Source organism: Streptomyces sp. NPDC005492, from assembly GCF_040605995.1.
GTDB lineage: Bacteria > Actinomycetota > Actinomycetes > Streptomycetales > Streptomycetaceae > Streptomyces.
Genome location: NZ_JBEXDX010000026.1, coordinates 56,833 through 114,503, shown reverse-complemented (window position 1 = coordinate 114,503; position 57,671 = coordinate 56,833). Strand labels below are relative to the sequence as shown.

Below are 57,671 nucleotides of genomic sequence, written 5' to 3'. Positions count from 1 at the left end.
GGCTGCTGGTGCTGAACTCCGCGCTCAGCGAAGGGCAGTTCCAACTGGACGACCTCCAGAAGCAGACGAAGAGCCTCACCGACGAGGAACAGGCCCTCCAGCGGGACATCGACGCCTACTCCGCCCCCGACGCCCTCCAGCGCCGCGCCCACGAACTGGGCATGGTGCCCGGCGGAGACCCCGCCTTCCTCGATCCGAACGGCACCGTGAAGGGTGTCCCCGAGCAGGCCACCGCCGCGAAGACCGCGGTGGAGGCACCGGTGGTCCTCGCCCCCGAGGCGCTCGTCAGCAGCTCGAGCCCGAGCCCCACGGCCTCCGCCCCGGTGGTCAGCACCCCTGCGACCGTGACCGGCACCGTAGAGACCGCCCAGCCCTTCACCCCCCAGCCCTCCACCCCGACAACCCCCGGCAGGTGACGGAAGTGTCCGACAGGGAACCGCCGCGCCGCCGAGTGCCCGGACCGGCCAGGGCCGAACGCCCCGATGCCCGGCGCCGCCCCGGACCCGGCGCCCGCCCGGCCCGCCGCCCGGCATCGCCCCCGCCCGCGGCCCGCCCGGGCGGCCCCCGCTCCCTCCGGCTCGGAAGCCCCCGCCCCCGGCTGCGCATGATCAGCCTCGGGCTGACCCTCGTCCTGATCGCCTTCGTCGTACGGCTGCTCCAGGTGCAGGCCGTCGACGCGAGCGCGTACGCCGCCAAGGCCGCGCAGAACCGGTACGTCGACTACGTCCTGGCCGCCGAGCGCGGTGAGATCACCGACCGCTCCGGGGTGGCCCTCGCGACCAGCGTGGACGCGTACACGATCACCGCCGACCCGACGCTGTTCACGCGCAAGCAGTTGAAGATCGACGACGGGCCCGAGCAGGCGGCCGCCCTCCTCTCCCCGATCCTCGGGGTCGACCAGGCCTCCCTCGTCAAGAAGCTCAGGCCGGCGAACAAGAACCTGCGCTACGTGGTGCTCGCCAACCGGCAGACCCCGCAGGTCTGGAAGCAGATCAAGGACCTGAAGAGCGCGCTCACCACCAAGTCCGCGACCGACCCGACGACGGTCAACGTCCTGGCCGGTGTCCTCGCCGTCCCCACCACCAAGCGCGTGTACCCGAACGGCGATCTCGCCGCGGGGATACTGGGCTGGGTCAACGCCGACGGCAAGGGCGGCGGCGGGGTCGAGCAGCAGTTGAACAAGGACCTCTCGGGCAAGGACGGCAAGGTCCGCTACGCCCAGTCCGGCGGTGTCCAGGTGCCCACGGCGGGCTCCACCGAGACACCGGCGGTGCCCGGTTCCGATGTCGAGCTGACCATCGACCGCGACATCCAGTGGGCGGCGCAGAACGCCATCTCCGAGCAGGTCAAGAAGTCCAAGGCGGATCGCGGGTACGTGATAGTGCAGGACACCCGCACCGGAGAGATCCTCGCCATGGCCAACGCGCCCGGCTTCGACCCGAACAACCTCGCCGAGGCCGACGCGGCCGCGCTGGGCAACGCGGCCGTCCAGGACGCCTACGAGCCCGGTTCCACCGCCAAGGTCATGACGATGGCCGCCGTACTCCAGGAGAACGTGGCCACCCCGCTGACCCATGTCGTCGTGCCGAACCGGCTGCACCGCGGCGACCGGCTCTTCCAGGACGACGTGGACCACGCGACCTGGAACCTGACGCTCAACGGTGTCCTCGCCAAGTCCAGCAACATCGGCACCATCGAGGCGGCCGGCCAACTCGGCAAGACGCAGGCGCAGGCCAACGAGGTCCTGTACTCGTATCTGCAAAAGTTCGGCATCGGCAGCTACAGCGGGCTCGGCTTCCCCGGCGAGACCAAGGGCATCCTCGCGCCCGCCGCCAAGTGGTCGACCTCGCAGCAGTACACGATCCCCTTCGGTCAGGGCATGTCCCTCAACGCGCTCCAGGCGGCCTCCGTCTACTCGACGGTCGCCAACGGCGGAGTCCGTGTCGAACCCACCCTGGTGCGCGGCACGAAGGGGCCCGACGGCCGCTTCACGCCCGCGGCGACGCCCAAGAAGACCAGGGTCATCAGTGCGAAGACGGCGAAGACCCTCGCCCAGATGCTGGAGTCCGTGGTGGACGACGAGCAGGGCACGGGTGGTAAGGCCGCCATTCCGGGGTACCGGGTCGCGGGCAAGACCGGCACCGCCAACCGCGTGGATCCGGCCACCGGCAAGTACAAGGGCTACACCTCGTCGTTCGCCGGGTTCGCGCCCGCCGACAACCCCCGCATCACCGTCTACTGCGCGATCCAGAACGCCACCAGCGGAAGCTACTTCGGCGGTCAGATCTGCGGACCGATCTACAAGCAGGTGATGGAGTTCGCCCTCAAGACCCTCCAGGTCCCGCCCACCGGGGCGAAGGCCGCGAACCTGCCCGTGACCTTCACTCCCTGATCAGCGCAACAGCCAGGAACCGATCCGTGACCATGATCACCTCCCAGTCCGGGAACCAGGACGCACCCCGCCCCTCGCTTCGCCCCGGGGCGGGTGCGCCCGGTACGCTCACCGCCGTGCCAACCGCCGACCAGTCCCAAACCCTCCAGAAGGGCGCATCCGTGACATATCCGGGGCCGCCCAGGCCGGCGCAGCTCTCCGCCACATCCCTCGCGGAACTCGCCGGTCAACTGGGCGCCGCCGAGCCGACGACAAGCGCCGACGTCACGGGCATCACCCATGACTCGCGCGCCGTCCGCCCCGGCGACCTCTACGCCGCGCTTCCCGGCGCCCGCCTGCACGGCGCCGACTTCGTGACCCAGGCGGCCGGCCTCGGCGCCGTCGCCGTCCTGACCGACCCGACCGGCGCCGACCGCGCCGCGGCAACGGGCCTGCCGGTACTGGTCGTAGCCGATCCGCGCGGGCAGATGGGCGAGCTGGCGGCCACCATCTACGGCCACCCCGGCCGCGATCTGCTCCAGATCGGCATCACCGGCACCTCCGGCAAGACCACCACCGCGTATCTCGTCGAGGGCGGCCTGAAGACGGTCCGGTCCACCGGGCTGATCGGCACGGTCGAGACGCGCATCGGCGACGAGCGCATCAAGTCGGAGCGCACCACCCCCGAAGCCACCGATCTCCAGGCCCTGTTCGCGGTCATGCGCGAGCGCGGGGTCGACGCGGTCGCCATGGAGGTCTCCAGCCACGCGCTGGTCCTCGGGCGGGTCGACGCCTGCGTCTTCGACATCGCGGTCTTCACCAACCTCAGCCCGGAGCACATGGAGTTCCACTCCGGCATGGAGGACTACTTCCAGGCCAAGGCCCGGCTGTTCACCCCCGAACGCAGCCGCCAGGGGGTGGTCAACCTCGACGACGAGTACGGCCGCAGGCTCGCCCGCGAGGCCACGGTCCCCGTGGTCACCTACTCCGCCGAGGGCCACCCGGACGCCGACTGGCGCGCCGAGGACGTCCAAGTCGGCCCGATGGACTCGACGTTCACCGCGGTCGGCCCCAAGGGCGAGCTGATCACCGCCAGGTCGCCGCTCGCGGGCTCCTTCAACGTGGCCAACACCCTTGCCGCGATCGCCGCCCTGGCCACCGCCGGCCTCGACCCGCAGCTCGCCGCCGACGGCATCGCCGCCGTGCCGGGCGTGCCGGGCCGGCTGGAGCGCGTGGACGCCGGACAGCCGTATCTCGCGGTCGTCGACTACGCCCACAAGACCGACGCCGTCGAATCGGTCCTGCGCGCCCTGCGCAAGGTCACCGAGGGCAAGGTCCACGTCGTGCTCGGCTGCGGTGGCGACCGGGACAGGACGAAGCGGGAGCCGATGGGCGCCGCCGTGGCCCGGCTCGCCGACACCGCCGTACTGACCTCCGACAACCCCCGCTCCGAGGACCCCCTCGCGATCCTCGCCACCATGCTCCAGGGCGCGGCCTCCGTGCCCGCGCACGAGCGCGGCGAGGTCCAGGTCTTCGAGGACCGGGCCGCCGCCATCGCCGCCGCCGTCGCCCGCGCACAACCCGGGGACACCGTGCTGGTCGCGGGCAAGGGCCACGAGCAGGGCCAGGACATCGCCGGAGTGGTCCGTCCCTTCGACGACCGCCAGGTGCTTCGCGAAGCCATCCAGAACACCCAGGGATGAAAATCCAGAAGACCCAGGGGATGAACTTGTGATCGCCCTCTCCCTCGCCGAGATCGCAGCAGTCGTCGGCGGGCAGACGCACGACATACCGGATCCGTCCGTCCAGGTCACCGGCCCGGTGGTCCGCGACTCCCGGGAGGTGCAACCCGGCAGCCTCTTCGTCGCCTTCGTCGGCGAGCGCGTCGACGGCCACGACTTCGCGAACGCGGTCGTCGAGGCGGGCGCGGTGGCCCTCCTGGCGTCCCGTCCGGTCGGTGTCCCCGCGATCGTCGTGGACGACGTCCAGAGCGCCCTGGGCGCCCTCGCCCGTCATGTCGTACGTCGGCTCGGCGCGACCCTCGTGGCCCTCACCGGCTCGGCGGGCAAGACCAGCACCAAGGACCTCATCGCGCAGGTCCTCGCCCGCAAGGCGCCCACGGTGTTCACACCGGGATCGTTCAACAATGAGATCGGGCTGCCGCTGACCGCGCTGAGCGCCACCGACGAGACGAGGTTCCTCGTCCTGGAGATGGGCGCCCGCGGCATCGGCCACATCCGCTACCTCACGGATCTGACGCCCCCGAAGATCGGCCTCGTCCTCAACGTCGGCACCGCCCACATCGGCGAGTTCGGCGGCCGGGAGCAGATCGCGCAGGCAAAGGGCGAACTCGTGGAAGCCCTGCCGGCGGACGGCGCGGCGATCCTCAACGCCGACGATCCTCTCGTACGGGCCATGGCATCCCGTACGAAGGCGAAGGTGATCCTTTTCGGAGAGTCCGGCGAAGCGGACGTACGCGCCGAGAACGTGCGACTCACGGACAGCGGACAGCCCGCCTTCAGCCTCCACACACCCTCCGGGTGCAGCGAAGTGACCATGCGCCTGTACGGTGAGCACCACGTGTCGAACGCGCTCGCCGCGGCCGCCGTCGCCCATGAGCTGGGCATGTCCGCAGACGAGATCGCCACCGCGCTCTCCGAGGCGGGCTCCCTCTCCCGCTGGCGGATGGAGGTCACCGAGCGACCGGACGGCGTGACCATCGTCAACGACGCCTACAACGCGAACCCCGAGTCCATGCGAGCCGCCTTGCGCGCGCTCGCGGCCATGGGCAAGGGGCGGCGGACCTGGGCGGTGCTCGGCAAGATGGCCGAGCTCGGGGACGAGGCGCTCGCCGAGCACGACGCGGTCGGACGGCTGGCCGTCCGGCTCAATGTCGGCAAGCTCGTCGCGGTCGGGGGCAGGGAAGCGTCCTGGCTGCAACTGGGCGCATATAACGAGGGTTCGTGGGGTGAGGAGTCGGTGCACGTGTCCGACGCACAGGCGGCGGTCGACCTGTTGCGCAGCGAGTTGCGCCCGGGAGACGTCGTTCTCGTGAAGGCGTCCCGGTCGGTCGGTCTGGAGAGCGTGGCGCAGGCGCTCGTCGAGGCCGGTACCGAGGGTGAGGTTGCCGCCCGATGATGAAGCAGATCCTGTTCTCAGGAGTCATCGGCCTGTTCCTGACCCTGGTGGGCACCCCGCTGCTGATCAAGCTGCTGGCCCGCAAGGGCTACGGCCAGTACATCCGCGACGACGGCCCGCGCGAGCACGCCAGCAAGCGCGGTACGCCGACGATGGGCGGTATCGCCTTCATCTTCGCGACGGTCGCCGCGTACTTCCTGTCGAAGGTCATCACCGGCTACACGCCGACCTATTCGGGTCTGCTGGTGCTCGGTCTGATGGTCGGGATGGGGCTCGTCGGCTTCCTCGACGACTACATCAAGATCGTCAAGCGGCGTTCGCTGGGCCTGCGGGCCAAGGCGAAGATGGCCGGCCAGCTGATCGTCGGCATCAGCTTCGCGGTGCTCGCCCTGCAGTTCCAGGACGCCCGCGGCAACACCCCGGCCTCCACGAAGCTGTCGTTCATCACGGACTTCGGCTGGAAGATCGGCCCGATCCTGTTCGTGATCTGGGCGCTGTTCATGATCCTCGCGATGTCGAACGGCGTGAACCTGACGGACGGTCTGGACGGCCTGGCCACCGGCGCCTCGGTGCTGGTCTTCGGCGCCTACACCTTCATCGGTGTCTGGCAGTTCCAGGAGTCCTGCGCCAACGCGCAGACCCTGACCAACCCGAACGCCTGCTACGAGGTACGTGATCCGCTCGACCTCGCGGTCATCGCCTCCGCGCTGATGGGCGCCTGCCTGGGCTTCCTGTGGTGGAACACCTCGCCGGCCAAGATCTTCATGGGGGACACCGGTTCGCTGGCCCTCGGCGGTGTCCTCACCGGTCTGGCGATCCTCTCCCGCACGGAGCTGCTGGTCGCCATCATGGGTGGCCTCTTCGTCCTCATCACCATGTCGGTGGTCATCCAGGTCGGCTCCTTCAAGCTCACCGGCAAGCGGGTCTTCCGAATGGCCCCGCTCCAGCACCACTTCGAACTCAAGGGCTGGTCCGAAGTGCTCGTGGTGGTCCGTTTCTGGATCATCCAGGGCATCTGCGTGATCGTCGGCCTGGGCCTCTTCTACGCGGGATGGGCAGCGGAAAAGTGACCGATGGGCAGGGTCTCTCCTGGGACGGCAAGCACGTCACCGTCGCCGGACTCGGAGTCTCCGGGATCCCGGCGGCCAAGGTCCTGCACGGCCTCGGCGCGCTCGTCACGGTCGTCAACGACGGCGACGACGAGCGCTCCCGGGCCCAGGCGGCCGACCTGGACGCGCTCGGCATCACCGTGCGTCTCGGCGACGGAGCGACCCTGCCCGACGGCACCGAACTGATCGTCACCACCCCCGGCTGGAAGCCCGACAAGCCGCTGTTCGCGGCGGCTCGCGCGGCGGGCGTTCCGGTGTGGGGCGACGTGGAGTTGGCCTGGCGGCTGCGCGGCCCCGATGCGGCCCCCTGGCTGGCCGTCACCGGCACCAACGGCAAGACCACCACCGTCCAGATGCTCGCCTCGATCCTGAAGGCGGCGGGCCTGCGCACGGCGGCGATCGGCAACATCGGGGTCTCGGTCCTGGACGCCGTCCTCGGCGACGAGGAATACGACGTCCTCGCCGTCGAACTGTCGAGCTATCAGCTCCACTGGGCGCCCTCGGTGCGCGCACACTCCGCCGTCGTCCTGAACCTGGCACCCGATCACCTCGACTGGCACGGCTCCATGGAGGCGTACGCCGCCGACAAGGGCCGTATCTACGAAGGCAATCGGGTCGCCTGCGTCTACAACGTCGCCGACAAGGCCACCGAGGACCTGGTCCGCGAGGCCGACGTCGAAGAGGGCTGCCGGGCGATCGGGTTCACGCTGGGCAGCCCCGCGCCGTCCCAACTCGGCGTCGTGGACGGCATCCTGGTCGACCGCGCCTTCGTCGAGGACCGGCAGAAGAACGCCCAGGAGCTGGCCGAGGTCTCCGACGTCAACCCGCCCGCCCCGCACAACATCGCCAACGCCCTTGCCGCGGCGGGCCTCGCGCGCGCCTTCGGGGTGCCCGCCAAGGCCGTACGGGACGGGTTGCGGGCCTTCACGCCCGACGCGCACCGCATCGCGCACGTGGCCGATGTGGACGGCGTCGCGTACATCGACGACTCCAAGGCCACCAACACCCATGCGGCGGAAGCCTCGTTGGCGGCCTACCCGTCGATCGTGTGGATCGCGGGCGGGCTCGCCAAGGGCGCCACCTTCGACGAGCTGGTCGCCAAGTCGGCGAAGCGGCTGCGGGGCGTAGTACTGATCGGTGCCGATCGGGCGCTGATCGCCGAAGCCCTGGCGCGACACGCGCCGGAAGTACCCGTCGTCGACCTCGACCGGACCGACACTGGGGCGATGCTCGCGGCTGTCCAGGAGGCACAGCGGCTCGCCGCCGCCGGCGACACGGTGCTGCTCGCCCCGGCCTGCGCCTCCATGGACATGTTCGCCAACTACAACAAGCGCGGTGACGCGTTCGCCCTGGCGGTTCGCGAACTCGGCGCCTGACCGATGTGAGCGGAGGCGCTGATGCCCAGTAGCCGTACCGGCCGGCCGCCCGTGCAGCAGCGGCCCCCCAGACGTCCCGCCGCTGCCAAGGCCGTACGCGACAACCCCGTACGCCGGCTGTTCACCAACGCACGCCGGGCCTGGGACCGGCCGCTGACCGCGTACTACCTGATCGCCGGCGGCAGCGTGCTGATCACCGTGCTGGGTCTGGTGATGGTCTACTCGGCCTCCCAGATCACCGCGCTCCAACTCTCGCTGCCCGGCTCGTACTTCTTCCGCAAACAGTTCCTCGCCGCCTGCATCGGCGGGATCCTGGCGCTGGCCGCCTCGCGGATGCCGGTCAAACTGCACCGGGCGCTGGCCTATCCGATCCTCGCGGGCGCCGTCTTCATGATGGCGCTGGTGCAGTTGCCGGGGATAGGGATGTCGGTCAACGGCAACCGCAACTGGATCTCGCTCGGCGGCTCCTTCCAGATCCAGCCCAGCGAGTTCGGCAAGCTGGCCCTCGTGCTGTGGGGCGCCGACCTGCTCGCCCGCAAGCAGGACAAGGCGATGCTCGCCCAGTGGAAGCACATGCTGGTGCCGCTGGTGCCGGTCGCGTTCATGCTGCTCGGGCTGATCATGCTCGGCGGCGACATGGGTACGGCGATCATCCTCACCGCGATCCTGTTCGGCCTGCTCTGGCTGGCCGGTGCGCCGACCCGGCTCTTCGTCGGTGTGCTGTCCATCGCGGCCGCGATCGGTGTGATCCTCATCAAGACCAGCCCCAACCGGATGGCCCGGCTCGCCTGCATCGGCGCCACCGAGCCCAAGACCGGGGTCGCCGACTGCTGGCAGGCCGTGCACGGGATCTACGCGCTGGCCTCGGGCGGGATCTTCGGCTCCGGGCTCGGCGCGAGTGTGGAGAAATGGGGTCAACTCCCCGAAGCCCACACCGACTTCATCTTCGCCGTCACCGGTGAGGAACTGGGCCTGGCGGGGACGCTGTCGGTGCTCGCCCTCTTCGCGGCTCTAGGCTATGCGGGTATCCGCGTGGCCGGACGCACGGAGGACCCCTTCGTGAGGTATGCCGCGGGAGGCGTGACCACCTGGATCACCGCTCAGGCGGTGATCAACATCGGTGCGGTGCTCGGCCTGCTGCCGATCGCCGGCGTCCCGCTCCCGCTGTTCTCCTACGGGGGTTCCGCCCTGCTGCCGACCATGTTCGCCATCGGGTTGCTGATCGCCTTCGCGCGCGACGACCCCGCTGCGCGGGCGGCGCTTGCGATGCGGCAACCCCGCTTTGGTAGAAAGCGGGGGGGCGGGGGACCCGGTTCCGGCCGGACGCCCCGGAGATGGAACACGATGCGACGGCGTGCCCCGGTGGCGCGTCCGTCCGGAGAGCGGTGAATTTCGGTGCATGTCGTACTCGCCGGTGGGGGGACCGCCGGCCACATCGAGCCGGCGCTCGCCCTCGCGGACGCCCTGCGCAGGCAGGACCCCACCGTGGGGATCACGGCCCTGGGCACGGAGCGCGGCCTTGAGACCCGTCTCGTACCCGAGCGGGGCTACGAACTCGCGCTGATCCCCGCCGTACCGCTGCCGCGCAAGCCCACCCCCGAGCTGATCACCGTGCCGGGCCGGCTGCGCGGCACGATCAAGGCCGCCGAGCAGATCCTGGAGCGCACCAAGGCGGACTGCGTCGTGGGCTTCGGCGGCTATGTGGCACTGCCCGGCTATCTCGCGGCCAAGCGCCTCGGGGTGCCGATCGTGATCCACGAGGCCAACGCCCGGCCCGGGTTGGCCAACAAGATCGGCTCGCGCTACGCGGCCCGGGTCGCCGTCTCGACCCCGGACAGCAAGCTGCGGGACGCCCGCTACATCGGCATCCCGCTGCGCCGCACGATCGCCACCCTGGACCGCGCGGCCGTACGGCCCGAGGCCCGGGCCGCGTTCGGCCTCGACCCGAACCTGCCGACGCTGCTGGTCTCCGGCGGCTCGCAGGGCGCCCGTCACCTCAACGAGGTGGTCGAGCGGGTCGCGCCCTGGCTCCAACAGGCCGGAATCCAGATCCTGCACGCGGTCGGCCCGAAGAACGAACTGCCGCAGGTGCACCAGATGCCGGGGATGCCCCCCTACATCCCGGTACCGTACGTGGACCGGATGGACCTCGCGTACGCCGCGGCCGACATGATGCTCTGCCGCGCGGGCGCGATGACCGTCGCCGAACTCTCCGCCGTCGGACTCCCGGCCGCCTACGTCCCGCTGCCCATCGGCAACGGCGAACAGCGGCTGAACGCCCAGCCGGTGGTCAAGGCCGGCGGCGGACTCCTGGTCGACGACGCGGAACTGACGCCCGAGTGGGTCCAGGGCAACGTCCTGCCCGTGCTCGCCGATCCGCACCGGCTGTACGAGATGTCGCGCGCGGCAAGCGAGTTCGGCCGCCGGGACGCCGACGACCTGCTCGTCGGCATGGTGTACGAGGCGATCGCCTCGCGGCATCGCTAGTCATATGTGAGAGAGGCAGGGGAGCGTGGCCGGACCGAGCACCGCCGAGCGCGGTGAACGCCAACAGGAGTCGTCCGGCCCGCCCCTTGTCCGGCGTCTGGGACCACGGCGCCTTCGTCTGATTGTCGTACTCGCCCTGGCCGCAGTCCTGTTGGGCGCCGCCGCGGTCTGGCTGCTCTACGGCTCGCCGTGGCTGCGGGCGGAGAAGGTCTCGGTCTCCGGCACGAAGATCCTGACGCCCGGGCAGGTGCGCGAAGCCGCCGACGTACCGGTCGGCGGACCGCTGATTTCCGTCGACACCGATGCGATCGAAGCCCGACTCCGCAGGAAATTGCCCCGAATTGACGCGGTTGACGTCGTCCGTTCCTGGCCTCATGGAATCGGGCTGAAAGTGACCGAACGCAGCCCGGTCCTGGTGGTGGAAAAGGGCGGAAACTTCATCGAAGTGGACGACGACGGCGTGCGGTTCGCGACCGTTTCCACGCCGCCGAGGTCCGTCCCCACCCTCGAATTGGCGCTCTCCCGATCGGCTTCGTCCGCGGCCGGCCTGCGCCGCTTCGACGAGGACCGACTCGTCCGCGAGGCGGTACGGGTCGCGGGTGACATTCCGGCCGCCGTCGCGCGCGACACCCAGGTCGTCAAGGTCCGTTCCTACGACGACATCTCACTGGAGTTGAGCGGTGGCCGGACCGTCGCATGGGGAAGCGGCGAGAAGGGCGCCGCGAAGGCGCGCACGCTCATCGCTCTCATGAAAGCAGCTTCCGGCGCCCGGTACTTCGACGTAAGTGTTCCCACCGCCCCTGCGTCAGCCGGGAGTTGACGCACATTCGCGCAGGCCAGCACCCTGGTTGGGCAGCGCTACGGCTGATCACATAGGGTGAAAAGAAAAACGGGAGGTTCGGCGTGTTCGTTGAACGTGCGCCACTTGTCGACTTAGTGTCCTGTTCAGAAGACTTCAAGGAACGGACACACTGGTAACCCTAAACTTCAACGTTAGGGTTCGGGTCGGCGCTACGGACCGTCCCATTCGGCATCTGTCGTCGGGGTGCGGGCAACCGCACGGCGACGGCAACGTAATTCGAGGCGAGAGGCCTTCGACGTGGCAGCACCGCAGAACTACCTCGCAGTCATCAAGGTCATCGGTGTCGGCGGCGGTGGTGTCAATGCCATCAACCGGATGATCGAGGTCGGCCTCAAGGGCGTCGAGTTCATCGCCATCAACACCGACGCGCAGGCGCTGTTGATGAGCGACGCCGACGTCAAACTCGACGTCGGCCGCGAACTCACCCGCGGACTCGGCGCCGGCGCCAACCCCGCCGTCGGCCGCAAGGCCGCCGAGGATCACCGCGAGGAGATCGAGGAGGTCCTCAAGGGGGCCGACATGGTCTTCGTGACGGCCGGCGAAGGCGGCGGCACCGGCACCGGCGGCGCCCCCGTCGTGGCCAACATCGCCCGCTCCCTGGGCGCCCTCACCATCGGCGTGGTCACCCGCCCCTTCACCTTCGAGGGACGGCGCCGGGCCAACCAGGCGGAGGACGGCATCGCCGAACTCCGCGAAGAGGTCGACACCCTCATCGTCATCCCGAACGACCGGCTGCTGTCCATCTCGGACCGCCAGGTCTCGGTCCTCGACGCCTTCAAGTCGGCGGACCAGGTCCTGCTCTCCGGCGTCCAGGGCATCACCGACCTCATCACCACGCCCGGCCTGATCAACCTCGACTTCGCCGACGTCAAGTCCGTGATGTCCGAGGCCGGTTCGGCGCTCATGGGCATCGGCTCGGCCCGCGGCGACGACCGCGCGGTGGCGGCGGCCGAGATGGCGATCTCCTCGCCGCTCCTCGAAGCCTCCATCGACGGCGCCCGCGGTGTCCTGCTCTCCATCTCCGGCGGCTCCGACCTCGGCCTGTTCGAGATCAACGAAGCTGCCCAACTGGTCAGCGAGGCCGCCCACCCCGAGGCCAACATCATCTTCGGCGCGGTCATCGACGACGCCCTCGGCGACGAGGTCCGGGTCACGGTCATCGCGGCCGGCTTCGACGGGGGCCAGCCCCCGACCCGCCGCGAGTCGACCATGAGCGCGTCCTCGCCCCGCCGCGAAGAGCCCACTCCGGTACGGCAGTCCGAGAGCCGTCCGTCCTTCGGCTCGCTCGGCAGTGTCAAGCCGAAGGAGGACCCGGAGCCCGCTCCGGAGCCGACCGCCGACCTCCCGGTCGCCCCGCCGGTCCCGCCGTCGCGGACCTACTCGGACAGCGCCGCAGAGGAACTGGACGTACCGGACTTCCTGAAGTGATAGGACAGCTCGACACCGTGAGCGGCGCGCACTTCGCCTTCACCGACAGGTGGGGCGGGGTGAGCGCCGTTCCGTACGAGGAGCTCAACCTCGGCGGAGCGGTCGGCGACGATGCCGACGCGGTCCGTACCAATCGTGAACTGGCCGCCAAGTCACTGGGCTTGGACCCGGCCCTGGTGGTCTGGATGAACCAGGTGCACGGCGCGGACGTGGCGGTCGTCGACGGGCCCTGGGGCTCATCGGACATCCCCTCCGTCGACGCGCTCGTCACCGCCCGCCGCGGACTCGCCCTCGCCGTGCTGACCGCCGACTGCACGCCGGTCCTGCTCGCCGACCCGGTCGCCGGGATCGCGGGCGCGGCCCACGCCGGACGTCCGGGCATGGTGGCCGGGGTGGTCCCCGCCGTCGTACGGGCCATGGTGGAACTCGGCGCCGATCCCGCCCGGATCGTCGCCCGCACCGGACCCGCCGTCTGCGGCCGGTGCTACGAAGTACCCGCGGACATGCGCGCCGATGTCGCCGCCGTGGAACCCGCGGCGTACGCCGAGACGAGTTGGGGCACTCCCGCGGTCGACGTGACCGCCGGAGCGCACGCGCAGCTCGAACGGCTCGGGGTGCGCGACCGCGAGCAGTCGCCGGTGTGCACCCGTGAATCGGACGACCACTTCTCGTACCGCCGCGACCGTACGACCGGCCGGCTCGCGAGCTATGTGTGGCTGGACTGAAGGCACATGACGGACCGTAGGGACGAACTCGCCGCAAATCTGGCGAAGGTGGAGGAGCGCATCGCCGCCGCCTGCGCGGCGGCCGGGCGGAAGCGCGAAGAGGTGACCCTGATCGTGGTCACCAAGACCTATCCGGCGAGCGATGTGCGGATGTTGGCGGAGCTGGGCGTGCGTCATGTCGCCGAGAACCGGGACCAGGACGCCGCCCCGAAGGCCGCCGAGTGCGCGGATCTGCCGCTGAGTTGGCACTTCGTCGGTCAGTTGCAGACCAACAAGGTGCGATCCGTGGTCGGTTATGCCGATGTCGTGCAGTCGGTCGACCGTTCCCGGCTCGTCTCCGCGCTGTCGAAGGAGGCCGAGCGGTCCGGGCGCGAACTGGGCTGTCTCATCCAGGTCGCGCTCGACGCGGGAGTGAGCGGGCGGGGCGAGCGGGGTGGCGTCGGGCCGGGCGGGGTCGGGGAGTTGGCCGACCTGGTCGCGGAGTCTCCGGCGCTGCGGCTCGATGGTCTGATGACCGTCGCTCCGCTCACCGGCGAGTACGCGGGACGCCAACAGGAGGCGTTCGAGCGGTTGATGGATTTGTCGACTGACCTGCGCCGAGCCCATCCTGCTGCGAACATGGTGTCGGCAGGCATGAGTGCGGACCTCGAACAGGCCGTGGCAGCCGGAGCGACACATGTACGCGTCGGCACTGCGGTACTCGGCGTGCGCCCCAGGCTCGGGTAACGTCGCCAGGAAGTCGGACCACAGCAGAAAATATGGTCAATGCCGCCGCAGGCGGGCGTAACGACCTCGTGGATCGCGGGCACTTGGCAGTCGTCAGCCGATCCACCACAGAGCGGAGGACTCAGAGCATGGCCGGCGCGATGCGCAAGATGGCGGTCTACCTCGGCCTCGTGGAGGACGATGGGTACGACGGCCGGGGATTCGACCCCGACGACGACTTCGAACCCGAACTGGACCCGGAGCCCGAGCGGGACCGTCGACGGCATGAGCCGTCGCACCAGTCGCACAGTCCTCATCAGTCCCAAAGGGACGAACCGGTACGAGTGGTGCAGCCTTCGACCCCTCGCGAATCGGTGTCCCATTCCGCTTCACTGGGTACGGAATCAGGGCGTCCGGCGCGAATCGCGCCCGTGGCATCCATCACACAAGAACGCCAGTCCCTGGAGAAGAACGCACCGGTGATCATGCCCAAGGTCGTGTCGGAACGAGAGCCTTACCGGATCACCACACTTCACCCCCGGACCTACAACGAGGCCCGTACCATCGGGGAACACTTCCGTGAAGGCACCCCGGTGATCATGAATCTGACTGAGATGGATGACACAGATGCGAAGCGACTTGTCGACTTTGCGGCCGGTTTGGTGTTTGGTCTTCACGGCAGCATCGAGCGGGTGACGCAGAAGGTGTTCCTGTTGTCGCCTGCTAACGTCGATGTCACGGCGGAGGACAAGGCCCGCATCGCAGAGGGCGGGTTCTTCAATCAGAGCTGAGACAGACAGCCGCTAGAAAGCACGGAACAGGGGAGAGGGAAAGACAGGCCATGAGCGTGTTCGCGCAGGTGATCTACATCGCGCTGATGGTGTTCCTCATCGTGCTCATCTTCCGGTTGGTCATGGACTACGTCTTCCAGTTCGCCCGCTCGTGGCAACCAGGCAAGGCGATGGTGGTCGTTCTTGAGGCCGCCTACACTGTCACCGATCCACCGTTGAAGCTTCTGCGGCGGTTCATTCCGCCGTTGCGTCTCGGGGGCGTGGCGCTCGACCTGTCCTTCTTCGTCCTGATGATCATCGTCTACATCTTGATCTCTGTCGTGGACAATTTCGCGAGGTGACAGTGGACGATACGGTCTTGCCGACTGCCGATGACTACGTTGAGGTGAAGAGATGCCGTTGACCCCCGAGGACGTGCGGAACAAGCAGTTCACGACCGTCCGCCTCCGAGAAGGCTATGACGAGGACGAGGTCGATGCCTTCCTCGACGAGGTCGAAGCCGAACTGACCCGCCTGCTGCGGGAGAACGAGGACCTGCGCGCCAAACTGGCCGCGGCGACGCGTGCCGCCGCCCAGAACCAGCAGAACATGCGCAAGCCCCCGGAACAGGACCAGCAGCAGGGCGGCATGCAGCAACAGGGAATGCCCCAGCAGGGCATGCCCCCGCAAGGCATGCCCCAGCAGGGCATGCGCGGTCCGGGCGCCCCGGTGCCCGCCGGCATATCGGGCCCGCCGCAGCAGATGGGCGGCCCCATGGGCGGCCCGCCCCAACTGCCGAGCGGTGCCCCGCAGTTGCCCGCAGGCCCCGGTGGCCAGGGCGGTCCGCAGGGCCAGGGTCCGATGGGCCAGGGCCCCATGGGCCAAGGTCCGATGGGCCAGGGTCCGATGCAGGGCCAGATGCAGCAGATGGGTCAGGGCCCGATGCAGGGTCAGATGGGCGGCCAGCCCCCCATGCAGCAGCAGATGGGCGGCCCGATGGGCGGTCCCATGGGTGGCGGCATGCCGCAGCAGGGTCCCGGTGGCGACAGCGCCGCCCGTGTCCTCTCGCTCGCCCAGCAGACCGCCGACCAGGCGATCGCCGAGGCCCGTTCCGAGGCCAACAAGATCGTCGGCGAGGCGCGTTCGCGTGCCGAGGGTCTTGAGCGTGACGCCCGGGCCAAGGCCGACGCCCTGGAGCGGGACGCGCAGGAGAAGCACCGCGTCGCGATGGGCTCCCTGGAGTCCGCCCGCGCCACGCTGGAGCGCAAGGTCGAGGACCTGCGCGGCTTCGAGCGCGAGTACCGCACGCGGCTGAAGTCCTACCTGGAGTCCCAGCTCCGTCAGTTGGAGACCCAGGCCGACGACTCGCTGGCCCCGCCGCGCACTCCGGCGACCGCGTCGCTTCCGCCGTCCCCGGCGCCCTCGATGGCCCCGGCCGGCGCCAGCGCCCCGTCGTACGGCGGCAACCAGGGCATGGGCGGCCCGCCGCCCGCCGGTCCGTCCTACGGCGGCCAGCAGCAGATGTCCCCGGCCATGACCCAGCCGATGGCTCCGGTGCGGCCGCAGGGCCCGTCGCCCATGGGCCAGGCTCCCTCGCCGATGCGCGGGTTCCTGATCGACGAGGACGACAACTGACCGGCCTTTAGTACGCCTCAGGCGTCGGCAGCGTTCAGGGCGGGGCCCCGGATTTCGTTCCGGAGCCCCGCCCTGTTGACGTGCCAGGTACCCGGCAGGAACGCACAAAGGGCCCGGCCTCCTTTGACGGAGGCCGGGCCCTTTGTGCGCCGATGGCGCCTTGCTTGCTTACGCCTTGCGCAGGCGGAACACCAGGGACAGGCCCTCGTCCGTGAACGGGGCGCCGTAACTGTCGTCCGCCTCGCCCTGGGCGAAGTCCGTGGCGAGGACCTCGTCGGCGATCAGGGCCGCGTGCTCGGACAGGGCCGCGATGACCGCCGGGTCGGTCGACGTCCAGCGCAGGGCGATCCGGTCGGCGACGTCCAGGCCGCTGTTCTTGCGGCTCTCCTGGATCAGCCGGATCGCGTCACGGGCCAGGCCCGCCTGCCGCAGTTCCTCGGTGATCTCCAGGTCGAGGGCGACCGTCGCGCCCGAGTCGGACGCCACGGACCAGCCCTCGCGAGGGGTCTCTGTGATGATCACCTCATCGGGAGCCAGCGTGATGGTCTCGCCGTCCACTTCGACAGTCGCCGTGCCCTCGCGCAGGGCCAGGGACAGGGCGGCCGCGTCGGCGTTCGCCACGGCCTTCGCCACATCCTGGACGCGCTTGCCGAACCGCTTGCCCAGCGCGCGGAAGTTGGCCTTCGCCGTGGTGTCGACCAGCGAACCGCCGACCTCGCTCAACGAGGCGAGCCCCTCGACGTTCAGCTCCTCCGTGATCTGCGCGTGCAGCTCCCGGTCCAGGGCGGCGAAGCCCGTCGCCGCGATCAGCGCGCGGGACAGCGGCTGGCGCGTCTTGACGCCCGACTCCGCGCGCGTGGCCCGGCCCAGTTCCACCAGGCGCCGTACGAGGACCATCTGCTGGGACAGCTCCGGGTCGATGACGGACAGGTCCGCCTCCGGCCAGGTGGACAGGTGGACGGACTCGGGGGCGCCCGGGGTCACCGGGACGATCAGGTCCTGCCAGACCCGCTCGGTGATGAACGGCGTGAGCGGGGCCATGAGTTGGGTGACCGTCTCGACGACCTCGTGCAGGGTGCGCAGCGCGGCCTTGTCGCCCTGCCAGAAGCGGCGACGGGAACGGCGGACGTACCAGTTCGACAGGTCGTCGACGAACGCCGACAGGAGCTTGCCGGCGCGCTGGGTGTCGTAGGACTCCAGGGCCTGGGTCACCTGGTCGGTGAGGGCGTGGAGTTCGGACAGGAGCCAGCGGTCCAGGACCGGGCGGTCGGCCGGGGCCGGGTCCGCCGCGCTCGGCGCCCAGTCGGACGTGCGCGCGTACAGGGCCTGGAAGGCGACCGTGTTCCAGTACGTCAGGAGGGTCTTGCGGACGACCTCCTGGATCGTGCCGTGACCCACCCGGCGGGCCGCCCACGGGGAACCGCCGGCCGCCATGAACCACCGCACCGCGTCCGCGCCATGGCGGTCCATCAGCGGGATCGGGTCCAGGGTGTTGCCCAGGTGCTTGGACATCTTGCGGCCGTCCTCGGCGAGGATGTGACCGAGACAGACCACGTTCTCGTACGACGACTTGTCGAAGACCAGGGTGCCGACCGCCATCATCGTGTAGAACCAGCCGCGGGTCTGGTCGATGGCCTCGGAGATGAACTGCGCCGGGTAGCGGGACTCGAACAGTTCCTTGTTCTTGTGCGGGTAGCCCCACTGCGCGAACGGCATCGAACCCGAGTCGTACCAGGCGTCGATGACCTCCGGCACGCGCGTGGCCGTCCCGCCGCACTCGGGGCAGGCGAAGGTGACCGCGTCGATGAACGGGCGGTGCGGGTCGAGGCCCGACTGGTCGGTGCCCGTCAGCTCGGTCAGCTCCGCGCGGGAGCCGACGACGGTGAGGTGGTCGTCCGCGCAGCGCCAGATCGGCAGCGGGGTGCCCCAGTAGCGGCTGCGGGACAGCGCCCAGTCGATGTTGTTGTTCAGCCAGTCGCCGTACCGGCCGTGCTTGACGGTCTCCGGGAACCAGTTGGTGTTCTCGTTCTCCTGGAGGAGACGGTCCTTGACGGCCGTGGTGCGGATGTACCAGGAGGGCTGCGCGTAGTACAGGAGCGCGGTGTGGCAGCGCCAGCAGTGCGGGTAACTGTGCTCGTACGGCACGTGCTTGAAGAGCAGCCCGCGGTCCTTGAGGTCCTCGGTGAGCTTTTCGTCCGCCTTCTTGAAGAAGACACCGCCCACGAGGGGGACGTCCTCGGCGAAGGTGCCGTTGGGACGGATCGGGTTCACGACCGGCAGACCGTAGGCGCGGCAGACCTTGAGGTCGTCCTCACCGAAGGCGGGGGACTGGTGGACCAGACCCGTACCGTCCTCGGTGGTGACGTATTCGGCGTTCACGATGTAATGCGCCGGTTCGGGGAACTCCACGAGCTCGAACGGACGTTGATACGTCCAGCGCTCCATCTCGGCGCCGGTGAAGGTCTCACCGGTGGTCTCCCAGCCCTCGCCGAGGGCCTTGGCGAGCAGCGGCTCGGCGACGACGAGCTGCTCCTCACCGTTCGTCGCGACGACGTAGGTGACCTCGGGGTGGGCGGCGACGGCGGTGTTGGACACCAGCGTCCAGGGCGTCGTCGTCCACACCAGGAGCGCGGCACGACCGGCCAGCGGACCGGAGGTGAGCGGGAAACGGACGTACACGGAGGGGTCGACGATCGTCTCGTAGCCCTGCGCCAGCTCGTGGTCCGACAGGCCCGTCTCGTCGCGCGGGCACCAGGGGGCGACGCGATAGTCCTGGACCAGCAGGCCCTTGTCGAAGATTTTCTTGAGCGACCACCAGACCGACTCGATGTACTCGGGGTCCATCGTGCGGTACGGGTCTTCGAGGTCGGTCCAGTACCCCATGCGGGTCGTGAGCGCCTCGAAGGCGTCGGTGTGCCGGGTCACGGACTCGCGGCACTTGGCGTTGAACTCGGCGATGCCGTACGTCTCGATGTCCTGCTTGCCGGTGAAGCCCAGCTCCTTCTCCACCGCCAGCTCCACCGGGAGGCCGTGGCAGTCCCAGCCGGCCTTGCGGCCCACGTGGTAGCCGCGCATGGTGCGGAAGCGGGGGAAGACGTCCTTGAAGACGCGCGCCTCGATGTGGTGGGCGCCCGGCATGCCGTTGGCCGTGGGCGGGCCCTCGAAGAAGACCCACTCGGGGCGTCCCTCGGACTGGTCCAGGGTCTTGGCGAAGATCTTCTGCTCGTGCCAGAAGTCGAGCACGGCGTGCTCCAGCGCGGGCAGGTCGACCTGGGCGGGCACCTGGCGGTACGTCGGCGTTGTCATCAGCGAGCTTCCTCCGGCGGACTTTCTTCCTTCCGTCCGGAGGGACGAGAGCTACGACTTTCCGTACGCCGTGTGCGGCGCGCTCCCGCGGTACCACCCTCCTTGGCTCCCCGGTGCGTCACGCACACCAGTGAGCCCCCTCATTGGGGTCGCGATACCGGGTCTACTCGCCACGGCCGGTCGGCTGCGGCTTTCTTCCGGCGGCTCCGGGGTGATCTTCACGTCGCGCTCGCCCCCGGGCTTCCACCGTCCCCGGGTCGCTCTGGGCTGCTTGCGCCGCTACTCGTCCCCATCCACGCTTCTCGCTCCGCTCAGTGTACGGGGCCGCGCGGACAGCGGCCGACCGGTTTTCCGGGGGCCCGGGTCGGGGCTTCGGCCGCGGGCTTCCCGAGCCGCCGTACGACTCGAATGGCGCTGAACGCGCGTTCGCATTCTGGGACGCCGAGCTCGGCGGATTACCTGGCGGGGAGCTGGGCACAACGCATGCAGGCTCGCCGCGCGGGGCCAGGGGGGTGGACCAATCGGGCGGCGTGCCCCGTTGCCGCGGGACTCAAGTCGATTTATCGTCCCAGCACGATTCGCGTGCGTGATCACAAAATGTGAAGGGGCCGCGGCCATGGTGGCGAAGAAGACCGCCGTACAGCAGTCGGCGTCCAAGTCCACGAGTGCCAGTGCCTCCGGCGGTGGGACGAAGGACGTGGGCGGGAAGAAAAGCGTGGTCAAGAAGACCGCGGCCCGGAAGACGGCCGTCAAGGCCGTGAAGAAGACAGTCGGGGAGGGGCCCGAGAGACCGGTGGCCGCCAAGAAAGCGGTGGCGGCCGGGAAGAGTGCCGTGAAGCCGGCGGGGGCAGGGACGACAGGGAAAACGACGGCCAAGAAGGCCACGGCTACGAAGGCGGCGGCCAAGAAGGCAACGGCGACCAAGAAGCCCGCCAAGAAAGCGGCCGTGAAGAAAGCGGCGACCAAGAAAACCGCGGCCCCCAAGAGCACGACGGCGAAGACCAGTTCCACGAAGAGCGCCACCAAGAAGAGCACCACCACGAAAAGCAGCTCTACGAAGAGCACGAAGAAGAGCGCGGCCAAGAAGACGACGGCGGGCGCGGCGCAGGCCGCGGAGCAGACGGGAGCCACGACGGTGGTTGCGAAGAAGACTCCTGGCACGGCCACGGCGGCGAAGACACCCGTTCCCAAGGCGCGGCTCGCCGCGGCGGCCGGGCCGGGTGAGCTGGCGGTCCGCCCGGGCGAGGACCCCTGGACGCCGGCGGAGGTCGAGGAGGCCCGCACCGAGCTGCTCTCCGAGGCGGAGCGGCTGAGCGAGGAGATCACCTCCACCGAGCAGGCCCTCGCCGGTCTGATGCGGGACTCCGGGGACGGTGCCGGCGACGACCAGGCCGACACCGGCACCAAGAACATCACGCGGGAGAGCGAGATGGCGCTGGCCGCCAACGCGCGCGAGATGCTGATCCAGACCCAGCGTGCCCTGGGGAAGCTGGACGCGGGCACCTACGGCCTGTGCGAGAACTGCGGCAATCCCATCGGCAAGGCGCGGATGCAGGCCTTCCCGCGGGCCACCCTGTGCGTCGAGTGCAAGCAGAAGCAGGAACGCCGTTACTGACGATCGCTACTGAACGCCGGTACTGAGGGTGCCGAGAGGTGTGCCGTACCCTCTTCCTCAGTCAGGTACCTAGGTTCGAGGGACTCACGTGGCAGAGGCGGAGCGCATCATCGGTACGCCGGATACCCCAGAGGCGGCGGGGGCCGAGCCGGAGCAGAGCGAGACCGCGCCCCCCAGGGGAAAGCGCCGGATCGCCGTGCTGTTCGTGGTGGCCGCCTTCGCGTACACCCTCGACCTGGTCAGCAAGCTTCTCGTGGTGGCCAAGCTGGAGCACCACGCGCCGATCGAGGTCTTCGGGGACTGGCTGGAGTTCCACGCGATCCGCAACCCCGGCGCGGCCTTCGGGTTCGGCGCGGCCTTCACGGTCATCTTCACGATGATCGCGGCCGCCGTGATCGTGGTGATCGCGCGGCTGGCCCGCAAGCTCTACAGCCTCCCGTGGGCCATCGCGCTCGGGCTGCTGCTGGGCGGCGCGCTGGGCAACCTCACCGACCGGATCTTCCGTGCGCCCGGCATCTTCCAGGGCGAGGTCGTCGACTTCATCGCGCCCAAGGGCTTCGCCGTCTTCAACCTCGCCGACTCGGCGATCGTGTGCGGCGGCATCCTGATCGTGCTGCTCTCCTTCCGTGGTCTCGACCCTGATGGCACGGTCCACAAGGACTGAGCGCGCAGGCCCGGGCTCGCGTACGGCGGTGTCGGACCCGTCCGGCATACTCGACCGGGTGAGCACAGTTCCCGAGATCCGAAACCTGCCCGTGCCCGACGGCCTGGAGGGCGAGCGTGTCGACGCCGCCATCTCCCGGATGTTCGGCTTCTCCCGCACCAAGGCCGCCGAACTGGCCGCGGCGGGGAAGGTCACGGTCGACGGCTCGGTGGTCGGGAAGTCCGAGCGGGTGCACGGCGGGGCCTGGCTCGAGGTCGAGATGCCGCAGGCGCCCGCACCCGTGCAGATCGTCGCCGAGCCGGTCGAGGGCATGGAGATCGTCTACGACGACGACGACGTGGTCGTGATCGTCAAGCCCGTCGGCGTCGCCGCCCACCCCAGCCCCGGCTGGACCGGGACGACGGTCATCGGCGGCCTGGCCGCGGCCGGGTACCGGATCTCGACGTCGGGTGCCGCCGAGCGCCAGGGCATCGTGCACCGCCTCGACGTCGGCACGTCCGGCCTGATGGCGGTCGCCAAGTCGGAGCGGGCGTACACCTCGCTCAAGCGCCAGTTCAAGGAGCGCACGGTCGACAAGCGCTACCACACGCTGGTCCAGGGCCACCCCGACCCGACCAGCGGCACCATCGACGCCCCCATCGGCCGGCACCCGAACCACGACTACAAGTGGGCGGTCACCGCCGAGGGCAAGCCGTCCGTCACGCACTACGACCTCATCGAGGCGTTCCGCGCGGCCTCCCTGCTCGATGTGAAGCTGGAGACCGGCCGCACCCACCAGATCCGGGTGCACATGGCAGCCCACCGCCACCCGTGCGTGGGCGACCTGACGTACGGCGCCGACCCGACGCTCGCCAAGCGGCTGCGCCTGACCCGGCAGTGGCTGCACGCCGTCCGGCTCGGGTTCGAGCACCCCGCGGACGGCCAGTGGGTCGAGTTCGAGAGCGGCTACCCGGACGACCTCCAGCAGGCCCTGGACCTGGTGCGCGAGGAGACGTACGCGTGAGTGCCCCGTCGTACGCGGTGCGCGTGGCCGACGATCCGGCCGACCGCGAGGCCTGCTTCGCGGTGCGCAAGGACGTCTTCGTCGTCGAGCAGGGCGTGCCCCAGGAGATCGAGTACGACGCTTACGACGAAGCGGCGACGCATGTGCTCGCCGTGCGCGAGGACGGGACACCGCTGGGTACCGGGCGGCTGCTGTACGGCGAGGCGGCCGCGGCGAAGACCGACGGCGACCTCACCGTGGGCTCCCTGGGGCGGCTGGCCGTCACCAAGGAGGCGCGCGGGCTCGGGGTCGGGGTCGCGCTGGTGCGGGCGATCGAGGACGCGGCACGCGCGCGTGGGCTCGCCGCCGTCGACCTGCACGCCCAGACGCACGCGCTGGGGTTCTACGAACGGCTCGGGTACGAGGCGTACGGCCCGGAGTTCCCGGACGCCGGGATCCCGCACCGGGCGATGCGGCGCGCCCTGTAGGCAAGCGATGGGCGTCGAAAGAGCTGGTCCGGCAGACGTCGTGGCAGGCTGGGGCGTCCGCTGTGTGAACGTCGAGATCCCGCCGGAGCCCTGACCGTGGATCAATTGGCCCTGTTGTTCGTCCTGTTGCTCGGGGCCGTGGTGAGCGTCCCGCTGGGGGACCGGTTCGGTCTGCCGGCGCCGGTGCTCATGACGCTTCTCGGGATAGTCCTCGCGGTGGCCGACTTCGTGCCGAACGTGAACGTCCCGCCCGAGCTGATCCTGCCCCTGCTGCTGCCACCGCTGCTGTACGCGGCCGTACGGCGCACCTCCTGGCGGCAGTTCACGGCCAACATCCGGCCCATCTTCCTGCTGGCCGTCGCCCTGGTCTTCGTCACCACCCTCGCCGTCGCCGCCGTCGCGAGCGCCATCGTGCCGGGGCTGCCGATCGCCGCCGCCGTGGCGCTCGGCGCGCTCGTGGCACCGCCCGACCCGGTCGCGGCGACCGCCGTCGCGGGCCAACTCGGGCTGCCCCGGCGCCTGGTGTCGATCCTGGAGGGCGAGGGCCTCTTCAACGACGTGACGGCCATCGTTTTGTACCACGTGGCGATCGCCGCCGCCGTCAGCGGAACGTTCCATCCCTGGCGGGCCGGGCTCGACTTCGTGCTGTCCGCCGTCGTCGCCGTGGCGGTCGGGCTGGCCCTGGGGTGGGCGACGAACAAGCTGATGTCGCTGCTCGACGACGCCACCCTCCAGATCGGGCTGACGCTTCTGGTGCCGTTCGCCTCGTACGTCCTGGCCGACGAACTGCACGGCTCCGGGGTGCTCGCCGTGCTCACCACCGCCCTGTTCCTGTCCGAGTACGCCTTCGGTGCCGACGACGTCCTGACCCGGCTCGCCGGCGCGACCGTGTGGGACGTCGTGGACACACTGGTGACCGGGGTCGCCTTCGGGCTCATCGGGCTCGAACTGCACAACGCGATCCGTACGGCGTCCGGGCGGTGGGGCGAGATGCTCGGCTGGGCCGCCGCGATCGTCGGTGTCGTCGTGGTCGTACGACTGGCGTGGCTGCTGCCGGCGACCTGGCTGACCAAACGGCTGCACGCCAAGCGGGACTACGACGAGGAGATCCCGACGTCCTGGCGGGAGACCGTGATCATGTGGTGGGCGGGCATGCGCGGGGTGGCGTCCGTCGCGCTGGCGCTGGCGATCCCGCTGACGATGGACGACGGGTCGGCGTTCCCCGACCGGGACGAGATCGTCTTCATCGCCTTCGGGGTGATCATGGCGACGCTGATCCTCCAGGGGCTCACGCTGCCGTGGCTGGTGAAGCGGCTCGGGGTGCGGGCCGACACCGACAGCGAGCAGGCCTTCGAGAAGGAGCTCGCGGTGCGGGCGGCGAAGGCCGCGAAGCGGCGGCTGCGGGAGATCGAGGACGTGGAGGACCTGCCGGAGGAGGTGTCCGAGCAGTTGCTGCGGCGGGCCTTCGACATCGGGGTGCGGATCTCTCCCGCGGTGGCGGACGGGGAGCGGCGGGAGGTGTACGAGAAGCGGGTGAAGCGGGTGAAGCGGATGCGGCGGATCCAGGGCGAGATGATGAGCGCCGCGCGGCACGAGGTGCTGGCGGCGCGGAGTGAGCCGGGGGCGGATCCGGAGATCGTGGACCGGGTGCTGAGGCATCTCGATGTACGGAGCCTGCGGTAAGTCGCCCTTTCCTACCGGCACTTGGATTCCTTTGTAGGCTCGTGCCATGACTCGTAACGTCGTGATCAGTGGTGGTGGTACGGGAATCGGGCTCGCCGCGGCGCATGCCTTCGCGGCCGGCGGGGACCGGGTCCTGCTCCTCGGGCGGCGGCGTGAGGTGCTGGAGAAGGCCGGGGTGCCAGGAGCGCTGACGTACGCCGGGGATCTGAGTGAGCCCGAAGTGGTGCGCGGTGTCGCGCGGTTCGTTGCCGAGGAGTTCGGCACCGTGGATGTGCTGGTGCACAGCGCGGGTGGCAACGGAACCCTGGAACCCGCGAGCGGCGGCGATGCGCTGGACGCCGTCGCGCACGACTGGACCGTCAACTTCCGCATCAACACGCTCAGTGCGGCCCTCCTCACCGAGGCCCTGAGGACACGCCTCGCGGAACCGGGCGGGCGGGTGCTGTTCGTCAGCTCCATCGCCGCGTACCGGGGATCGGGCAGCGGGGCGTACGGCGGAGCCAAGGCCGCCCTGCACCCGTACGCCCATGATCTGGCCCGGGACCTCGGCCCGCGCGGCATCACCGTGAACGTGGTCGCGCCCGGATACATCGAGGACACCGAGTTCTTCGGCCCCGAGATCGCGGAAGCCCGGCGCGACCGGATGATCCGCGACACCTCGACCGGCCGGGCCGGAACCCCCGGCGACATCGCCGCCACCCTCCACTGGCTGGCCTCCCCGGGCGCCGGCCACGTGACGTCGCAGGTGATCCAGGTCAACGGCGGGGCAGAGCGGGGGCATTGAGGCACCGGGCACTGCCCGGCACCCTCACCCCCGGTTCGGCCCCTGCGGCTCGTGGGTCGGGCGGGGGCCTCCTCCGTTGGGGGACGTGGTCTCGTGCGGTACCGGGGCCGCGTCCGCCGTGTTGACTCGGGGGAGGGCGTACGGGTGGTTCACGTACAGCCAGCGGATCATCTCCTCGCGGACCGTGACGCGTACCGTCCAGATGTCGTCCGCGTCCTTCGCCGTCACCAGGGCCCGGACCTCCATGGTGTTGGGGGTGGTGTCGGTGACGACCAGGCCGTAGCTGCGGCCGTCCCAGGCGGGGCAGGCGCGGAGGATCTCGCGGAGTTGTTCGCGCATCGCGTCCACCGGAGCCGAGTGGTCGACCTGGAAGTAGACGATGCCGGTCATCTGCGGTGTGCCGCGCGACCAGTTCTCGAACGGCTTGGACGTGAAGTACGACACCGGCATGGTGATCCGGCGTTCGTCCCAGGTCCGTACCGTCAGATAGGTCAGCGTGATCTCCTCGACCGTGCCCCACTCGCCCTCCACCACCACGGTGTCACCGATGCGCACCATGTCGCCGAAGGCGATCTGCAGCCCGGCGAAGAGGTTCGACAGCGTCGACTGGGCGGCGACACCGGCGACGATGCCGAGGACTCCCGCCGAGGCCAGCAGCGAGGCACCGGCCGCGCGCATCGCCGGGAACGTCAGCAGCATCGAGGCGATCGCCACCACCGCGACGCATGCGGCCACCACCCGTGTGATCAGTGTCACCTGGGTCCGCACCCGGCGGACCCGGGCCGCGTCGTGGTGGGCACGGGCGTAGCGCGAGTACGAGGTCTCCACGATCGCCGCCGCGATACGGATCATCAGCCAGGCCGTGGCGCCGATCAGCACCAGGGTCAGGAGCTGGCCGATGCCGACCCGGTGTTCCTCCAGCAGCCGCGCCTGGTCGTAGGAGCCTCTGAGCAGGGCCGCGCAGATCACCAGTTGGTAGGGCACACGGCCACGGCGCAGCAGCCCCCACAGGGGCGTCTCGCCGTGTCTGGCGTCGGCCTTGCGCAGCAGCAGGTCGGTGACCCAGCCGATGAGCAGCGTGAGGACGACGGAGCCGCCTATGACGATCAGCGGGCGCAGTACGTTCTCCATGTGTCCGACCGTACTGGCACGATGGCTTCATGAACATCATGCTCTTCCACTCGACGTACGGTCTGCGGCCGGCGGTGCGCGACGCCGCCGAGCGGCTGCGCGCGGCGGGCCACGAGGTGTGGACCCCGGACCTCTTCGAGGGGCGTACGTTCGAGACGGTCGAGGAGGGCATGGCCTTCAACGACGGGATCGGCAAGGACGAGCTGCTGAAGCGGGCCGTGCTGGCCGCCGCCCCCTACTCCGAGCGCGGCCTCGTCTACGCCGGGTTCTCGCTCGGCGCGTCCGTCGCCCAGACCCTCGCCCTCGGCGACGAGAAGGCCCGCGGCCTGCTGCTTCTGCACGGCACCTCGGACATCGCGGCCAACGCCGCCGTGGACGACCTGCCGGTCCAACTGCATGTCGCCGAGCCGGACCAGTTCGAGACGGACGACTGGCTCAGCTCCTGGTATCTCCAGATGGGCAGAGCGGGCGCCGACGTGGAGATCTACCGGTACGCCGGCGCCGGTCACCTCTACACCGACCCCGGCCTCCCGGACTACGACGAGGAGGCGGCCGAGGCCACCTGGCGGGTGGCGCTCGGCTTCCTCGACAGCCTGTAGTCGGCCGTCATACAGAGTCGTCCGTCAGCACGCCTTGGGCGGGTGGACGAGCGATTCGAAGTGCCCGGACCACACCCAGGACGTGGGCTGGGAGTCGTAGATCCGGAACCACAGAGCCCCCGAGGGGGTATTGGTGGTCGAGCACTGGATGCGCAGGACCGTCTTGAACGGCTCCGTGCGGTACCTGGTCGATGAGGACGTGGGCTTCGCGTATATGGGAGCGCCGTGGGTGTCCAGCACGGTCAGGTTGACGTACGCCGGCGCGGCCGAGGCTTCCTGTGCCTCGACGGTGGCGGTGACACCGGCGAGGGCCAGGGCCGCGCCGAGCACTGCGGTCTTCTTCAGGACACTTTGGGGGGTGGCCATGTGACTCCAATCGTGAAGAAAGCTGACGGACCGCCAACTGCGGAGGACCGCCAGCTTGTTCGATGGAGCCTAGATCCACTCGGTTCCTTCGCGCCGCTATTTTTTTACACCGGGTCGTAGGCGCGCTCGACCTTCTGCGTGCCGGAGCGCGTGCGGTACGAACGCGCCCAACTGGACGTCGCGTTCTTGTCCGTGCGGTCGGACAGGACGTAGTAGTCCATCTGGGCCCGGTCGGCCGTGATGTCCAGGACGCCGTAGCCGTGGCGGTCCGTGTCGACCCAGTGGACGTGCCGGTTGGCGACCTGGATGAGCGGGGCGGCGATCGCGGAGACGGTGCCCTCGGGCACCTTCACTATGTCGTCGAGGTTGTCGGAGGTCACCGAGGTGATCACGAACTCCGTTGCCGCGGACGCCGAGAGGGGATACGTCCCGGCGTCCACCGGCACGTCGTTGGCCCAGGACATGTGGATGTCGCCGGTGAGGAAGACCGTGTTGCCGATCGCGTTCGAGCGCAGATGGGCGAGGAGTTCGCGGCGGTCGTCGGTGTAGCCGTCCCACTGGTCGGTGTTGACGCCGATGCCGTCCTGCGGCAGGTCCAGCAGCTTGGCGAGCGGTTTGAGCAGGTCGGCGGTGAGTGAGCCGATGACGAACGGCGCGATCATCACCGAGTTGCCGACCAGCCGCCACTTGGTTTCCGACGCCTTCAACCCGGCTTTCAGCCAGTCGAGTTGGGCACGTCCGGTGATCGTACGGTCCGGGTCGTCGACCGAGCCGCTGCCCGAACTCGCCTGCTGGGAGCGGAAGGAGCGCAGGTCGAGGAGCGAGAGGTCGGCGAGCTTGCCGAAGCGCAGCCGGCGGTAGGTGGTGCCCGCGATCGCGGGGCGCACCGGCATCCACTCGAAGTACGCCTGTTTCGCGGCCGCTTGGCGGGCCGTCCAGGTGCCCTCGGCGCCCTCGGTGTGGTTGACCGCGCCGCCCGACCAGGCGTTGTCCGCGAACTCGTGGTCGTCCCAGATCGCGATGACCGGCGCCTTGGAGTGCAGCGCCTGGAGGTCCGGGTCGGTCTTGTACCTGCCGTGCCGGGTGCGGTAGTCGGCGAGCGTGATGATCTCGTTGGTCGGCGCGTGCTGTCGTACGACCGTGCCGCGCGCCGCGTACTCGCCGGACTTGTACTCGTAGATGTAGTCCCCGAGATGCAGCCAGGCGTCCAGGTCGCCGCGGGCCGCGAGATGGCGGTACGAGGCGAAATAGCCGGCCTCCCAGTTGGCGCAGGTGACGACGCCGAAGCGGAGACCGGAGACGGCGGCGTCGGCGGCGGGCGTCGTGCGGGTGCGCGCGACGGGGGAGTCGGTGCCGCCGGACGAGAAGCGGAACCAGTAGTCGGTGGCCGGTTGCAAGCCCCGTATGTCCGCCTTCACGGTGTGGTCGGAAGCGGCGGTCGCGGTGGTCGAGCCCTTGCTGACGATGTCCGTCAGCGCCTTGTCCTTGGCGACCACCCAGCTGACCTCGGTGTCGGGCCCGAGCCCCGAGCCGGGCGTGGCCTCAGATGACGGCGTCACCCGGGTCCACAGCAGGATGCCGTCGGGCAGCGGGTCGCCGGAGGCGACGCCGTGCAGGAACTGGGGGGTCTCGGCGGCCGCCCGCGCGGGCAGGGCGGCGGCCAGCGGTCCGGCCAGGACAGCCGTCGCCGCCGCGGCCTTGACGACCGTACGGCGGCGGGGCGAGGGCGAGTTGAGGGCCTGGGACGCTTCGGGGGTTCTGTGTCGACTGGTCACGGCCGCCCAGGTTACTGATCGGTACACGGCAGAGCGGGCGAACTCCGAAAGTTCGCCCGCTCTTCACGCGGAGGCGTGGATCCCGCGCCGGTGTCAGGCCTTGAGGGCCGCGTCCACCGCCGTGTTGAACTGCGCGACCGTCCATTCCTGGTTGGCGGGGGTGGTCTCGAGCTGCTTGCCGTTCATGACGAAGCCCGGAGTGCCGGTCACGCCGTCCTTGTTGTTGTCGAAGGTCTTCGACATCGCCAACGCCCAGGCGTCGTAGGTGCCCTTCTTGACGGCGGTCTGGAACTTCGTGTTGTTCTTCAGCGCGGGGACCGTGTTGGCGACCTTGATGAGGTAGCTGTCGTCCTTGAACTTGTCGGTCGTCTCGTCCGGGTGGTACTTCGTCGAGTACAGCGCCGACTTGTAGTCGAGGAACGCCTGGTCGCTGACGTTCAGTGCGGCGCCCAGCGCGCTCAGCGCGTTCTTGGAGCCCTCGCCGTTGTCCTTGGTGTCGATGAACGTGGCGCCGATGTACTGGATCTTGTACTTGCCGTCGTCGATGTCCTTCTTCACCGTCGAACCGACGGTCTGCTCGAACGCGGCGCAGATCGGGCAGCGCGGGTCCTCGTACTCCTTGAGCGTCTTCTTGGCGGTGGACGTGCCGATGACGACCGTCGTGCCGTTCTTGCCCGTGGTGTTGGCAGGAGCGACGACCTTGTCGTCCTTCACGGCCTCCCAGTAGCCGGGCTTGTTGTTCTGCACGACGGCGTAACCTATGCCGCCGGCTATCGCGAGGACACCGACGACCGAACAGGCCACGATGATCTGCCGCTTGACCTTGGCCCGCTTGGCCTGGCGCTCGCGCTCGGCGCGCAGCCGCTCACGGGCCGCCGTCTTCGCCGCCGCGCTGTTCCGCTTGCTCATGGTGGTGATCTCCATCAGGGACGCGCACATCGTGTGCGCGGAATATGTATGGGGGGACTACTCGGAGGTGCTCGGGTGCCGGTGCGCGGTCGTGTTCAGACCGCGAGGAGGAACGAGCACGGCGGTCCACGCCGTCCCAGCGAGTGCACCAGCAGCCGCTCACGGGCGGTGGCCGTACGGTGCGTGGCGCGCGGCAGGCGGCGTACGACCGGGGTACGGCGGCCTGTCATGGCGGTGACGGCGAGCAACAGCGGGCGGAAGCCCAACGCGGTTGCCGCGCGCAGCAGTTCGGTCAGCGCGCGCTCGCCGCGGCGGAGATAGGCGGCGGCCAGGAGCCCGACGCCGATGTGCGCGCCGAGCAGCAGCCAGGCGGCGGAGGCGTCGGTGTGCGCGAGCAGCGCCGCCGCCTGATGAGGATCGTCGGTCATCCGGGTCAGCGGGGTGCCCACGCTGCCGCCGCTGCACAGCACGTCGAGGCCGACCGCGCGCAGCGGTCCGGCGACCGGGCCGCCCGCCCTGCCGTAGCAGGCGTGCTGGCCGGTGGTGAAGACCGTGTCGGCGGCCAGCTCCAGCGGGATCAGCAGGGCGGCGATCCGGCCGAAGCCGCGCTCGCGGCCCGCCAGCGCGTACGCGAGCACGAACACGGTGGCGGCGATCGCCGCCACCGTGCCGAACGGCAGGGGGACCCGGGACAGCAGCACGTGCGACGCGGTGCTGAGTGTCACGACCAGTGCCGTGAACAGCGCCGCGCGTACGGCCCTGAGCTGGATCCCGGATATGTCCATAGCGGGGGAGAGTCTGTCACGTGCTCCTGTAGGGGACCCCTAAAGGGTTCCTGTGGGCGGGCGGATGGTTACAGACCCGGAATCCGGCCGTTGCGGAACAGGTCGACGAAGGTCTGGTGATCGGCACGCGCGCGTGCGCCGTAGTCGTGCGCGAAGTCGACCAGGACGCCCGCGAAGCCGTCCTCGTCGGCCGCGATCGCCGCGTCGATGGCGCGCTCGGTGGAGAAGGGCACCAGTGACTCGCCGGACTGGTCGTCGGCCGCCGCGTGCATGGTGGCCGTGGCCCGCCCCAGGTCGGCGACGACCGCGGCGATCTCCTCCGGGTCGTCGATGTCGCTCCAGTCCAGGTCCACCGCGTACGGCGACACCTCGGCGACCAACTGCCCCGATCCGTCCAGCTCGGTCCAGCCCAGCCACGGGTCGGCGTGCGCCTGGAGGGCACGCTGGGAGATCACCGTGCGGTGGCCCTCGTGCTGGAAGTAGTCCCGGATCGCCGGGTCCGTGATGTGCCGGGAGACGGCCGGGGTCTGGGCCTGCTTGATATAGATCACGACGTCGTTCTCCAGGGCGTCGCTGTTGCCCTCGAGAAGGATGTTGTACGACGGCAGCCCGGCCGAGCCGATGCCGATGCCCCGGCGGCCGACAACGTCCTTCACGCGGTAGGAGTCGGGGCGGTCCAGGGAGGACTCCGGGAGCGTCTCCAGATAGCCGTCGAAGGCCGCGAGGACCTTGTAGCGGGTGGCCGCGTCCAGCTCGATGGAACCGCCGCCGGAGGCGAAGCGGCGCTCGAAGTCGCGGATCTCGGTCATCGAGTCCAGCAGCTCGAAGCGGGTCAGCGAACGGGCGGTGCGCAGCGCCCCCAGGAGCGGCCCGTCGGCGGTGTCCAGCGTGAACGGCGGCACCTCGTCGCTCTTCGCACCGGTCGCCAGCGCGTGCACCCGCTCGCGGTACGCGCCCGCGTAGACCGTCACCAGCTCGGTGATCTGCTCGTCGCTGAGCGCCTTCGCGTACCCGATGAGCGCCACGGAGGCGGCGAAGCGCTTGAGGTCCCAGGTGAACGGGCCGACGTAGGCCTCGTCGAAGTCGTTGACGTTGAAGACCAGGCGGCCGTTCGAGTCCATGTACGTGCCGAAGTTCTCGGCGTGCAGGTCGCCGTGGATCCACACGCGCGAGGTGCGGTCGTCCAGGTACGGGCCGCCCCGCTTCTCAGCGTCGAGGTCGTGGTAGAAGAGGGCCGCCGTGCCCCGGTAGAAGGCGAAGGCGGAGGCCGCCATCTTCCGGAACTTCACACGGAACGCGGCCGGGTCGGCGGCCAGGAGCTCGCCGAAGGCGGTGTCGAAGACGGCGAGGATCTCCTCGCCGCGGTGCTCGTCGTTGAGCTGCGGAACCGACATCGCTCTGTGCCTCCTGGTACGGGTGGTGCGTGACATGTGACGGGTCTGTCGTCACCTTCCAACGCTCGAAGGTACGTGGGAGTGCCCGCCGAGTGTCAGTCCCGAGGCATAGGATTCGGTCTCGTCCCCCCAGACCGCCCGCTGTCTGTTGTCGACTGTTTCCCCTGGAGGCCAAGCCGTGTCAAAGCCGCCGTTCACGCACCTGCACGTCCACACCCAGTACTCGCTCCTGGACGGTGCCGCGCGGCTCAAGGACATGTTCAACGCGTGCAACGAGATGGGCATGACCCATATCGCGATGTCCGACCACGGCAACCTCCACGGCGCCTACGACTTCTTCCATACGGCGACGAAGGCCGGGGTGACGCCGATCATCGGCATCGAGGCGTACGTCGCCCCCGAGTCGCGCCGCAACAAGCGCAAGATCCAGTGGGGCCAGCCGCACCAGAAGCGCGACGACGTGTCCGGTTCGGGTGGTTACACCCACAAGACCATCTGGGCGGCGAACAAGACGGGCCTGCACAACCTCTTCAAGCTGTCCTCGGACGCGTACGCCGAGGGCTGGCTCCAGAAGTGGCCGCGCATGGACAAGGAGACCATCTCCCAGTGGTCCGAGGGGCTCATCGCCTCCACCGGCTGCCCCTCGGGCGAACTCCAGACCCGGCTGCGCCTCGGCCAGGAGGAGGAGGCCCTGAAGGCGGCGGCCGAGTACCAGGACATCTTCGGCAAGGACCGCTACTTCCTGGAGCTGATGGACCACGGCATCGAGATCGAGCGCCGGGTCCGCGACGGCCTCCTCGACATCGGCCGCAAGCTCGGCATCCCGCCCCTGGTGACGAACGACTCGCACTACACGTACGCGCACGAGGCGACGGCCCACGACGCCCTGCTCTGCATCCAGACCGGCAAGAACCTCTCGGACCCGGACCGCTTCCGCTTCGACGGCACCGGCTACTACCTGAAGTCCACCGACGAGATGTACGCCGTGGACTCCTCGGACGCGTGGCAGGAGGGCTGCCGCAACACCCTCCTGGTGGCCGAACAGATCGACACCACCGGCATGTTCGAGGCGAAGAACCTCATGCCGAAGTTCGACATCCCCGAGGGGTACACCGAGGTCACCTGGTTCAAGGAGGAGGTGCGCCTCGGCATGGAGCGCCGCTTCCCGGGCGGTGTCCCCGAGGACCGGCAGAAGCAGGTCGAGTACGAGCTGGACGTCATCATCCAGATGGGGTTCCCGGGCTACTTCCTCGTGGTCGCCGACTTCATCATGTGGGCGAAGAACAACGGCATCGCGGTCGGCCCCGGCCGTGGTTCCGCGGCCGGCTCGATCGTCGCGTACGCCCTGGGCATCACCGACCTCGACCCGATCCCGCACGGCCTGATCTTCGAGCGGTTCCTCAACCCCGAGCGCGTCTCCATGCCCGACGTCGACATCGACTTCGACGAGCGCCGGCGCGTCGAGGTCATCCGGTACGTGACCGAGAAGTACGGCGCCGACAAGGTCGCCATGATCGGCACCTACGGCAAGATCAAGGCCAAGAACGCGATCAAGGACTCCGCGCGCGTGCTGGGCTACCCGTACGCGATGGGCGACCGCCTCACCAAGGCGATGCCCGCCGACGTCCTCGGCAAGGGCATCGACCTCGACGGCATCACCAACCCCACGCACCCCCGCTACGGCGAGGCGGGCGAGATCCGCGGGATGTACGAGAACGAACCGGACGTCAAGAAGGTCATCGACACCGCCAAGGGCGTCGAGGGCCTGGTCCGGCAGATGGGCGTGCACGCCGCCGGCGTCATCATGTCCAGCGAGCCCATCGTCGACCACGCCCCGATCTGGGTGCGGCACACCGACGGCGTGACCATCACACAGTGGGACTACCCGCAGTGCGAGTCGCTCGGCCTGATCAAGATGGACTTCCTGGGCCTGCGCAACCTCACCATCATGGACGACGCCGTGAAGATGGTGAAGTCCAACAAGGGCATCGACCTGGAGATGCTCGCCCTCCCGCTGGACGACCCCAAGACGTACGAACTGCTCTGCCGCGGCGACACGTTGGGCGTGTTCCAGTTCGACGGCGGTCCGATGCGTTCGCTGCTGCGCCAGATGCAGCCCGACAACTTCGAGGACATCTCCGCCGTGTCGGCCCTGTACCGGCCGGGCCCGATGGGCATGAACTCGCACATCAACTACGCGGAGCGCAAGAACAAGCGCCAGGAGATCACGCCGATCCACAAGGAGCTGGAGGAGCCCCTCGAGGAGGTCCTCGCGGTCACCTACGGCCTGATCGTCTACCAGGAGCAGGTGCAGAAGGCCGCCCAGATCGTCGCCGGGTACTCGCTCGGCGAGGCCGACATCCTGCGCCGCGTGATGGGCAAGAAGAAGCCCGACGAGCTGGCGAAGAACTTCACCATCTTCCAGGAGGGCGCCCGGAAGAACGGCTACAGCGACGAGGCGATCCAGGCCCTGTGGGACGTCCTGGTCCCCTTCGCCGGCTACGCGTTCAACAAGGCGCACTCCGCCGCGTACGGCCTGGTCTCGTACTGGACCGCCTATCTGAAGGCCAACTACCCGGCCGAGTACATGGCGGCGCTGCTCACCTCGGTCAAGGACGACAAGGACAAGTCCGCGATCTACCTCAACGAGTGCCGCCGCATGAAGATCAAGGTGCTCCCGCCGAACGTCAACGAGTCGGTGCACAACTTCGCCGCCCAGGGCGACGACGTGATCCTCTTCGGCCTGGAGGCCGTGCGCAACGTCGGCACGAACGTGGTCGACTCGATCATCCGGTCCCGCAAGGCGAAGGGTAAGTACGGCTCCTTCCCCGACTACCTGGACAAGGTCGAGGCCGCCGCCTGCAACAAGCGGACCACCGAATCCCTCATCAAGGCCGGTGCGTTCGACACCCTGGGGCACACCCGCAAGGGCCTCACCGCGCACTTCGAGCCGATGATCGACAACGTGGTGGCGGTCAAGCGCAAGGAGGCCGAGGGGCAGTTCGACCTCTTCGGGGGCATGGGCGACGAGGACACCAGCGAGCCCGGCTTCGGACTCGACGTGGAGTTCACCACGGAGGAGTGGGAGAAGACCTATCTCCTCGCCCAGGAGCGGGAGATGCTCGGCCTCTACGTCTCCGACCACCCGCTCTTCGGCCTGGAGCACGTGCTGTCCGACAAGGCCGACGCGGGCATCGCCCAGCTCACCGGAGGTGAGCACGGGGACGGCGCGGTCGTCACCATCGGCGGCATCATCTCGGGCCTCCAGCGCAAGATGACCAAGCAGGGCAACGCCTGGGCGATCGCCACCGTCGAGGACCTCGCGGGCTCCATCGAGTGCATGTTCTTCCCGGCGACCTACCAGCTCATCTCGACCCAACTCGTCGAGGACGCCATCGTGTTCGTCAAGGGCCGCCTCGACAAGCGCGAGGACGTGCCGCGGCTGGTCGCGATGGAGCTGATGGTCCCGGACCTGTCGAACGCGGGCACCAACGCACCCGTGATCCTCACCATCCCGGCGACCAGGGTCACCCCGCCGATGGTGAGCAGGCTCGGTGAGATCCTCAGCCACCACCGGGGCGACAGCGAGGTCCGCATCAAGCTCCAGGGCCCGACCAAGACGACCGTCCTGCGCCTGGACCGGCACCGGGTGAAGCCGGACCCGGCCCTGTTCGGCGATCTGAAGGTGCTGCTCGGCCCGTCCTGCCTGGCCGGCTGAGCGACAGACATGACCGAGGGGCGCATCCGTCGACGGATGCGCCCCTCGGCGTGTACCTGGGTCTCAACAACCCTCAAGCAGGCTTCAGTTGTGACCGAAGCGTTTCTGCTTGCCCTTGCGGGCCATGTCGCTGGGAGTCGCCTGGGATATGCGCTGTTCGGCCTGTGCCTCCATCGAGGACGAGGTGGCCTGCTCCTGGGCGCGCTCGGACTGCGACTGCTTACGGTCACGGTTCTTGTTCTTGGCCATGGTGATCTGCCTCCTGAGGGGGATCTAGGGGCCAGGGCCGCGACCAGATTCACATAGGCTGACGAAGAACGCATTTCGGATAATTACCGTGTGTGACATGGTTGATGCGAGAGAGAAGCCCCGAAACGCCACGCCGAAGATCGAGTTCGGGCCGTTAACCCCTGTGCGGTCGGGCAGACTCGAAGCAAGCCCGAAGTGAACCGACCGGGAAGAGGGTGAGTCGCGTGGACCGCTGCATCGTCCTGGTGGACGCCGGGTATCTGCTGGGGGCGGCGGCCAGTCTCCTCGCCGGGGAGCCCTCGCGCTCCCGGATCACCGTCGATCACGCCGCACTCATCCAGGGCCTGCGCGAACGCGCCGAGTCCGACACGGAACGGCCGCTGCTGCGCATCTACTGGTTCGACGGCGCCCCCGACCGCGTCCCGCAGCCCGAGCACCGCAGGCTGCGCGTGATGCCCCGGGTCACCGTCCGCCTCGGCGCCCTGACCCGCAGCGACGGCCGCTGGGCGCAGAAGGGCGTCGACGCCGCCATGCACGCCGAGCTGACCGAACTCGCCCGCAACCGCGCCTGCTCCGACGTCGTCCTCGTCACCGGCGACGGTGACCTGCTGCCGGGCATGATGGCCGCCAAGGAGCACGGCGTCGCCGTACACCTGTGGGCCGTACAGGCCGCCGACGGGGACTACAACCAGTCCGAGGACCTGGTCGCGGAGGCCGACGAGCGGCGGGTGCTCGACCGGATCTGGATCACCAAGGCCGTACGCGCGAAGGACCTCGGCGGGGTGTGCGCGCCGCCGCCCGTGCCGCGGCCGGAGATCGCCGCGATCCTCTCGGCGCCGCTGCCGGAGTCCGCGCCGGCGGCCCGCGAGCGGCCCGTCGAGGACGACGGGCACGCGGCCGCCGAGGCCGGCTCGGAGAACGGCACACAGGAGCGGGTGCCCGCGCCCAAGGGCGTCCCCACCCCGAAGGACCTGGCGAGCCTGAAGGCCCCCGGCGCCGCCGCGCCCGCGCAGCACCCCGCGAGCGCGACCCTGCGCTGGTCCTCCGACAAAGGCTGGGTCGACCGCCCGAGCGGCGCCGCCGAACCGCCCGAGGTCGCCTCGATGCCGACGCTGGCGCAGTTGACCACCGCCGAGCAGCGCTGGGCCGACCGGGAGGAGGACATCACCACGGTCGGCGGCGACCCCTTCGAGGTGGGACAGGTCTTCGCCCGGCGGTGGATGGGCCGGCTCGGCGACCAGGGCGGCCACCTGCAGAAACTCTCCGGGATGTATCCGCGCGTCCCGCACCGCATCGACGGGGAACTGCTGCGCTACGCGGCCCGTTTCGGGCTCCTCGCCCACAAGGACGACCAGATCGACGAGCACGACCGGTACGCGATCAGGGCCGGGTTCTGGCGCGAGATCGACGTACGGACGGCGGCTGAGCACGCGCCGGCCGGGGAGTGACACTCTTTACCGGCGTATTTGTCGCTATGGACCAACCCGAGAGCGGGGAGGGCTCCGCGACCCCGTACTCTCGTCCCTTGTGAGTACGCGCGCGGGGCAGGCACTTCGACACGGTGGTGACGTCGTGTGCGCGGTGCGCGGGCTCAGCAAGACCTATCCGGCGGTGCGCGGTCGACGCGGTGCGCCGGGCACCCCCGAGGTGCGGGCCACCGACGAGGTAACCCTCGACATCCGCCGGGGCGAGATCTTCGGGCTGCTCGGGCCCAACGGCGCAGGCAAGTCCACCCTCGTACGCCAGCTCACCGGGCTGATGCGGCCCGACGCCGGCAGCGTCGAGATCCTCGGGCACGACATCGTGCGGCACCCGGAGCGGGCCGCGCGGATCCTCGCCTACCTGGGCCAGGAGTCCTCCGCGCTCGACGAGCTGACCGTGTCGTTGGCCGCCGAGACGACCGGCCGGCTGCGCGGCCTGGGCCTGCGCGAGGCACGGGCCGAACGGGACGCCGTACTGGACGAGTTGGGGCTCACCGCGCTGGCCGGCCGGCCGCTCAGGAAGCTGTCCGGCGGGCAGCGGCGGCTGGCTTGTGTGGCCGCCGCGCTGGTCGGGGAGCGGCCGCTGCTGGTGCTCGACGAGCCGACCACCGGGATGGATCCGGTGGCGCGCCGGGCCGTGTGGTCCGCCGTCGACCGGCGCCGGGCCGAGCGCGGCAGCACCGTGCTGCTGGTCACCCACAACGTCATCGAGGCCGAGACCGTCCTCGACCGGGTCGCCGTCCTCGACCAGGGCAAGGTCATCGCCTGCGACAGCCCCGCCGGGCTCAAGGAACAGGTCGCCGGAGAGGTGCGGGTCGAGCTGGTGTGGCGGGAGAAGCCGCCGCTGGAGGTCCCGGAGGTCGCCGCGCTGCGGGACCGGGCTGTGGAGTCCGGCCGCCGCTGGACGCTGCGGCTGGCCCCCGAGGAGGCCCGGGTGGCCGTCGCCACGGTGACCGGCGGGGCCGCCTTCGCCGCGCTGGACGACTTCACCCTGGCCACGCCCAGCCTGGAGGACGTGTATCTGGCATTGGGCGGAAACGCGCGGGGGCTGGTGAAGGCATGAGTGCATGGGCTGTCGTATCCGTATGGGACAGGGCGACTGCCGGCGTCGAGAGGAGCAGCGCGACGTGAGTGTCGTATCCGCCGATGTTCTGCCGAGCGGTCCCCTGGCCGTGCCGGAGGCCGCCGGCACGGGCGCGGCCGAGCTCGGGCCGCGGGCCAGGCTGTGGCCCTCCATGGCCGCCGTCTACCGGGCGCAGTTGTCCCGGGCGCGGGTCGCGCGGATTCCGCTGCTGTTCGTGGCGACCTTCCAGTCGGTCGGCATCCTGATCATGATGCGCGGGGTCGTCGACGGCGGCAGCCATGACGCCCAGTTCGTGGTCGCCGGCTCGTCCGTGCTCGTCGTCGCCTACGTCGGGCTGAACCTGCTCGCGCAGTACTTCGGCCAACTGCGCGGCAGCGGCGGGCTCGACCACTACGCCACCCTGCCGGTGCCGCCCGCGTCCGTGGTGCTGGGCGCGGCGGGGGCGTACGCCTCCTTCACCGTGCCGGGGACCGCGCTCACCGCCGTCTTCGGGTGTGTGCTGTTCGGGCTGCCGATGGGGAACATCTGGATCCTGGCGGCGGTGATCCCGCTCGCCGGGGCCGCGCTCGCCGGACTCGGCGCCGCCCTCGGACTGCTCGCGCCGCGCCCAGAACTCGCCACGCTGCTCGGCCAGTTGGGCATGTCGGCGGCCCTGTTGCTGGGCGTGCTGCCGGCCGACCGGATGCCGGACGCGGTCCGTTTCCTGCGGGACCTGGTGCCGTCGACGTACGGCGTGGAGGCCTTCGCGCAGACGTTCGGGCCGCACCCGGACTGGGCGCTCGTCCTCGGTGACCTCGCCGTATGCGCCGGCGTCGGCGTCGTCTCGCTGGCCGTCGCCACCTGGGCCTATCGCCGGGCTGCCGTCCGGTGACGCGCCGCACAGCCGGGCCTGGCACGATGTCACAGTGACCGCACCGCTGACTCCCCCTCCGCCGCCGCGTGACCAGTCCCCGCACGAGCCGTGGCAGCCCCCGGGTGCCGGGTATCCGGCCCCCGCCCCGCAGGACGCGTCGTACGAACAGGACGGGCCCGGAATGAAGACCGAGCTGCGCGAGGCCGCTGTCGTCACGGTCGCCGTGGCGCTCGGTGGGGTGCTGCTCGGACTGCTGTGGTGGTGGCTGGCGCCGCATGTGCCGCTGGTCGGGGACGTGGTCGACAAGAGCTGGGTCGTGTACCTCAAGGATTCCGAGGGTGAGCAGGCGGTGGGGGTGGACGGAACGTTCACTCTGCTCGCGGTGGGTCTCGGGGTGCTGAGCGCTCTCGCCGTCTTCCTGTGGCGGCGGCGTGGGGGAGTGCCGCTGGTCGTCGCGCTGACCGTGGGCGGGCTGCTCGCCTCGCTGCTCGCGTGGCGGCTCGGGATGTGGCTGGGCCCGGCGAAGGACGTGCTCGCGCACGCCAAGTCGGCGGGCAAGGGGGTCACGTTCTCGGCGCCGCTGAAGCTGGGTGCCAAGGGGGCGTTGCTCGCGTGGTCCGTGGCCACGCTGGTCGTCCACCTCGGGCTGACCGCGCTGTTCGGGCCGCGGGATCCGGAGCCGCCCTATCTTCAGCAGGGGCCGGTTCCTACGGACGGGTACGGGACGCCGTCGTCGTAGGGAGGGTTGCTGGGGGCTTGCCGCCCCCAGAACCCCAAGCCGGACGGCCTGAAAAGCCTAGGCCGGCCGGTGTCCGTGATTCGAGCGGTGCTTCCTGACGCGCCACTTTCGTTTCCTGGTTTTCTTCGACATGCCCCTTGTGCTTAACACGCACGCCCGATGGGCGCCAGTACCGCCTGTGTGAGGGCCGTCAGGTCCTCGGGGGAGAGCTCGACCTCCAGGCCGCGGCGGCCCGCCGAGACGCAGATGGTGGAGTGGGCGGCGGCCGAGTCGTCCAGGACCGTGCGGAGCCTCTTGCGCTGGCCGAGCGGGGAGATGCCGCCGCGGACGTAGCCCGTGGTGCGCTCGGCCAGGGTCGGGTCGGCCATGGCCGCGCGCTTGCCGCCCACCGCCGCCGCGAGCGCCTTCAGGTCGAGCTGGCCCGCCACCGGGACCACGGCCACCGTCAGGGCGCCGTCGACGTCCGCGACCAGGGTCTTGAAGACGCGGTCCGGGGAGACGCCCATCGCTTCGGCGGCCTCCTCGCCGTAGGAGGGGTGGGCGGGATCGTGGTCGTAGGAATGGACCTCGTACGGCACTCCCGCGGCCGTCAGGGCCACGGTCGCGGGGGTGCCGCCCGACGGGGACTGCTGCTTCTTGGGTTTCTTCGCCATCGGGGGCGGCCTCAGTTCAGGCTCGTCGGGCCGCGGGTCAGTTCCGCCGCGGGCAGGGACGGGAGATTGCGGATGATGGCCGTCTCCGAGCGCAGGAGTTTCAGCTCGTCGCGCAGGCGGGAGGCGGTGTCGGGGGACTGGAGCAGGCGCTGCTTCGCCGCCGTGTCGAGCATCATCGCGGCGGCGACCAGGTACGAGACCACGGACGGCTCGTCCGGCAGCTCGGCGTCGCCGGTCGACAGGGTCCGCTCACGGGCCCCCGCGAGCCGCTTCTGGTACTGACGGAACGCGCGTAGCACTCCCTCGGCGAGCGCGCCCGCCTCGTCGCCCTTCTCCTCGGGCAGCTCCTCCAGCTCGGCCGTCAGGAACGGGCCCGAGGCGTCCACGGAGAGCAGCCGCATCCGGGTCGTGCCCGTCGCCAGCACCTCGAAGGTGCCGTCGGCGCGCTCCCGGATGGTCGCCGCGTCGGCGACGCAGCCCACCGAGTGGAAGGACTTGAGCGGGTCGGGGCCGAAACCGGCCGCGGGCCCGCGCTCGGGCACGGCCGTCTGGTCCGGCATGCCTGGGGCGGTGGACGCCACCTCGTGGCCGTCACGGATGGCGACGACGGCGAATCGGCGCGGTTCCTCCTCGGGGGTCTTGAGCAGATCGCGCATCAACGCGCGATAGCGCTCCTCGAAAATGTTCAGAGGAAGCACGAGCCCCGGGAACAGAACCGAGTTCAGGGGGAAGAGCGGCAGCCGGACGGTGGTCACGGCGCAAAAGCCTAATGGTCGCCGGAGCGGGCACGACCGACGTGCTCACTCCGTGGATGCTCCGGGGCCTTCTCGAAGGCCCACGGCTGCCGCGGAATCCCCTGGAGACCGGCGGGAACCGGGCCGCCCAGCGGCAGCTCCGAGGCCACCGCGATCCGCACCCCGTCGCGCATCTCCAGGAACTGGCCCAGCGGGTCGTCCGAGAACCGGTCCCAGGGGAAGGAGGTGGCGTACGGGCCGATCAGGCGCAGTTGGTCCAAGGCGTCCGTCCAGCGTTCGAGGCGGATGAGGACGTACGTCAGCAGGTTGCGGACCTCGGCGGGCCAGGGGTCGGCGGCCGCGTACGTGGCGGAGAGGGCGATGGCGAGGTCGGCCGCCGCGTCGAGGCGCGCGCGGGGCACCGTCGGCGCGCAGCCGTCGGTCAGACAGGCGAAGGCCGCCCGCACCGGCAGCGCCTGGACGAGCGAGCCGGGCAGGGCGTCCTGCGCGGCCGGCTCGGCGAAGTCGAAGCACTCGCGGTGCGAGCAGCGGGCGGTGTGGGGCCTGGCTCCCCACTGGGCGCAGCAGGACGCCGACAGGTACTGGAGCGCGGCCACATGGCAGCCGTAGTGGTGCGGAGAGCGGCGTACCGCCTCGCCCCACAGCCGCTCGAATTCGGCGTGCCCGGCGTTGGCGCCCCGCGCCTGGTCGAGGGCGATGCGCCACGGCACCGGGTCGCGCGGCCCCGCCTCGGCGGCCGCGGCGATCAGCGGGCTCAGCTCACGCAGCAGTTCGGCGCGGGCCGGCGACTCCCAGCAGCGGTCCACCGCGAGCTGGGCCCCGACCAGCAGCGCGTCGGGGTCGTGCGGGGCCGCGGCGCGCCAGTCCGCCAGCCACTCGGGGCGGGAGCGGGCGAACGCGGCGAGCCGGCGCGTGTAGCGGTCGCGGTCCTCCCACTCGGCGGCGGCACGGGTGGTGGCCAGCAGCCCGGCAGCGGGCCCGTACTCACCGCGCCCGGCCGCGACCAGCGCGGGGCCGAGCCGGTCGTCGGGCGCGTCGAGGAGGACCTCGTCGTCGGCCGGCAGCCCGGCGGCGAGCCGCGAGGTGTTCCTTGCCATCCGGGCGGTGCGGATGAACGCGCGCAGCAGAACCATGGTGTCGACCATTGAAAGACCGGAGATCCGGCGTGCGCCAGAGCGTCCGGGTACCCGGCTGAAAGTTGTACGCGACCAGGTCAAGCCCCGGTAAAAGGTGACTATTGCTCACCTGTTCGAATACTGTGCATGTGGGTCGCTTTCAGCCGCGTCTCAGCAGCCGGGTCGCCCCCGCCGCCACCGTCGTCGCCAGGATCCAGCCCAGCAGGATCAGCGCCACGGACACCCACTGCCAGCCGCCGTGCAGCCGCCACTGGCCCGCCTGCCCCAGGTCGATCACCGGCAGCAGCAGGTCCAGGGCGAACAGGGCGGGGCTCCACGGCGGATGCCCGTTGTCGTTCATCGGCGCGTGGTCGGCGTGCGCGAAGGCCAGCGAACTCGCCGCCCACAGCACCGCCATCCACACGGCGGCCCGGCCCGGCCGGTACCCGTAGGCGACCGTCCAGTCCTGCACGAACCCCCACACCTTGGCCGCGGCCGGCAGGCTCTCCCGGCGCCGGCGCTGCTTGGCGAGCAGCACCTCCCGCGCGTCCTCGTCCTCACCCGCGTTGCGCAGCACGGTCGCGAGCCGCTCGTACGGCTCCGGGGCGTACTCGGCGGTCGCCGCGGCCACCCAGTCCAGCCGCGTGGTCAGCGGGAACGGACCCACCGGCACCAGGTTCTCGTAGAAGAAGCCGCCCATGTGGAGGTTGCCCGGCTCCGGCCAACTGGTCGCCCGGTCGATCAGGTTGACGATCCGCGCCCCCGACAGCACCACCTTGCCGCGCTCCGGCTTCTCCCCGAGGAAGCGCAGCTCGGGCGTCTGCACCCGGCGCAGCGACAGCTCCTGGTCGTCGGTGAAGGCGAACCGGGCCCGCTCCAGGTCCACGGCGTCCCCGAACCGCCCGTCGTCCAGCCGCACCCCGCCCTGGCACTCGAAGCGCTGGATGCGGGTCCCGTGCGCGGGTGTGGTGCCGCTCAGCCAGGGGCCGCCGACACCGGCCGGGGTGAGGTACAGGGTGCGGCCGACGGTCAACTGCGGGGCGTTCAGGGCGAGTCGGGTGTACGGGTTGGCCAGCCGTGCGCCGCGCAGGCTCAGCGAGACGCCGACCTTGGCGCTGCGCAGGCTCAACTCGCCGTGCGATTCGAGGAGTTCGGCCTGGAGGTCCTGGCCCACGGTCATGCCGTCGGCGGCGATCGAACGCCCGGTGCGGTCCCGGTAGACGATCGCCTGGTTGAGCAGCAGATCGGTGCCGATGTGCGCGTCGGTCAGCCGCAGCCCGTTGTGGAAGCGGCACCGCGGCAGATGCAGATCGCCCTCCGTGTGCACCCGCGCCGCCTCCAGGCGCGGCACCGAGCAGTCCACCAGTCGTACGGTCTGGAGATGAGCCTCCGGCAGCAGGATCTCCTGCTCGAACCGGCAGCCCTTCAGTTCGACGTACGGCCTGACGGTGCCGCCCGCGAGGTCCAGGGTGCCGGTGATGCGCAGCCCGGTGAGCTTCAGGGAGGCCACCCGGCCCGACAGCGGGGGCGGGCCGTCGAGGAGCAGCCAGCACACGATGCGGGCCCGCACGGTCCGCTCCTCGCCCCACGGATGCCCGCCGTGCGGATCGTCGACGGCGGTGTCGCCGCTGCTCAGGTCGTACACGCTGCCGTTGCGGAAGGCCTGCCACATTCCCAGTTCGGCGGCGGTCGCGTCGTCCGGCACGTCCCCCGGGAGGCCGGCACCCTCGGTCACTGCTCTGTCATCCCTCTCGACTGCTCATGCGTCTCGCACACCTGTTCATGCCCGTTGTGTGACGCCCGGAACACTAACCGTGAAGGGGATCTTCCGGATTCCGGCCAGGTTCTGTATCAGCCATTGATATGCGCGAGCAGCCCCCGATCGCGGTCTGAGAGAATTGCTTACGTGATCTCCCGAATCGATCTGCGCGGCGACGCCCTCCCCGACGGGCCCGCCCTGCGCGACCTGCTGCCCCGAGCCGACTTCGACGTCTCGGCCGCCCTGGAGAAGGTGCGTCCGATCTGCGAGGCCGTGCATCATCGGGGCGACGCGGCGCTGATCGACTTCGCCGAGAAGTTCGACGGCGTACGGCTGGAGTCGGTACGGGTCCCGGCCGAGACCCTGCGTACGGCTCTGGAACAGCTCGACCCGGCCGTCCGCGCGGCCCTGGAGGAGTCCATCCGGCGCGCCCGTCTCGTCCACCGCGAGCAGCGCCGTACGACCCACACGACCCAGGTCGTGCCGGGTGGGTCCGTCACCGAGAAGTGGGTGCCGGTGGACCGGGTGGGCCTGTACGCGCCCGGCGGTCGCTCGGTCTACCCCTCGTCCGTGATCATGAACGTCGTCCCGGCCCAGGAGGCCGGCGTCCCCTCGATCGCGCTCGCTTCGCCCGCGCAGGCCGAGTTCGACGGCCTGCCGCACCCGACGATCCTCGCCGCGTGCGCCCTGCTCGGCGTCGACGAGGTCTACGCGGCCGGTGGCGCCACCGCCGTCGCGATGTTCGCCCACGGCACCGAGTCCTGCGCCCCGGCCGACATGGTCACCGGCCCCGGCAACATCTGGGTCGCCGCCGCCAAGCGCTACTTCACCGGAAAGATCGGCATCGACACCGAGGCCGGCCCCACCGAGATCGCGGTCCTCGCCGACGAGACCGCCGACCCGGTGCACGTCGCCTCCGACCTGATCAGCCAGGCCGAGCACGACCCGCTCGCCGCCGCCGTCCTGGTCACGGACTCCGTGACGCTCGCCGACGCGGTCGAGAAGGAGCTGGAACCGCAGGTCGCGGCCACCAAGCACATCGAGGACCGGATCGTCCCGGCCCTGAACGGCAGGCAGTCCGCGATCGTCCTCGTCGACGGCATCGACGAGGGGCTCAGGGTCGTGGACGCGTACGGCGCCGAGCACCTGGAGATCCAGACGGCCGACGCCGCCGCCGTCGCCGACCGGGTCCGCAACGCGGGCGCGATCTTCGTCGGTCCGTGGGCGCCCGTCTCCCTCGGCGACTACGCGGCCGGCTCCAACCACGTGCTGCCGACCGGCGGTTGCGCCTGCCACTCCTCCGGGCTCTCCGTGCAGTCGTTCCTGCGCGGCATCCACATCGTCGACTACACCCGCGACGCCCTCGCCGACGTGGCGCATCACGTGGTGACGCTGGCGGAGGCGGAGGACCTGCCGGCGCACGGCGCGGCGGTCAAGGCAAGGTTCGGTTGGAAGGTGCCCGGCAAGTGAGTTTCGGAATCGACGATCTTCCCGTACGGGACGAGCTGCGCGGCAAGTCCCCCTACGGCGCGCCCCAGTTGGACGTCCCCGTACGGCTCAACACCAACGAGAATCCCTACCCGCTGCCCGAGGCCCTGGTCGAGCGCATCGCCGAGCGGGTCCGTGAGGCCGCCCGCCACCTCAACCGCTACCCGGACCGGGACGCGGTGGAGTTGCGCACACAGCTCGCCAAGTACCTGACGGACACGGCCGGTTACCAGGTCGGCCCGGCCAACGTCTGGGCGGCCAACGGCTCCAACGAGGTCATCCAGCAACTGCTCCAGACCTTCGGCGGACCCGGTCGTACGGCGATCGGCTTCGAGCCGTCGTACTCGATGCACGCGCTCATCGCGCGCGGCACGGGGACCGGTTGGATCTCCGGTCCGCGCAACGAGGACTTCACGATCGATCTCGCCGCCGCCGAGCGGTGGATCGCCGAGAACAAGCCCGACGTCGTGTTCATCACGACCCCCAACAACCCCACGGGCAACGCGGTTCCGCCCGAGACCGTCCTCGCGCTCTACGAGGCCGCGCAGGCCGCCAAGCCGTCCATGGTGATCGTCGACGAGGCGTACATCGAGTTCAGCCACGGCGACTCGCTGCTGCCGCTGCTCGAAGATCGGCCGAATCTCGTCGTCTCGCGCACCATGTCGAAGGCGTTCGGAGCGGCGGGCCTGCGCCTCGGCTATCTCGCCGCGCACCCGGCGGTCGTCGACGCCGTCCAACTCGTACGGCTGCCCTACCACTTGTCGGCCGTCACCCAGGCGACCGCGCTGGCCGCCCTGGAGCACACCGACACCCTGCTCGGGTACGTGGAGCAGCTCAAGTCCGAACGGGACCGGCTGGTGGGCGAGTTGCGGGCGATCGGCTACGACGTGGTCGAGTCCGACGCGAACTTCGTGCAGTTCGGGCGGTTCGAGGACTCCCACACCGCCTGGCAGGCGATCCTCGACCGGGGCGTCCTGGTCCGGGACAACGGCATCCCGGGGTGGCTGCGGGTCTCCGCCGGAACCCCCGAAGAGAACGACGCGTTCCTCGACGCGGCCCGTGAACTCAAGAAGGAGCAGAGCGCATGAACCGCGTAGGACGCGTGGAGCGGGTGACCAAGGAGACCTCGGTCGTCGTCGAGATCGATCTCGACGGCGCCGGCAAGGTCGATGTGTCGACAGGGGTCGGCTTCTACGACCACATGCTCGACCAGCTCGGCCGGCACGGTCTGTTCGACCTCACCGTGAAGACCGAGGGCGACCTGCACATCGACTCGCACCACACCATCGAGGACACCGCCCTCGCCCTCGGCGCCGCCTTCAAGCAGGCGCTCGGCGACAAGGTGGGCATCTACCGCTTCGGGAACTGCACGGTCCCGCTGGACGAGTCCCTCGCCCAGGTCACCGTGGACCTGTCCGGCCGTCCGTACCTCGTGCACACCGAGCCCGAGAACATGGCGCCGATGATCGGCGAGTACGACACCACGATGACCCGGCACATCCTGGAGTCCTTCGTCGCCCAGGCCCAGATCGCGCTGCACGTGCACGTGCCGTACGGGCGCAACGCGCACCACATCGTGGAGTGCCAGTTCAAGGCCCTCGCCCGCGCCCTGCGCTACGCCTCCGAGCGCGACCCGCGCGCGGCCGGCATCCTCCCCTCCACGAAGGGCGCGCTGTGACCGGCCTCTCCAGCCTCCTGATCGTCGTCGGACTCTTCCTCCTCGGCGGGGTGTACTCCTTCGTCAAGCAGAAGATGCCGGCGAGCCTCATCGTGCTGGTCTCCATCGGCGCCGCGATGTGTCTGGTCGCCGGGGTCATGCGGCTGGAGGTGTGGAATTGAGTCCAGCGAAGAAGGTAGTCGTCTTCGACTACGGCTTCGGGAACGTCCGTTCCGCCGAGCGTGCCCTCGCGCGCACCGGCGCCGAGGTCGAGATAACGCGTGACTTCGACAAGGCCATGAACGCGGACGGGCTGCTGGTGCCGGGCGTCGGTGCCTTCGCCGCCTGCATGGAGGGCCTGCGGGCCGCGCGCGGCGACTGGATCGTCGGCCGCCGACTGGCCGGCGGGCGCCCGGTGATGGGCATCTGCGTGGGCATGCAGATCCTGTTCGCGCGGGGCATCGAGCACGGCGTGGAGACCGAGGGCCTCGACGAGTGGCCCGGCTCCGTCGAGCCCTTGCAGGCCGACATCGTGCCGCACATGGGCTGGAACACCGTGGACGCCCCGGCGGGCTCCCAGCTCTTCGCGGGCCTGGACGCCGACGCGCGCTTCTACTTCGTGCACTCCTACGCCGTCCACGACTGGTCGTTGGAAGTCTCCAACCCGGCGATGCGCGCCCCCCTGGTGACCTGGTCGACGCACGGCAAGCCCTTCGTGGCCGCCGTGGAGAACGGCGCCCTGTGGGCCACCCAGTTCCACCCCGAGAAGTCCGGCGACGCCGGAGCGCTGCTGTTGAACAACTGGATCGGAACCCTCTGATGTCTCCCCAGTCCTCAGGAAAGCTCGAACTCCTCCCCGCGGTGGACGTCCGCGACGGGCAGGCGGTCCGGCTCGTGCACGGCGAGTCCGGCACGGAGACCTCCTACGGCTCGCCCCTGGAGGCCGCCCTCGCCTGGCAGCGCTCCGGCGCCGAGTGGCTGCACCTCGTCGACCTGGACGCCGCGTTCGGCACCGGCGACAACCGCAAGCTGATCGCCGAGGTCGCCGGCGCCATGGACATCAAGGTCGAGCTGTCCGGCGGCATCCGCGACGACGACACGCTCGCCGCCGCCCTCGCCACCGGGTGCACCCGGGTGAACCTCGGCACCGCCGCCCTGGAGACCCCCGAATGGGTCGCCAAGGTCATCGCCGAGCACGGCGACAAGATCGCGGTCGGTCTCGACGTCCGCGGCACGACCCTGCGCGGCCGCGGCTGGACCCGCGACGGCGGCGACCTCTACGAGACGCTGGACCGCCTCAACGCCGAGGGCTGCGCCCGCTACGTGGTCACCGACATCGCCAAGGACGGCACCCTCCAGGGCCCCAACCTGGAGCTGCTGCGCAACGTCTGCGCGGCGACCGACCGCCCGGTCGTGGCCTCCGGCGGGGTGTCCTCCCTGGACGACCTGCGGGCCATCGCCGAGCTGGTACCGCTCGGTGTCGAGGGCTCCATCGTCGGGAAGGCCCTGTACGCGAAGGCGTTCACCCTGGAAGAGGCCTTGGAGGCGGTGGCCCGGTGACCGAGCTACGACGCGTCACGACCGGCGCGCCCTGGGAGGACGCCTTCGGCTACTCCCGCGCGGTGGAGCTGCCGAACGGCCTGGTGCTGGTCTCCGGGTGCACGTCGATAGTGGACGGCGAGATCGCCGGGGGCAATCCCTACGAGCAGACGGTCAACGCGTTCAACGTCGCGTTCGCGGCGCTGGACCAACTGGGCCTCGGCCCGGCCGATGTCGTCCGCACCCGTATGTACATCACCCACGCCCGTGATGTGGAGGACGTGGGCCGCGCACACAAGGAACTCTTCGAGGCCGTCCGCCCCGCCGCGTCCATGCTCATCGTGTCCGGCTTCGTCGACCCGAGCCTGGTCGTCGAGGTCGAGGTGGAGGCGTACCGAGGGGAGCCCGCGTCATGACGCTGGCCGTACGGGTCATCCCCTGCCTGGACGTGGACAACGGCCGGGTCGTCAAGGGTGTCAACTTCCAGAACCTGCGCGACGCGGGCGACCCCGTCGAGATGGCGAAGGTCTACGACGCCGAGGGCGCCGACGAGTTGACCTTCCTGGACATCACCGCGTCCTCCGGCAACCGCGAGACGACGTACGACGTGGTCCGCCGCACCGCCGAGCAGGTCTTCATCCCGCTCACGGTCGGCGGCGGCGTCCGCACGGCCGAGGACGTGGACAAGCTGCTGCGGGCCGGCGCGGACAAGGTCGGCGTCAACACGGCGGCGATCGCCCGCCCGGACCTGATCCGCGAGATCGCGGAGCGGTTCGGCCGACAGGTCCTCGTCCTCTCGGTGGACGCGCGCCGCACGGAGTCCGGCTCCTTCGAGGTCACCACCCACGGCGGCCGAAAGGGCACCGGCATCGACGCCGTCGAATGGGCGCACCGGGCCGCCGAGTTGGGCGCGGGGGAGATCCTGCTCAACTCGATGGACGCCGACGGCACCAAGGACGGCTACGACCTGGAGATGATCGCGGCGGTCCGCAAACACGTCACCGTCCCGGTCATCGCCTCCGGCGGCGCGGGCAAGCTCGCGGACTTCCCCCCCGCGGTGGCCGCGGGCGCGGACGCGGTACTGGCCGCCTCCGTCTTCCACTTCGGGGATCTGCGGATCGGCGAGGTGAAGCAGGCGCTGAGGGGGGCGGGGCACCCAGTGCGGTGACCCCTCCTGTGGAGGCGTGGTAAGCCCCGATCGCCAGGCGGTCGGGGCTTACTTGTGGGCAGATACGGAAGGAAAGTCGCGCAAGAAGCATTGCGCAAAGAATATTGCGCAACTTTTCTTTTGTATCTAGCCTGGGGGAGTGACCGACAGAGACAGAGACCGTCGCATCAGGGACGTGGGCACGCTCAAGGCGATCGCGCACCCGCTGCGGGCCCAGTTGTACCGGCTGCTGATCATCGCCCAGGTGGCGACCGCCTCCCAGCTCGCCGAGCAGGTCGACGAGGCCGTCTCGCTGGTCAGCTACCACCTGCGCAAGCTGGCCGAGCACGGGCTGATCGAGGAGGCCGAGCCACGCAGCGGGGATGGCCGGGAGCGGTGGTGGCAGCCTGCCTCGGACGGCCTGAGCGTCCACGACGAGGACTTCCGGGGCGCCCCTGAGAGGGCCGCCGCCCACACCGCCGCCAGCCGCCTGTTCTTCGACCAGCGCATCGACATGTACCGGCGCTACCTCGACGAGCGTGCCCACTGGAGCGACGCGTGGACGTCGGCCGCCGACAACTCCGAGTGGCTGTTGCGGCTCACCCCGGCCGAACTGGCCGAGATGTCCAAGGAGTTGGGCGACGTGGTGCGCCGATACCAGGAATCCGGCCGGGCCGCCGTCGCGGCCGGTGACACCGAGGGCCGCGAGAACGTCGCGGTGCACACGTACGGCTTCCCGTTCCGCGTCTGAGGTTCCACACCCGAGATTCCGCGTCTGAGAGGACGGTCCGCCGTGACCATCACGCCCGTGCTCCAGGTCGGCCAGGACGACCGGCCGGCGCACCGCGACCCCAACGTCCTGCGCTGGCTCGGTGCCTACGCGGCGTCGATGGCGGGCGACGGCGTCTACTACGTCGCACTGTCCTGGGCCGCCGTACAGGCTGGATCCCCGGCACAGGCCGGCCTGGTGATGTCGGTCAGCGCGCTGCCCCGCGCGATATTGATGCTGGGCGGCGGAGTCATCGCCGACCGTTTCGGGCCGCGCCGGGTCGTCATCGGCAGCGACGCCGTGCGCTGCGCGACCGTATGCGCCGTGGCAGTGCTGCTGTTCCTCACCGGCCCGGTGCTGTGGCTGCTTGCCGCGCTCGCCCTGGCCTTCGGCATCGTGGACGCGGTCTTCGTACCCGCCGTGGGCGCGCTGCCCGCGCGTATCACCGGCAGGGCGCAGCTCGCCAGGGTGCAGGGCATGCGAGGTCTCGCGTACCGGTGCGCGCTGATCGTCGGCGCCCCGGCCGGGGGTCTCGCCGTGGCGTTCGGCGGCGCGGCGACCGCGTTCGGGGCAGCCGGGCTGCTGATCGCGGTGTCGGTACCGCTGCTGGTCGCCGTACGGGTCCGGGAGCTGCCCCCTGACGACACGCCTGCCGGAACCACGACCACCGCCTGGCGCGATCTCGTGGTCGGCCTCCGCTACATCCGCCGGCACCGTGTCCTTGCCCCGCTGATGCTCGCCATAGCCCTCGGTGACCTCGGGTTCGTCGCACCGTTCAACGTGGGACTGACCCTGCTCGTCGACCAGCGGGGCTGGGGAGCGCCCGGAATGGGATGGGTGCTCGCCGGGTTCGGGGTCGGCGCGGGGAGCGCCTCGATGGCGCTGGCCGTACGGGGCCGACTGCCGCGCGCGGGGCAGGTCGCCGGCGGCTCGATCATCGCCGGCTCCCTCGCCATCGCCGCACTCGCCCACGTTCCGAGCGTCCTCGCAGCGGTCGGTGTGGCCCTGCTCATCGGGCTGCTCGTCGGGCTCAGCGGCGCGATGTGCGGGGCCCTGCTGCAGACGCAGTCGGACCCCGCCTTCCTCGGCCGCGTCACCGCCGTATCCAGCCTGGTCAGCCTCGGCTTCGCTCCGCTCAGCATGCCGCTGTCGGCCGCGGCGATCGGCGCGTGGGGCACCGGACCGGTGTTCGTGGCCAGCGCGGTCGTCTGCGGGCTGGGCGGGGTCATCGCCCTGGGCGCGCGCGACCTGCGCCGGGCCGAACTCCCCGGCTGATCGCTCAGATCCCGAGCTGCTTGGCCTCCTGGAGCTTCGCGATCGCGTTCTCCTCGCCGTCCAGTTCCACCTTGGCCGCGCTCTGCCGGCCGTGGACGAACATCAGCAGTTCCGAGGGCTCGCCGGTCACCGTCACGACCGGTGTGCCCTTGTGGGCGACCGCCGTCTGGCCGTCGGGACGGCGCAGGACCAGGCCGGTCGGTGCGGTGCGGCCCACCAGGCGGGCCATGCGCTCCAGGCGGGACCACAGGGCGTCCTGGAACACCGGGTCCAGTTCGCGCGGCGTCCACCCCTCCTGCGCGCGCCGTACGTCCTCCGTGTGGACGTAGAACTCGACCGTGTTGGACGCCTCGTCGAGCTGCTTGAGCTGGAACGGGGAGAAGCGCGGCGGGCCCGTACGGATGAGCTGGATCAGCTCCTCGTACGGCTTCGCCGCGAACTCCGCCATCACCCGGTCCAGACGGGGCGCGAGCTGCTTGATCATGATGCCGCCGGCGGCGTCCGCGCGGCGCTCCCGCACCACCACGTGCGCGGCGAGGTCACGGGTCAGCCACCCCTCGCAGAGGGTCGGCGCGTCGGGACCCGCCGTCTCCAGGAGGTCGGCGAGGAGAAGTCGTTCACGCTTGGCGAAGGTCGACATACAGTCAGCCTACGACCACCCACCGGGTCCGCACAGTGGACGCCCGGCCGGGGTTGTCACTGCCGCGCGGCACAATGGCACCATGACCAGCGCGCCCCCTCCCAGCAGCCTCGACCCCGAGATCGCCGCCCGCCTCAAGCGCGGCCCCGACGGGCTCGTCCCCGCCATCGCCCAGCAGTACGACACCGGTGAGGTGCTGATGCTCGGCTGGATGGACGACGAGGCACTGCACCGCACCCTGACGACGGGCCGCTGCACGTACTGGTCCCGCAGCCGCCAGGAGTACTGGGTGAAGGGCGACACCTCGGGACACGTGCAGCACGTCAGGTCGGTCGCCCTGGACTGCGACGCCGACACGGTCCTGGTGAAGGTCGACCAGGTCGGCGCCGCCTGCCACACCGGCGCCCGCACCTGCTTCGACGCCGACGTACTCCTCAAGGACGGCGCCGATTCCGGCACCCCCGTCCCGGGTCAGTAAGGTCAACCGCCATGGACCTCGAGACCTTCCGCAAGCTGGCCTCCGACCGCCGCGTCATCCCGGTCACCCGCAAGCTCCTCGCCGACGGCGACACCCCGGTCGCGCTCTACCGCAAGCTCGCCGCCGAGCGCCCCGGCACCTTCCTCCTGGAGTCCGCGGAGAACGGCCGCACAGCTTTTCGATGGTCCCGGTACTCCTTCGTCGGCGTCCGCTCCGCCGCCACCCTCACCGCCCGCGACGGACAGGCCCACTGGCTCGGCACCCCGCCCGTCGGCGTCCCGGTCGACGGCGACCCCCTCGTCGCCCTGCGCGCCACCATCGAGACCCTGCACACCCCCCACCAGGAGGGCATGCCGCCCTTCACCGGCGGCATGGTCGGCTATCTCGGCTACGACATCGTCCGCCGCCTGGAGAAGATCGGCCCCGGCGAGCGCGACGACCTGGGGCTTCCCGAGCTGACCATGCTCCTCACCAGCGACCTCGCCGTGATGGACCACTGGGAGGGCTCGGTTCTGCTGATCGCCAACGCGATCAACCACAACGACCTCGACACGGGCGTCGACGAGGCCTACGCGGACGCGGTGGCCCGCCTCGACGCCATGGAGGCGGACCTCTCCCGCGCGGTGGCCCAGCCGCCCGCCCAGCTCCCGCCCTCCGAGCTTCCCGAGTACACCGCGCTGTGGGGCGGCCCCGACTTCCGGGCGGCCGTCGAGGACGTCAAGGAGCGCATCCGCGCGGGCGAGGCCTTCCAGGTCGTCCCCTCGCAGCGCTTCGAAACACCGTGCACGGCAAGCGCGTTGGACGTGTACCGAGTACTGCGGGCCACCAACCCGTCGCCGTACATGTACCTGTTCCGCTTCGACGGCTTCGACGTCGTCGGCTCCTCCCCGGAAGCCCTCGTCAAGGTCGAGGACGGCCGCGCGATGGTCCACCCGATCGCCGGCACCCGGCACCGCGGCGCGACCCCGCAGGAGGATCAGGCCCTCGCCGACGAGCTGCTCGCCGACCCCAAGGAGCGTGCCGAACACCTCATGCTGGTCGACCTCGGACGCAACGATCTGGGACGCGTCTGCGAACCTGGCTCGGTCGAGGTCGTCGACTTCATGTCGGTGGAGCGCTACTCCCACGTGATGCACATCGTCTCGACGGTGACCGGCCGCGTGGCCCCCGGCCGCACCGCCTTCGACGTCCTCACCGCCTGCTTCCCGGCAGGCACCCTCTCCGGCGCGCCCAAGCCCCGCGCGATGCAGATCATCGACGAACTGGAGCCGTCCAGAAGGGGGTTGTACGGCGGCTGCGTCGGCTATCTGGACTTCGCCGGCGACTCCGACACCGCCATCGCCATCCGTACGGCCCTGCTCCGCGACGGCACGGCCTACGTCCAGGCGGGCGCCGGCATCGTCGCCGACTCGGACCCCGAGCTGGAGGACCAGGAGTGCCGCAACAAGGCGGCGGCCGTCCTGCGCGCGGTGCACACGGCGAACCGGCTCGGGCAATAGGACGAGGGTCATATGAACCCCGGGTGACGGTTCGCCCGGGGTTCGAGCGATAGTGGACTACGTGACTGCTGCTGTTCCTCACCCCCGTTCCGAAGGCGAAGGCCCCGCGCGCGCCGGCCGCCGCAGCCTCGCCGTGGCCCTGCTGAGCGGTGCGCTCGGCGCGGCCGTGGCACTGCTGGCCACCCGTCAGCGCTGGTCGATGGGGACCGCGACGGTGGCCGGCGACGCGTTCCCGCTGTCCGCCAAGGGCAGCGACGTCACGGGTGTGCCCGCGGCGCTCGCCATAGTGGGCCTCGCCGCGCTCGTCGCCGTCTTCGCCGTCCGCAGGACGGGCCGCTTCGCGGTCTCCGCCCTCCTCGCGCTCTCCGGCGCAGGCATCGTCGCCGCCGCCCTCCTGGGCGCCACCGACAGCTCCGCGCTCGACGACAAGGCCGCACAGGCCTCCGGCGACACCTCGTCCGTCGTGCACGCCTTCGACCACACCGCCTGGCCCTACGTCGCCGCGGTCGGCGGCGGCCTGATCCTGCTGGCCGGCCTGCTCGCCCTCTTCTACGGCCGCCGCTGGCCCGCGATGTCCGGCCGCTACGAACGCAACGGCGCCCCCAAGGCCCGTAAGGCCCCCGTGGTGGACCCCGACCGCCCCGAGGACATCTGGAAGGCCCTCGACCGCGGCGAGGACCCCACAGGCGCGTAACCACGCCGACGCGCGCGTGCACCCACCCCGAAGCACCGCACCCGCACGCGTGCGGAACAATGAGCCGTGAGCGTCTGCTCACACACGCACACAGCAACGAGGAGCAAGTCATGGCGGGCAACAGCCACGGTCACACTTTGGCCGCCTGGACCGGTACGACCATCGCCTTCATCGGTTTCCTGGTCGCGGGCGCCTTCATGGTCATGGCGCAGCCGGCCGGATTCTGGGCCGGTATGGGGATCGTGATCGTCGGCGGCATCGTCGGCTGGGTCATGAGCGCGATGGGTATGGGCATGCCCAAGGACCGCCCCCAGGACCTGACCGAGCTGCTCGGCAAGACGGCGCACGCCGACAGTTGAGCCGTAGCTGTCAGCCACCACTTCGTGGAGGGGCGGTCCCGGAACACCGGGAACCGCCCCTCACGCGCGTGTGCGGCGCGAAAGGGCCAGGGGGCACAATGCGAGACGTGAACGCCGACAGCCAGAGCATGCCGAAGACGCGCGCCCCCGCCTCCGCCTCCGTGCTGAACCGCGTCGCCGTGCCCGCGGGCGTCCTCGCGGCCGTCGCCGGAGCGTTCGCCTACGTCGGCACCGTCGACCCGAACCAGCCGGGCCACTACCCCGTCTGCCCCCTGTACCGCTTCACCGGCCTGTACTGCCCCGGCTGCGGCGGCCTGCGCAGCGCGCACGAGTTCATCCACGGGGACTTCCTGGCGGCCCTCCAGGACAACGCGATCGCGGTGGTGGGCTATCTGGCCTTCTTGGTCGTATGGACCGTCTGGGTGATCCGCGCGGGGCGCGGCCGGCCGGCCCGGATCGAACTCGGGCGGGTCCAGATGTGGGGTCTGGGCGCGTTGGTGCTGGTCTTCACGGTTGTCCGGAACCTGCCCTTCGGTGGCTGGCTACATCCTTGATCAACCGGCGTATGTCCAGGTAGTGGGACCGGCGTCAACCGGATGCGAGGCCCACGCCTTCCTCCGGATACCATCGAGG

The 57,671-nt window shown here is 70.3% G+C and carries 55 protein-coding genes (1 of these 55 running past the window's edge); 42 read left to right on the top strand and 13 right to left on the bottom strand.

Annotated features, from left to right (window positions below):
• From ABZT04_RS29690 to ABZT04_RS29620, 15 genes are all read left to right on the top strand, one after another.
• On the top strand, positions 1–416 hold the 3' portion of the coding sequence (locus tag ABZT04_RS29690) for a septum formation initiator family protein (protein WP_356060051.1). 130 nt of this gene lie to the left of the window's left edge; the window shows 416 of its 546 coding nt (coding positions 131–546); its start codon lies beyond the left edge, outside the window; its stop codon occupies positions 414–416.
• 5 nt (positions 417–421) lie between these two features.
• Positions 422–2,392 (top strand): penicillin-binding protein 2, encoded by a 1,971-nt coding sequence (locus ABZT04_RS29685; RefSeq protein ID WP_356060050.1) that lies wholly within the window; start codon positions 422–424, stop codon positions 2,390–2,392.
• 161 nt (positions 2,393–2,553) lie between these two features.
• Positions 2,554–4,074 (top strand): UDP-N-acetylmuramoyl-L-alanyl-D-glutamate--2,6-diaminopimelate ligase, encoded by a 1,521-nt coding sequence (locus tag ABZT04_RS29680; RefSeq protein WP_356060060.1) that lies wholly within the window; start codon positions 2,554–2,556, stop codon positions 4,072–4,074.
• Positions 4,075–4,102: 28 nt separating this feature from the next.
• Positions 4,103–5,509 (top strand): UDP-N-acetylmuramoyl-tripeptide--D-alanyl-D-alanine ligase, encoded by a 1,407-nt coding sequence (gene murF / locus ABZT04_RS29675; RefSeq protein ID WP_356060049.1) that lies wholly within the window; start codon positions 4,103–4,105, stop codon positions 5,507–5,509.
• Positions 5,506–6,579: a phospho-N-acetylmuramoyl-pentapeptide-transferase gene (gene mraY / locus ABZT04_RS29670; protein WP_352183683.1), complete on the top strand. Its 1,074-nt coding sequence runs from the start codon at positions 5,506–5,508 to the stop codon at positions 6,577–6,579. Before murF ends, mraY begins: the two co-directional genes overlap by 4 nt.
• Positions 6,561–7,994 carry a UDP-N-acetylmuramoyl-L-alanine--D-glutamate ligase gene (gene murD / locus ABZT04_RS29665; protein ID WP_356060048.1) on the top strand — a complete coding sequence of 478 codons (1,434 nt, stop codon included), beginning with the start codon at positions 6,561–6,563 and terminating at the stop codon, positions 7,992–7,994. Before mraY ends, murD begins: the two co-directional genes overlap by 19 nt.
• A gap of 21 nt (positions 7,995–8,015) precedes the next feature.
• A complete protein-coding gene (ftsW, locus tag ABZT04_RS29660; RefSeq protein WP_356060047.1) occupies positions 8,016–9,383 on the top strand; it encodes a putative lipid II flippase FtsW in 1,368 nt (455 codons plus the stop codon).
• 6 nt (positions 9,384–9,389) lie between these two features.
• Positions 9,390–10,481 carry an undecaprenyldiphospho-muramoylpentapeptide beta-N-acetylglucosaminyltransferase gene (murG, locus tag ABZT04_RS29655; protein WP_356060046.1) on the top strand — a complete coding sequence of 364 codons (1,092 nt, stop codon included), beginning with the start codon at positions 9,390–9,392 and terminating at the stop codon, positions 10,479–10,481.
• Positions 10,482–10,506: 25 nt separating this feature from the next.
• Complete coding sequence (locus ABZT04_RS29650) at positions 10,507–11,301, top strand: FtsQ-type POTRA domain-containing protein (RefSeq protein WP_356060045.1); 795 nt, start codon at positions 10,507–10,509, stop codon at positions 11,299–11,301.
• 279 nt (positions 11,302–11,580) lie between these two features.
• Entirely contained in the window at positions 11,581–12,771 is a 1,191-nt protein-coding gene (gene ftsZ / locus ABZT04_RS29645; RefSeq protein ID WP_356060044.1) for a cell division protein FtsZ, read from the top strand.
• Entirely contained in the window at positions 12,768–13,496 is a 729-nt protein-coding gene (pgeF, locus tag ABZT04_RS29640) for a peptidoglycan editing factor PgeF (protein WP_356060043.1), read from the top strand. The genes ftsZ and pgeF overlap by 4 nt, the downstream gene beginning before the upstream one ends.
• Before the next feature lie 6 nt (positions 13,497–13,502).
• Positions 13,503–14,222 carry a YggS family pyridoxal phosphate-dependent enzyme gene (locus ABZT04_RS29635; protein ID WP_356060042.1) on the top strand — a complete coding sequence of 240 codons (720 nt, stop codon included), beginning with the start codon at positions 13,503–13,505 and terminating at the stop codon, positions 14,220–14,222.
• Between the two features lie 128 nt (positions 14,223–14,350).
• A complete protein-coding gene (gene sepF, locus ABZT04_RS29630; protein ID WP_356060041.1) occupies positions 14,351–14,992 on the top strand; it encodes a cell division protein SepF in 642 nt (213 codons plus the stop codon).
• Positions 14,993–15,042: 50 nt separating this feature from the next.
• On the top strand, positions 15,043–15,333 hold the full coding sequence (locus ABZT04_RS29625) for a YggT family protein (RefSeq protein ID WP_355912625.1): 291 nt from the start codon (positions 15,043–15,045) through the stop codon (positions 15,331–15,333).
• Positions 15,334–15,385: 52 nt separating this feature from the next.
• Complete coding sequence (locus ABZT04_RS29620; protein WP_355912622.1) at positions 15,386–16,606, top strand: DivIVA domain-containing protein; 1,221 nt, start codon at positions 15,386–15,388, stop codon at positions 16,604–16,606.
• 168 nt (positions 16,607–16,774) lie between these two features.
• Here ABZT04_RS29620 and ileS read toward each other — a convergent pair whose 3' ends face one another.
• Entirely contained in the window at positions 16,775–19,912 is a 3,138-nt protein-coding gene (gene ileS / locus ABZT04_RS29615; protein ID WP_356060040.1) for an isoleucine--tRNA ligase, read from the bottom strand.
• A 616-nt stretch (positions 19,913–20,528) separates the two neighbouring features.
• Here ileS and ABZT04_RS29610 point away from each other — a divergent pair.
• From ABZT04_RS29610 to ABZT04_RS29585, 6 genes are all read left to right on the top strand, one after another.
• The gene (locus tag ABZT04_RS29610) at positions 20,529–21,527 is read left to right on the top strand and encodes a TraR/DksA family transcriptional regulator (RefSeq protein WP_356060039.1); all 999 of its coding nucleotides are present in this window, start codon (positions 20,529–20,531) and stop codon (positions 21,525–21,527) included.
• Between the two features lie 88 nt (positions 21,528–21,615).
• Complete coding sequence (lspA, locus tag ABZT04_RS29605) at positions 21,616–22,191, top strand: signal peptidase II (protein ID WP_356060038.1); 576 nt, start codon at positions 21,616–21,618, stop codon at positions 22,189–22,191.
• A 58-nt stretch (positions 22,192–22,249) separates the two neighbouring features.
• Positions 22,250–23,194, top strand: coding sequence for an RluA family pseudouridine synthase (locus tag ABZT04_RS29600; RefSeq protein WP_356060037.1), 945 nt, complete (start codon positions 22,250–22,252; stop codon positions 23,192–23,194).
• Positions 23,191–23,661 carry a GNAT family N-acetyltransferase gene (locus ABZT04_RS29595; protein WP_356060036.1) on the top strand — a complete coding sequence of 157 codons (471 nt, stop codon included), beginning with the start codon at positions 23,191–23,193 and terminating at the stop codon, positions 23,659–23,661. Before ABZT04_RS29600 ends, ABZT04_RS29595 begins: the two co-directional genes overlap by 4 nt.
• Positions 23,662–23,757: 96 nt before the next feature.
• Entirely contained in the window at positions 23,758–25,344 is a 1,587-nt protein-coding gene (locus ABZT04_RS29590; RefSeq protein WP_356060035.1) for a Na+/H+ antiporter, read from the top strand.
• Positions 25,345–25,390: 46 nt separating this feature from the next.
• A complete protein-coding gene (locus ABZT04_RS29585) occupies positions 25,391–26,128 on the top strand; it encodes an SDR family oxidoreductase (RefSeq protein WP_356060034.1) in 738 nt (245 codons plus the stop codon).
• A 24-nt stretch (positions 26,129–26,152) separates the two neighbouring features.
• On the opposite strand, the gene ABZT04_RS29580 is transcribed toward ABZT04_RS29585, so the two are convergent.
• Positions 26,153–27,259 (bottom strand): mechanosensitive ion channel domain-containing protein, encoded by a 1,107-nt coding sequence (locus ABZT04_RS29580; RefSeq protein ID WP_356060033.1) that lies wholly within the window; start codon positions 27,257–27,259, stop codon positions 26,153–26,155.
• 29 nt (positions 27,260–27,288) lie between these two features.
• On the opposite strand from ABZT04_RS29580, the gene ABZT04_RS29575 reads away from it, so the two are divergent.
• A complete protein-coding gene (locus tag ABZT04_RS29575) occupies positions 27,289–27,858 on the top strand; it encodes a dienelactone hydrolase family protein (protein ID WP_356060032.1) in 570 nt (189 codons plus the stop codon).
• A gap of 24 nt (positions 27,859–27,882) precedes the next feature.
• Here the strand turns inward: ABZT04_RS29575 and ABZT04_RS29570 are convergent, their stop codons facing one another.
• The 5 genes from ABZT04_RS29570 to ABZT04_RS29550 all read right to left on the bottom strand — a co-directional run bounded on the left by ABZT04_RS29570 (position 27,883) and on the right by ABZT04_RS29550 (position 33,087).
• Entirely contained in the window at positions 27,883–28,224 is a 342-nt protein-coding gene (locus ABZT04_RS29570) for a hypothetical protein (RefSeq protein WP_356060031.1), read from the bottom strand.
• 104 nt (positions 28,225–28,328) lie between these two features.
• Entirely contained in the window at positions 28,329–29,999 is a 1,671-nt protein-coding gene (locus ABZT04_RS29565) for an alkaline phosphatase D family protein (protein WP_356060030.1), read from the bottom strand.
• 93 nt (positions 30,000–30,092) lie between these two features.
• Positions 30,093–30,908, bottom strand: a complete 816-nt coding sequence (locus ABZT04_RS29560) for a thioredoxin domain-containing protein (protein WP_356060029.1) — start codon at positions 30,906–30,908, stop codon at positions 30,093–30,095.
• 95 nt (positions 30,909–31,003) lie between these two features.
• Complete coding sequence (locus tag ABZT04_RS29555; protein ID WP_356060028.1) at positions 31,004–31,693, bottom strand: hypothetical protein; 690 nt, start codon at positions 31,691–31,693, stop codon at positions 31,004–31,006.
• Between the two features lie 68 nt (positions 31,694–31,761).
• Positions 31,762–33,087, bottom strand: coding sequence for a DUF2252 domain-containing protein (locus tag ABZT04_RS29550; RefSeq protein WP_356060027.1), 1,326 nt, complete (start codon positions 33,085–33,087; stop codon positions 31,762–31,764).
• A 178-nt stretch (positions 33,088–33,265) separates the two neighbouring features.
• On the opposite strand from ABZT04_RS29550, the gene dnaE reads away from it, so the two are divergent.
• Positions 33,266–36,805: a DNA polymerase III subunit alpha gene (dnaE, locus tag ABZT04_RS29545; RefSeq protein ID WP_356060026.1), complete on the top strand. Its 3,540-nt coding sequence runs from the start codon at positions 33,266–33,268 to the stop codon at positions 36,803–36,805.
• Between the two features lie 84 nt (positions 36,806–36,889).
• Here dnaE and ABZT04_RS29540 read toward each other — a convergent pair whose 3' ends face one another.
• Entirely contained in the window at positions 36,890–37,054 is a 165-nt protein-coding gene (locus tag ABZT04_RS29540; RefSeq protein ID WP_355912577.1) for a hypothetical protein, read from the bottom strand.
• 224 nt (positions 37,055–37,278) lie between these two features.
• Here ABZT04_RS29540 and ABZT04_RS29535 point away from each other — a divergent pair, with 224 nt between their 5' ends.
• From ABZT04_RS29535 to ABZT04_RS29520, 4 genes are all read left to right on the top strand, one after another.
• The gene (locus tag ABZT04_RS29535) at positions 37,279–38,502 is read left to right on the top strand and encodes an NYN domain-containing protein (protein WP_356060025.1); all 1,224 of its coding nucleotides are present in this window, start codon (positions 37,279–37,281) and stop codon (positions 38,500–38,502) included.
• Between the two features lie 124 nt (positions 38,503–38,626).
• Positions 38,627–39,598, top strand: coding sequence for an ABC transporter ATP-binding protein (locus ABZT04_RS29530; protein ID WP_356060059.1), 972 nt, complete (start codon positions 38,627–38,629; stop codon positions 39,596–39,598).
• A 64-nt stretch (positions 39,599–39,662) separates the two neighbouring features.
• On the top strand, positions 39,663–40,490 hold the full coding sequence (locus tag ABZT04_RS29525) for an ABC transporter permease (RefSeq protein ID WP_355912571.1): 828 nt from the start codon (positions 39,663–39,665) through the stop codon (positions 40,488–40,490).
• 34 nt (positions 40,491–40,524) lie between these two features.
• Entirely contained in the window at positions 40,525–41,211 is a 687-nt protein-coding gene (locus ABZT04_RS29520; RefSeq protein WP_356060024.1) for a hypothetical protein, read from the top strand.
• Between the two features lie 143 nt (positions 41,212–41,354).
• Here ABZT04_RS29520 and ybaK read toward each other — a convergent pair whose 3' ends face one another.
• The 4 genes from ybaK to ABZT04_RS29500 all read right to left on the bottom strand — a co-directional run bounded on the left by ybaK (position 41,355) and on the right by ABZT04_RS29500 (position 45,469).
• Positions 41,355–41,864, bottom strand: coding sequence for a Cys-tRNA(Pro) deacylase (gene ybaK, locus ABZT04_RS29515; RefSeq protein ID WP_356060023.1), 510 nt, complete (start codon positions 41,862–41,864; stop codon positions 41,355–41,357).
• An 11-nt stretch (positions 41,865–41,875) separates the two neighbouring features.
• Positions 41,876–42,619 carry an LON peptidase substrate-binding domain-containing protein gene (locus tag ABZT04_RS29510; protein WP_356060022.1) on the bottom strand — a complete coding sequence of 248 codons (744 nt, stop codon included), beginning with the start codon at positions 42,617–42,619 and terminating at the stop codon, positions 41,876–41,878.
• Between the two features lie 11 nt (positions 42,620–42,630).
• The gene (locus ABZT04_RS29505; protein ID WP_356060021.1) at positions 42,631–43,764 is read right to left on the bottom strand and encodes a hypothetical protein; all 1,134 of its coding nucleotides are present in this window, start codon (positions 43,762–43,764) and stop codon (positions 42,631–42,633) included.
• Positions 43,765–43,894: 130 nt separating this feature from the next.
• Entirely contained in the window at positions 43,895–45,469 is a 1,575-nt protein-coding gene (locus tag ABZT04_RS29500; protein WP_356060020.1) for an oxidoreductase, read from the bottom strand.
• Positions 45,470–45,640: 171 nt separating this feature from the next.
• Here ABZT04_RS29500 and hisD point away from each other — a divergent pair, with 171 nt between their 5' ends.
• The 10 genes from hisD to ABZT04_RS29450 all read left to right on the top strand — a co-directional run bounded on the left by hisD (position 45,641) and on the right by ABZT04_RS29450 (position 53,368).
• Complete coding sequence (gene hisD / locus ABZT04_RS29495; protein WP_356060019.1) at positions 45,641–46,963, top strand: histidinol dehydrogenase; 1,323 nt, start codon at positions 45,641–45,643, stop codon at positions 46,961–46,963.
• Positions 46,960–48,069 carry a histidinol-phosphate transaminase gene (locus ABZT04_RS29490; RefSeq protein ID WP_356060018.1) on the top strand — a complete coding sequence of 370 codons (1,110 nt, stop codon included), beginning with the start codon at positions 46,960–46,962 and terminating at the stop codon, positions 48,067–48,069. Before hisD ends, ABZT04_RS29490 begins: the two co-directional genes overlap by 4 nt.
• Complete coding sequence (gene hisB / locus ABZT04_RS29485; protein WP_033284488.1) at positions 48,066–48,659, top strand: imidazoleglycerol-phosphate dehydratase HisB; 594 nt, start codon at positions 48,066–48,068, stop codon at positions 48,657–48,659. The genes ABZT04_RS29490 and hisB overlap by 4 nt, the downstream gene beginning before the upstream one ends.
• Positions 48,656–48,820: a hypothetical protein gene (locus tag ABZT04_RS29480; protein ID WP_355912548.1), complete on the top strand. Its 165-nt coding sequence runs from the start codon at positions 48,656–48,658 to the stop codon at positions 48,818–48,820. Before hisB ends, ABZT04_RS29480 begins: the two co-directional genes overlap by 4 nt.
• Positions 48,811–49,458 (top strand): imidazole glycerol phosphate synthase subunit HisH, encoded by a 648-nt coding sequence (gene hisH, locus ABZT04_RS29475; RefSeq protein ID WP_356060017.1) that lies wholly within the window; start codon positions 48,811–48,813, stop codon positions 49,456–49,458. The genes ABZT04_RS29480 and hisH overlap by 10 nt, the downstream gene beginning before the upstream one ends.
• A complete protein-coding gene (gene priA / locus ABZT04_RS29470; protein WP_356060016.1) occupies positions 49,458–50,198 on the top strand; it encodes a bifunctional 1-(5-phosphoribosyl)-5-((5-phosphoribosylamino)methylideneamino)imidazole-4-carboxamide isomerase/phosphoribosylanthranilate isomerase PriA in 741 nt (246 codons plus the stop codon). Before hisH ends, priA begins: the two co-directional genes overlap by 1 nt.
• Entirely contained in the window at positions 50,195–50,593 is a 399-nt protein-coding gene (locus ABZT04_RS29465) for a RidA family protein (protein ID WP_356060015.1), read from the top strand. The genes priA and ABZT04_RS29465 overlap by 4 nt, the downstream gene beginning before the upstream one ends.
• Positions 50,590–51,345, top strand: a complete 756-nt coding sequence (gene hisF, locus ABZT04_RS29460; protein ID WP_356060014.1) for an imidazole glycerol phosphate synthase subunit HisF — start codon at positions 50,590–50,592, stop codon at positions 51,343–51,345. The genes ABZT04_RS29465 and hisF overlap by 4 nt, the downstream gene beginning before the upstream one ends.
• A gap of 139 nt (positions 51,346–51,484) precedes the next feature.
• The gene (locus ABZT04_RS29455; RefSeq protein ID WP_356060013.1) at positions 51,485–52,075 is read left to right on the top strand and encodes a helix-turn-helix domain-containing protein; all 591 of its coding nucleotides are present in this window, start codon (positions 51,485–51,487) and stop codon (positions 52,073–52,075) included.
• Between the two features lie 42 nt (positions 52,076–52,117).
• Positions 52,118–53,368 carry an MFS transporter gene (locus ABZT04_RS29450; RefSeq protein ID WP_356060012.1) on the top strand — a complete coding sequence of 417 codons (1,251 nt, stop codon included), beginning with the start codon at positions 52,118–52,120 and terminating at the stop codon, positions 53,366–53,368.
• A 4-nt stretch (positions 53,369–53,372) separates the two neighbouring features.
• Here the strand turns inward: ABZT04_RS29450 and ABZT04_RS29445 are convergent, their stop codons facing one another.
• Positions 53,373–54,008 carry a TIGR03085 family metal-binding protein gene (locus ABZT04_RS29445; RefSeq protein ID WP_356060011.1) on the bottom strand — a complete coding sequence of 212 codons (636 nt, stop codon included), beginning with the start codon at positions 54,006–54,008 and terminating at the stop codon, positions 53,373–53,375.
• Between the two features lie 82 nt (positions 54,009–54,090).
• Between ABZT04_RS29445 and hisI the strand changes: the two genes are divergently transcribed.
• From hisI to ABZT04_RS29420, 5 genes are all read left to right on the top strand, one after another.
• On the top strand, positions 54,091–54,486 hold the full coding sequence (hisI, locus tag ABZT04_RS29440) for a phosphoribosyl-AMP cyclohydrolase (protein WP_356060010.1): 396 nt from the start codon (positions 54,091–54,093) through the stop codon (positions 54,484–54,486).
• Between the two features lie 11 nt (positions 54,487–54,497).
• Positions 54,498–55,985, top strand: a complete 1,488-nt coding sequence (locus tag ABZT04_RS29435; protein WP_356060009.1) for an anthranilate synthase component I — start codon at positions 54,498–54,500, stop codon at positions 55,983–55,985.
• A gap of 52 nt (positions 55,986–56,037) precedes the next feature.
• Positions 56,038–56,679, top strand: coding sequence for a TIGR02234 family membrane protein (locus ABZT04_RS29430; protein WP_356060008.1), 642 nt, complete (start codon positions 56,038–56,040; stop codon positions 56,677–56,679).
• Positions 56,680–56,789: 110 nt separating this feature from the next.
• Positions 56,790–57,038, top strand: coding sequence for an HGxxPAAW family protein (locus tag ABZT04_RS29425; RefSeq protein WP_356060007.1), 249 nt, complete (start codon positions 56,790–56,792; stop codon positions 57,036–57,038).
• A 98-nt stretch (positions 57,039–57,136) separates the two neighbouring features.
• On the top strand, positions 57,137–57,592 hold the full coding sequence (locus ABZT04_RS29420) for a DUF2752 domain-containing protein (RefSeq protein ID WP_356060006.1): 456 nt from the start codon (positions 57,137–57,139) through the stop codon (positions 57,590–57,592).
• Positions 57,593–57,671: the final 79 nt, after the last annotated feature.

Excerpts from the sequence above, each read along its gene's own strand:
- ABZT04_RS29445 (WP_356060011.1), bottom strand. The coding sequence starts at position 54,008 with ATGTCGACCTTCGCCAAGCGTGAACGACTTCTCCTCGCCGACCTCCTG.
- ABZT04_RS29550 (WP_356060027.1), bottom strand. The coding sequence starts at position 33,087 with ATGTCGGTTCCGCAGCTCAACGACGAGCACCGCGGCGAGGAGATCCTC.
- sepF (WP_356060041.1), top strand. The coding sequence starts at position 14,351 with ATGGCCGGCGCGATGCGCAAGATGGCGGTCTACCTCGGCCTCGTGGAG.
- ABZT04_RS29575 (WP_356060032.1), top strand. The coding sequence starts at position 27,289 with ATGAACATCATGCTCTTCCACTCGACGTACGGTCTGCGGCCGGCGGTG.
- ABZT04_RS29610 (WP_356060039.1), top strand. The coding sequence starts at position 20,529 with ATGGTGGCGAAGAAGACCGCCGTACAGCAGTCGGCGTCCAAGTCCACG.
- ABZT04_RS29625 (WP_355912625.1), top strand. The coding sequence starts at position 15,043 with ATGAGCGTGTTCGCGCAGGTGATCTACATCGCGCTGATGGTGTTCCTC.
- ftsW (WP_356060047.1), top strand. The coding sequence starts at position 8,016 with ATGCCCAGTAGCCGTACCGGCCGGCCGCCCGTGCAGCAGCGGCCCCCC.
- ABZT04_RS29540 (WP_355912577.1), bottom strand. The coding sequence starts at position 37,054 with ATGGCCAAGAACAAGAACCGTGACCGTAAGCAGTCGCAGTCCGAGCGC.
- mraY (WP_352183683.1), top strand. The coding sequence starts at position 5,506 with ATGATGAAGCAGATCCTGTTCTCAGGAGTCATCGGCCTGTTCCTGACC.
- ABZT04_RS29620 (WP_355912622.1), top strand. The coding sequence starts at position 15,386 with ATGCCGTTGACCCCCGAGGACGTGCGGAACAAGCAGTTCACGACCGTC.
- ABZT04_RS29435 (WP_356060009.1), top strand. The coding sequence starts at position 54,498 with ATGGACCTCGAGACCTTCCGCAAGCTGGCCTCCGACCGCCGCGTCATC.
- ABZT04_RS29560 (WP_356060029.1), bottom strand. The coding sequence starts at position 30,908 with ATGAGCAAGCGGAACAGCGCGGCGGCGAAGACGGCGGCCCGTGAGCGG.
- ABZT04_RS29570 (WP_356060031.1), bottom strand. The coding sequence starts at position 28,224 with ATGGCCACCCCCCAAAGTGTCCTGAAGAAGACCGCAGTGCTCGGCGCG.
- hisI (WP_356060010.1), top strand. The coding sequence starts at position 54,091 with ATGACCAGCGCGCCCCCTCCCAGCAGCCTCGACCCCGAGATCGCCGCC.
- hisF (WP_356060014.1), top strand. The coding sequence starts at position 50,590 with ATGACGCTGGCCGTACGGGTCATCCCCTGCCTGGACGTGGACAACGGC.
- hisB (WP_033284488.1), top strand. The coding sequence starts at position 48,066 with ATGAACCGCGTAGGACGCGTGGAGCGGGTGACCAAGGAGACCTCGGTC.
- ABZT04_RS29505 (WP_356060021.1), bottom strand. The coding sequence starts at position 43,764 with ATGGTCGACACCATGGTTCTGCTGCGCGCGTTCATCCGCACCGCCCGG.
- priA (WP_356060016.1), top strand. The coding sequence starts at position 49,458 with ATGTCTCCCCAGTCCTCAGGAAAGCTCGAACTCCTCCCCGCGGTGGAC.
- ABZT04_RS29555 (WP_356060028.1), bottom strand. The coding sequence starts at position 31,693 with ATGGACATATCCGGGATCCAGCTCAGGGCCGTACGCGCGGCGCTGTTC.
- ABZT04_RS29420 (WP_356060006.1), top strand. The coding sequence starts at position 57,137 with ATGCGAGACGTGAACGCCGACAGCCAGAGCATGCCGAAGACGCGCGCC.
- ileS (WP_356060040.1), bottom strand. The coding sequence starts at position 19,912 with ATGACAACGCCGACGTACCGCCAGGTGCCCGCCCAGGTCGACCTGCCC.
- ABZT04_RS29635 (WP_356060042.1), top strand. The coding sequence starts at position 13,503 with ATGACGGACCGTAGGGACGAACTCGCCGCAAATCTGGCGAAGGTGGAG.
- ABZT04_RS29580 (WP_356060033.1), bottom strand. The coding sequence starts at position 27,259 with ATGGAGAACGTACTGCGCCCGCTGATCGTCATAGGCGGCTCCGTCGTC.
- murD (WP_356060048.1), top strand. The coding sequence starts at position 6,561 with ATGGGCAGCGGAAAAGTGACCGATGGGCAGGGTCTCTCCTGGGACGGC.
- ybaK (WP_356060023.1), bottom strand. The coding sequence starts at position 41,864 with ATGGCGAAGAAACCCAAGAAGCAGCAGTCCCCGTCGGGCGGCACCCCC.
- ABZT04_RS29585 (WP_356060034.1), top strand. The coding sequence starts at position 25,391 with ATGACTCGTAACGTCGTGATCAGTGGTGGTGGTACGGGAATCGGGCTC.
- ABZT04_RS29425 (WP_356060007.1), top strand. The coding sequence starts at position 56,790 with ATGGCGGGCAACAGCCACGGTCACACTTTGGCCGCCTGGACCGGTACG.